Here is a 57,199-nt window from a genome sequence, read left to right as displayed (position 1 = left end):
GAGGTTAGCCGCCGCCGCCCATGGTTACGGACATAAAGGCCCGGAAGGCCGCAGCCGCCGGTTCGATTGATCTGTCACGCGACCAGGCAAGGCCAACGTCCATAGTGGGGATGGGCTCGACAAGCCCGCGCACTTCGATGCGCTGCCCCTCCAAGGACCAGGGGCGGTAAACCATGTCGGACAGGACAGTGACCCCCATGCCGGCAGCCACGAGCGACCGCACGGCCTCGACCGAACTGGTGGTAAGGACGGCGCGGAGCGAAAGGCCCGCGGCATCCCAGTAACGGGCGGCCGTCGTGCGTGCCTCGTCAACCGTCAGCATGACATAATCTTCCGCCGCCACATCGGCGAGGCTGATCTCCTGCCGCGCGAGGAGGTGATGATCAGCCGAAAGCCAGAGCCGGCGGTTCGACCGCATCAAGACCTCCTGCGCCAACTCCTTGGTGTGCTCCAGGTTCGACACCAGCATCACGGCCATGTCGATGTCCCCGCACATCAACCCGCTTTCGAGAGCGTCTCGGGGCAGTTCCAGCACCTCGACCTCGATCTCGGGATAGGTCTTTCGAAAGCGCGCGTAGTGGCGCGACATGTAGTAGCCGACGACCGTGTAGGTCATGCCCAGCCGCAGCTTGCCCGCCAGGCCTTTCCTATCGCGCAACGGGCTTCGGACGGCGGCAGCGACGGCCCCGGTGATAACACGCGCATGTTCAAGAAACCGCGCGCCCTCCATCGTCAGTCTTACGCCAGCGTGGTTACGCTCCAAAAGCCGTACGCCCAGGTCAGCCTCAAGCGTCTTTATCGCCGCAGTGACCGCCGATTGCGAGATGTTGAGTTCCACCGCGGCATGACTGACCTGTCCGCTCTCGGCGGTCGCGATAAAATAATCCAGCTGTTTCAAGGTGATGGTCATGGTGCGCCCTGGCCCAGAACCATTATCTGTTTTTTTGATATGACAATCAATAAACTACTATTTCACAAATGCCCTCGCATGCGCAAAAAATGCTGCAACGCCGCAAAGACGGCAGCTTCGAGGGGTAACAATGTGATGGCGGTGACGCTAAACTGCGACATGGGCGAAAGCTTTGGCCTCTACAAGGTTGGCGATGATATGGGCATGATGCCCATCATCGACGTTGCCAATGTCGCCTGTGGTTTTCACGCTTCCGATCCGGATCACATGCACACCGCCGTCCGCAGCGCCAAGGCGAGTGGCGTAAAGATCGGCGCCCATCCAGGCTTGCCCGACATTCAGGGTTTCCGCCGGCGCGAGATGCGGATGACCCGCGAAGAAGTCAGAAACACCATCATTTACCAGGTGGGAGCGCTTGCCGGCTTCCTCAAGGCCGAGGGTGTGGAACTCCACCACATCAAGCCGCATGGCAGCCTCTACTTCATGGCCATGCAGCAGGAGGCAATAGCCCATGGCGTGTGCGACGCGGCAGAGATTTTCGGCGTACCCCTCTTCGGCATGACGGGCACCCTGCATGAGAAGATCTATCAAGAGCGCGGTATCCCATTTGTCGCTGAGTTCTATGCCGATCTCGACTACGATGCCTCCGGCAAGCTGATCTTGACACGCGTTCATGACGCCAAGGACCCCGCAGAGATGGCCGAGCGGTGCGTACGCGCCATCAGGGAGGGCGAGGGCACGGCAGAGGACGGCAGTTTCTTCCCTGTACGCTGCGAAACCATCTGCGTGCATTCCGATACGCCGAACGCCATCGAAATAGCCCGGGCCGTGCGCACCGCAATCGCCCCCTGGCACTGAACTCGACCGAACCCGCCCGCGCGGGCGGTTCCAGATTAGTCTGTCCGCAGTTTTCCGGAGCTTTTTATGGCCCAGATTCTTTCACCTCTTCCCGGCACTTTTTATCGCAGCGCTTCGCCAGACCAGCCGCCATACAAGGCGGATGGCGACGCGGTGTCCGCCGGAGACGTAATCGGTCTCATCGAAGTGATGAAGTCGTTCCACGAAGTGAGGGCCGAGACGGCCGGTACGAACATCCGCTTCATTGCCGACAATGAGGATCCCATCATGGCCGGCGCACCTATTGCGGATCTCGACTGATGCTGAAAAAGCTTCTGGTTGCCAACCGGGGCGAGATAGCGGTCAGGATCATCCGGGCCGCGCAAGATCTGGGGATCGCCACCGTGGCGGTGTATTCGGCCGCAGACGCCGAGTCGCTCCACGTCCAGCTTGCGGACGAAGCGGTCAACATCGGCCCACCAGCTGCAAAGAAGTCCTATCTCAATGTCGAAGCAATTCTGAAGGCTGCCCGCGACACCGGTTGCGACAGTGTTCATCCAGGCTATGGGTTCCTTGCCGAGAATGCCGCGTTTTCCGACGCGGTCACAGGCGCTGCATTGGTCTTCGTCGGCCCGTCGGGAGATGCGATCCGGATGATGGGAGACAAGGTCTCGGCGCGATCGGCCGCTGCCGCTGCAGGTGTCCCCGTCGTGCCAGGCTCGGCTGGCCGGGTCGAGGGCCTCGAGGCTGGCCACGAGGTGCTGACCGCAACCGGTTTTCCGGTGATGATCAAGGCGGCGGCAGGCGGCGGCGGGCGGGGCATCCGCATCGCGAACTCGCTTGCCGAGTTCGAACAAGCCTTTCCTCAGGCCGAAGCAGAAGCCCTCGCCGCCTTTGGCGATGGTGGTCTCTACATGGAAAAGGTGATCGGCAAGGCCCGCCATATCGAGGTGCAGGTGCTGGCAGACGGAAGCGATGCCATCCACTGCTACGAGCGGGAGTGCTCGCTGCAGCGGCGACGCCAGAAGGTTTGGGAGGAGGCGCCGTCGCGCGCACTTTCAGACAGGCTGCGCGAAGAGCTCTGCGCTTCAGCGGTCGCCTTGGCCAAGGCGGTCAAATACTCTGGTGCCGGCACGGTAGAGTATCTTTACGACGATGAAGCAGACCGCTTTTACTTCATCGAGATGAACACCCGTATCCAGGTCGAGCACCCGGTCACCGAAGCGATCACCGGCATCGACCTCGTTGCGGAGATGCTTCGCATCGCCGGCGGCGAGAAGCTGCGGATCCGGCAAAGCGATGTCTCCGTCAAAGGGCATGCGATCGAAGTCCGGCTCAATGCCGAAGACCCGGCGAAGGAGTTCGCTCCATTCCCCGGGCAGGTGGCCGAGCTTCGCATTCCCGGCGGTCCGGGCGTACGCTTCGATTCGATGCTCTATCAAGGCTATCAGGTGCCGCCCTTTTATGACTCGCTGCTTGCCAAGCTGATCGTGCATGCAGAGACGCGCGAGGCGGCGATAGTGCGCCTGATCCGCGCGCTCAACGAGTTGAAGATCGGCGGGCTCAAGACCACCAAGCCGCTGTTTCTTGCGCTGGCCGCCGATCCGGCGATGCGGGCGGGAGACGTGCATACCCGCTGGCTGGAAGGCTGGCTCATCGAAAACGCCGCAGCATTGGCGGGTTAAGGAGGACCGATGTCGATACGATTCAACTTCGGCGGTGACGAACATATCTTCGGCGAGGTGTCCGAAGAAATGTCGCTCACCTCCTTCTTTACCGGCCTTTCGATGACCAATGCGGTGCGTACGGCAGGCATCCGAGGCGTCACCGAGATCTGCCCAGCCAACGCCAGCTTCCAGATTCGCTTCAACCCCGACATCGTCAAGCCGCAGGATTTGCTCAGCGAACTGAAGTCGATGGAAGAGGCCGCCTCGAAGTCGGACCCGGTGCTGAAGACCCGGATCATCGAACTGCCGGTTTATTTCCAGGATCCATGGACGCGTGAAACCTGCCTGCGCTTCCGCGAGCGCCATCAGGACCCCTCCTCCACCGATCTTGAATATTCGGCACGCATCAACGGCTACGCCACGGTGGAAGAGTTTATCGAGGCCTATTCCGGCCAGCCCTGGTTCGTATCGATGGTCGGCTTCGTCGCCGGACTGCCCTTCCTGTACCAGATGGTTGAGCGCAAGAAACAGATTCAGGCGCCGAAATACTTGCGTCCACGCACCGACACTCCCAAGCTCACCATTGGCCATGGCGGCTGCTTTGCAGCGATCTATTCGGTACGCGGCGCTGGCGGCTACCAGATGTATGGCATAACCCCGGCCCCGATCTACGACCCGACCAGGAAGGTGCGCTACCTCGCCGATGACATGTGCCTGTTCAAGCCAGGCGATATCGTCAAGTTCAAGGCCATTGGCCGCGATGACTACGACGCCACGCTTGAGGAAATCGAAGCCAATCGGTGGCAGCCGACGGTTCGCGAGTGCACCTTCAGCCTGAAGGATTTCAACAGCGACATTTACGGCACCAATGCAAAGCTGATGGAGCTTATCAATGGCCGTTAAGGTAATCTCTCCCGGCCTCTCCACTTCCGTGCAGGACCTTGGCCGACCCGGCCACTATCATGTCGGCATTCCAGAAGGCGGCGGCATGGACCGCTTTGCGACACGCATCGCAAACCTGCTTGTCGGCAACGATCCGGGTGCCGCGGTGCTCGAAGCCACTTTCATGGGTCCCGAACTCGAATTCACCCAATCCGCGGTCGTCGCCGTCACAGGTGGAGAGCTCCCACCCAAACTCAATGGCGAGGAACGGTCGACGTGGGAAAGTTTTCCGGTGAAGGCCGGTGACCGACTTTCTTTCGGCTTCCTCAAGGGCGGCGCGCGCGCTTATCTGGCCGTCTCCGGCGGCATCGACGTACCCGTGGTTCTCGGTTCGCGCTCGACTTACATTCTGGGCGCGCTTGGCGGCCATCAGGGCCGCACGCTGAAAGCGGGCGATGAGCTTCCCCTCGGCGAAGGTTCCGGCAAAGCCGGTCTTTCACTGCCTGCAAATCTGCGCCGCGCGCGCAATAGTCCGGCGGAACTCAGAATGCTTCCCGGCATATACTGGCATCGGATCACTGAGGCTGCCGGCAATCGGTTCTTTGAGGAAACCTGGAAGGTCGCGCCCGAAGCCGACCGTATCGGCTATCGCTTCCGCGGCGGAACGCCGCTGGAATTCGTCGAGCGCGAGCAGCCTTTCGGTGCGGGCTCCGACCCCTCGAACATCGTCGATGCCTGCTATCCTTACGGATCCGTCCAGGTGCCGAGTGGCACTGAGCCGATCGTTCTTCACCGGGACGCGGTTTCGGGTGGCGGGTATATGATGCTGGGCGTGGTGATATCGGCCGACATGGACCTTATCGCCCAGCTCCAGCCGCACACCCCGGCGCGCTTCGTCCCGGTGACGCTGGAAGACGCGCTTGCCGCGCGAACCGAACAGCGCGCCGCGCTGGCGCGTGCTGAAGGGCATCTGGCCGGCTGACGTCAGCCGGGAATGCCGGCGGAGGAGCCGGAGGCGAGGAGATCGGCCGGCCAAAACCGACCGCGCGTGGCGGAAGACAAAATCCGGTGCGCGAAACGACAAGACGACGCCGGGCAACGGCGTGAATTTGGCACCCGAGCAGTCCGCTAGAGACCGCCGGAACCGACAGGGGAAGACATTTGCAACGTGGCTGGCCGCAAGGCCGGATGCTTCGCGCCTTTCCGTCGGTAGAAAGAAGGAAAGGGTCATGAGTCATCTGAGCGCGGAGAACGTCTCGGTATCGTTTGCGGGGCTGAAGGCCCTGTCATCGGTAGACCTCCAAATTACGCCCGGCCGCATCAGTGGCCTCATCGGCCCGAATGGCGCTGGCAAGACCACGCTCGTCAACGTGCTGACCGGCTTCCAGGCACCGACGGAAGGCACCATCAAGCTCGACGGGGAAGCACTCACGGGTCTCAAGCCGCATCAGGTCCGGCGGCGCGGCATTGCCCGCACCTTTCAGGGTGGGCGGCTCTTCCGCGACCTGCCTGTGTTGGACAATTTGGAAGTGACCGGCGTTGGCCTGGGAATGAGCCGGCGCGCTGCCATCGCCGAAGCGGAAGCGATGCTCGACTGGATAGGCATCGGTGCGCTGGGTACCCGCATCGCCGGAACGTTGCCATACACGGACGAGCGCCGCGTCGCCATTGGCCGCGCCCTGATGGGACGGCCCGCATACATCCTGCTCGACGAGCCCGCGGCTGGCATGAGCGCACTGGAGGCGCGGGAGCTTTCCGCCCTGATAAGACACATCGCCAGCGATCTCGGCTGTGGTGTCCTGCTCATCGAGCACAATGTCGGGCTGGTGCTCGGCCTTTGCCAGCATATCGTCGTGCTCGATTCCGGAGCGATTATCGAGGAAGGACCGCCTGCCGCGATCCGCGACAGCGAGAAGGTGCGCCACGCCTATATGGGCACGGCCGCGAACACCGACCTGCCTGTGCTGGAGGCGATGGAATGAGCCTGCTCGCCCTTTCCGACATCACCATCCGCTACAGCCGTCTCACGGCGGTCCGCAATGTCTCCTTCTCCATGGACGAGGGAGAAATCCTGTTCATCACCGGCCCGAACGGAGCCGGGAAGTCTTCGCTGCTGCGCGCGATCGCCGGTGTTACGCCGGTGGCGGGCGGCCGGATCGACCTTGCAGGTCATGAGATCACCGGCCAGGCGCCGGAGAACATCGCCCGGCTCGGATTCTCCATGGTGCCGGAGGGGCGCGATGTCTTCGGCTCGCTGACGACCGAAGAGAACCTTCTGGTCGGAACCGGCATGCACGCCCGCGAACGCGGCTGGCGCAGCCGAGCGGCCGACGAACTCGAAGCCGTCTACGCAACCTTCCCGATGCTGAAAGAGAGGCGGCACGGGCAGGCGGGATTGCTGTCCGGCGGGCAGCAGCAAATGCTGGTCATCGGCCGCGCGCTGATGACCAATCCGCGGCTTGTAGCCATCGACGAGCCTTCACTGGGCCTCGCCCCCAACATCAACGACCAGGTCTACGAGCGGCTGATCGCGCTGCGTGCGCAGCGCCAGCTCACGCTCCTGATCGTTGAGCAGAGCTCGGCCCGGGCGATGATGGTGGGCGGGCGGATGATCCTGATGCGTGGCGGACAGATCGTGCTCGATGGCGACGCGCGGACGCTCGGCAATGGCGAGGCGATCCAGGCTGCCTATTTCGGCTACGAGGACAATTGAGATGCTTCAGATCCTGTTCGACGCACTCTCGCTTGGTTCGCTCTACGCGCTCGGGGCGCTCGGCATTGCCCTCATCTTCGGCGTCATGCGGCTCGTGAACTTCGCGCATGGCGACGTCATCGCCTTCTGCGTCTTCGCCCTGTTATGGCCGTCTACGGACGCAATGGCCATCGTCTTCGCCGGCCAATTGCCGTGGTACCTGCTGTTGCCATTCGTGCTCCTCTGCGGGGCCGGGCTGTCGGTGCTGTGCGAAATCGTCGTCTTCAGGCGGTTCCGTCAGGCAAATCCGGCAACCATGATGATCGCCTCCTTCGCGCTCGGTTTCGTCATTCGCTACTTCCTGCTCATGCTTTTCTCCAGTCGGCCGAAATCGATCTCGCTGCTGCCCGAACTGTCCCAGCCGGTGGAGATCCTTGGTGCCAGGCTTCCCCTCCTCCAGCTCATAACGATCGTGGCCACGATGGTCATCCTGATCGGCCTGACACTGTTCCTGCGTCAAACCCGCTTCGGCCTGGAGATGCGGGCGGCGGCCGAGAACTTCTCGATGGCCCGAATGCTGGGTGTGCGTGCGAACCGGGTTATCATGGGCGCGTTCGCCCTCTCCGGCGCGTTGGCCGCCGCCATTGCACTGATCTTTGGCGCCCAGACAGGCACGCTGGACATCCAGATGGGCGCCTCGATCATGTTGATGGCCTTCATCGCCACCGTCATTGGCGGCCTCGGCAGCCTCGGGGGAGCCGTGCTCGCCGGCTTCCTGCTGGGTGCCGCCTCGGTGATCATGCAAGTCATGCTGCCCATCGACGCCCGGCCATTCCGCGATGCCTTTGTCTATGGAGCGGTCATCCTCGTCCTCCTCTTCCGCCCACAGGGGCTTATTGCCGCGCGCGGCACCAAGGAAAGGATCTGATTTCATGGGTGTCGTCGCCTCCCTCACCAACTCTACCGCTGCCGGTGCCCCGGCTGCCGAGCGAAAGCCCGCCCGCTTCGCGCTTGCCCGCCGCACAATCCTGACACCGGTCCTGCTTTCTCTGCTGCTGCTGGCCATCGCGCTGATCACGGTGATGACCGGATCGCGGCCCTTCAACCAGACGGTGATCGACGTGTTCGTCCGTGTCATCCTCGTCGTGGGCCTATACATCTTTATCGGGAATTCGGGCGTTCTCAGCTTCGGGCATATCGGCTTCACCTGCCTTGGCGCCTACGCGGCCGCGTGGCTCACCATCAATCCGATGATGAAACGCGGTTCGCTGCCGGGACTGCCCGAATGGCTGCTGGCGACCCGATTGCCGTACTGGCAATCGGCTATGCTGGCAGCATTGTTCGCCGCCCTCGCCGCTCTCATCTTCGGGCGGGTGCTGATGCGATTATCGGGCATCGCGGCTTCGATCGCGACCTTCGCGATGCTCGCCATGATCAACACAATTTATTCCAACTGGGAGAGCGTGACCGGAGCGACCTCATCGGTCGTCGGCATTCCGATCGTACGCGTGATCTGGCCGTATCTCATCGGCGCCGTGGTCGCGATCTTCATCGCCTGGGCGCACGCGATCTCCCGGTCCGGCCTGGCCCTTCGTGCTGCCCGCGACGAGCCCACCGCCGCCGCGGCTTCCGGTATCGACATTCCCAGGGAAAGATTGGTGGCATTCGTCATATCAGGCGCGGTGATGGGGCTGGGCGGTGCGCTCATGGCTCATTCCATCGGCGTGGTCACACCCGACACATTCTATCTCGGTCTCACCTTCATCACCCTTTCCATGCTCGTCGTCGGCGGCATGGGCAGCCTGTCGGGGGGTGTGGTGGGTGTCGTCCTGCTGTCCGCCCTTATCCAGGCGCTGCGCTGGCTGGAGGCAGGCGTATCGCTCGGCGAGTCCACTTTCGCCCTCCCGAAAGGGGTTCAGGAAATAGCCCTCGGCGTCATCATGATCGTGATCCTCGCGCTTCGCCCATCCGGACTCATGGGCAACCGCGAGATCACCTTACCCCGCAGCAGTCGCAACAAGTGACCGGCGGCACAAGCCCGACCGGAAAACAAAAAGGAGACGTGCATGACATACAAAATGAGAATTGTCGCAACCGCTCTGGCCTCGATGTCCATCGCATACCCGGCCCTGGCCGATGACAAGACCATCGTCATCGGCTTCGCCACTGCGGAGTCGGGCTTCATGGAAGCCTATGACAAGCCTGCGCAGGAGGCGGCCTTGATCCGCATCGACGAGATCAATGCGGCTGGCGGTCTGCTTGGAAAGCAGATCAAGGTCGTCAAGGCCGACACCAAGTCCGACCGGGCCGAAGGCGCCAAGGCGGGCCTCTCCGTGCTCGACCAGGGCGCGGATCTCGTGGTCGTCTCGTGCGACTACGACTTCGGATCGCCGGCTGCGCTCGCGGCCGAGGACGCGGGCCGTATCTCCTTCTTCCTGTGCGCGGAATCGGTCAAGGCCGGTATCCAGGGTGTCGGCCCGCACAGCTTCTCCGCGTCGGTGCTGGCGCCCGTGCAGGGCGCGACCATGGCCGAGTGGGCATTCAAGGAAAAAGGCGCAAAGGACTTCTACCGTCTGCTCGATACCTGGACGGCCTACAACAAGGGCATCTGCGACGGCTTCGACTGGATGATGCCGAAGCTCGAAGCCCAGGGCGCGAAGCTTGTCGGTGAAGACACCTTCAAGAACGAGGACGCCTCCATCGCCGCGCAGATCACCCGCATCAAGTCTCTGCCGAAGGAGCCGGATGCGATCATGCTTTGCACAATGATGCCGGGCGCTGTTTCGGCCATCAAGCAGCTTCGTGCCGCGGGCATCAACTCCATGATCCTGAATGGCTCGGGCGTCGACGGTAGCTATTGGCTATCCGCTGTGCCCGATCTGACGAACTTCTACGTCCCCGTTCAGGGATCGATCTATGGCGACGATCCCAATCCGGAAGTGCTGAAGTTCAATGCCACCTACAAGGCGAAGACAGGCGCCGATCCCTCGAGCCAGTATGTCTTTCCGGGTTACGTCATGGTCGACGTCTGGGCCAAGGCGGTGGAGCGTGCAGGCACGACCGATGCCGACGCCGTCGTCGCGGAACTGGAGAAGATGAAGAACGAGCCGACGCTGTTCGGGCCTCGTACCTTCACGCCGGAACTGCATCACCAGAACCAGACGCGGTACCTGATCGTCGAGACCAAGGCCGGCAAGCCGGGTGTTGTAGGCAACTGGACGATTTCCGAGCCGGTACCGATGGAAGCCTTGCTCAAGTAAGAAGATGGGCCGGGTAAGCCCGGCCCTTTCGTAGGATCTTGCCTTTGGACAAAAAACGAGGGCGGCCCGCTTGGACCGCCCTTCGTCGCCCGATGAATTCAGATTTTCGCTACCCTCGCGCTTTGCGGTAGGAATCCTTGAGCGCTATGAGCTCCCCCGAGAAAGCGAAGATATCGCAGCCGTCGACTTCGATTTGCTGCCCCGCTGCCGTGGTGCCGACGAAGCGCCATGATGAAAGCCCGGTGTCGCCCGTCACGACGTGCCGTCCCCTGGTCCACGCGGCCTTCGGGAAAGCATCGAACAGCGCTGCATAGGCGGCGCGCACGGCGTCACGCCCCATATGCTTGCGCCCTTCGGCATCGGGTCCGGCCGAGCCGTGGAAAGCGCAATTCTCAGCCATGCAGTCCATCAGCGCGCCCACATCGCGAGCGTTCCAGGCAGCGAGGAACCGGTCAAGCACGGCGAGCCGCCTGGCTGCGAGATCGCCGGCCTCAACGACCTCGACCTCCAGGAAGGCCAGCGGCGCATCGCCGGCATTGATGATGTTGTGGGCCACACCCGTCCGCCGCGAATAGGGCACCCCTTGAGTGAGGGCGGCTTGCGACTGCGCGCCGTCCGGGCCTTCGAGACCGAGCTTGCCGTCCGTAAGCGGCACGATGACGTAGTCATGGCCATGGATGTGCCAGCCGGTCTCGGCCCCGGCGGCAAAGCGCCATTCGGTGACCCGAAAGCGTTCGTCGTCGATATGGACGACCGGTTCGGCTTTCATGCGGGTCATTCAAGTCCCTCCTTGGCAACCGCACCGGTCAGGCGCTCAAGCGTCCGGCCCATGCGCGTCATGATTTCTTTCACATCGTCTTCTGTCGAGATCATCGGCGGGCAGAGCGCGAGCTGATCGCCGATGGCGCGGAAGATGAGGCCTTCCTCGTGGCCGAAGCCTGCTGCGATACCCCCTGCGCGCCCAACCTTGACGAAGGGGCGTTTCGTCGCCTTGTCTGCCACCAGCTCAACGGCGCCGATAAGACCGGTGCCCCGCGCTTCGCCGACAAGCGGGTGATCGGCAAATGAGCGGATGCCGGCCTGGAACGACGTCTCGAGGCGGGCCGCGTTTCCGATCAGGTCCCGCTCCTCGAAGATGGCCAGGTTTTCGAGACCCACTGCCGTCGCGACCGGATGACCTGACGCCGTGAAGCCGTGGCCGAAATTGCCGATCGTGGCGGTGTTGTCGGCGATCGCCTGATAGATCGCATCGGAGAAAATGACGGCGGCAAGCGGCATATAAGACGACGTGATTTGCTTGGAGACCGTCATGATATCAGGCGTGAAGCCGTATTTCTGAGCGCCGAAGGGCGTACCAAGCCGCCCGAAACCACAGATCACCTCGTCCGCTATCAGAATGATATCATTTGCCCGGCAGATTTTCTCCACGCCTTCCCAGTACCCGACCGGCGGTGGCAGAACGCCGCCGGCTGCCATGAGCGGCTCTCCTATGAAGGCTGCGATGGTGTCAGCCCCTTCTTCGGCGATCACCGCTTCCAGCTCGGCGAGCAGGCGCGCCGTGAAGGCGGCTTCGTCTTCGCCTGCCATGCCGAAGCGATAGAAGTGCGGGCAGGTCAGGTGGCGAACGGGAATGGCCGGCAGATCGAAGTCGCGATGGTTGACCGGCAAGCCTGTCAGGCTGCCGGAGGCGACGGTGATGCCGTGATAGCCCTTGGTCCGTGCCAGGAATTTCTTCTTTTTTGGCCGGCCCAGCGCGTTGTTCATGAACCACATCATCTTGACGATGGTGTCGTTGGCTTCCGAGCCCGACGACGTGAAGAAGACACGCGTCAGGTTTTCCGGCGTCATCTCCACGAGTTTCTCCGCGAGCCGGATGGATGGCTCATGCGCCTTGGAGGAGAAGGTGTGGTAGTAGGGCAGCTTCAGCATTTGCTGATAGGCAGCGTCGGCCAACCGCTTTTCCGAAAAGCCGACGCCCACCGACCAGAGCCCGGCCAGCCCTTCGATGTATTCCTTGCCGCGTTCGTCATACACACGGATGCCGTCGCCGCGGCTGATGATCAGCGGCCCGGTTTCTTCGTGCTGACGCAGGTTGGTGTAGGGGTGCATGGTGGTGGCGATGTCGGCGGCGGCGAGAGAGTTGGAAAGCGCATCCATGGAAGTCCTCAGCGGCTTGGAGAAATGGTTCGGGCAGTGAGTTCGAGATAGTCCTCGAGTCCCTTGCGTGGAGCTTTCACGATTCGGGAGAATGAATCATGGCAGGCCGTTGGAATGAGTGTCGATGATCCGCCGCATCAGCGCGGCGACGTCGCGCGCATTCGGCGGATCGGAGTGGATGCAGACGGTGTCGAAGTCGACCGGGCGGATCGTGCCGTCTGTCGTGACGAGTTCGCCTCGAGTAAGCGCCCCCATCATGCGGTGCTCGGCAAGCGTCAGGTCGATGGCCGACTGGACGCGCGGGATGATCAGGCTGCCGCCGGGAGCGTAGGCAAGATCGGGAAAGAACTCGCCCACGAAGGCAACGCCGAGTTCGGCTGCCGCCGTCTCGTGACAGGTTCCCGCCATGCCGAAGAGAGGGACGCCGAACGGCTTGACCGCCGCGGCAATTGCCCGGGCAGTGTCGACGTCGTGCGCGGCCATGCCGTAAATGATGCCATGCGGCTTGACATGGCTGAGTTGCCCGCCCTCGGCGGCCAGCATCCCTGTCAGAGCACCGATTTGATAGAGGAAGGCAGCTGTCAGTTCCTCCGGCTGAAGTCTCATTTCGCGCCGGCCGAACCCCTCACGATCGGGAAGGGAGGGATGCGCGCCGACCCGCTTGCCATGCGAAAGGGCGAGCCGCACGGTCTTCAGCATCGTCCATGGATCGGAGGCGTGGAAGCCGCAGGCGATGTTGGCGCAATCGATATGAGGCATGATGCCGGCATCGTCACCGAAGCGCCAGTTGCCGTAGCTTTCGCCCATGTCGCAGTTCAGGGTGACCATGGTTTACTTGCCTCAGCCCAGAGTGTTCAACGCCCAGCCGGGGGCGATGTGCGGGAATTCCGGCGGTGGTTCGCGCTCATGCAGCAGTCGAAGCACGCGCGGCGGCGTCAGTGGCAGCTGCCGCACCGGCTTGCCGATGGCGCGTGCCACAGCGCAGCCGATCGCCGCGCCCACCGCCAGGATCGGGACCTCGCCCGCACCCTTGGTGCCTAGAGGCCCCATCGACGGCGCGCCCTCGTAAAGGTCGGCGGCGACCGGAACCACATCCTGCGCCAGCGGCAGGCGATAAGTCTCGAAATCGTCCTGCGCGATGCATCCGTCGGCGGTGAGCGTCACCTCCTCGTGCAACGCATAGCCGAGCCCCTGTACCACGCCGCCCTGTATCTGGCCCAGGATGGCGCGCGGGTTGAGCGCGCGGCCGACATCTTGAACTACGCGATAGGCCAGCACCTCGACATGGCCGGTGTCCGGATCAACCGCCACCTCGGCCTCGTGAACGACGAAGACGGGAATGTCGAGCGCATCGATGAAATGCCCCATCGCGCAGCCGGACATTGCCGGAGTGTTCCTGGCGGCAAAGGCCCCGCTTCCGGTGATCGGGCCAGTGGTTGCCTGTGCATGGGCGACGACAGCGGGGATCGACATGCCGGAACCGGGACGTCCCGTGATCTCGACACGACCGTCCCGCAGCACCAGGTCTTCCGGTCGGGTCTGGAGCATCTCGCCGGCGGTCCGAAGCAGCTTCTCCCGCACTTCCGCGCAGGCGGCGATGCTCGCGGCACCAATGGACACGGTGGTGCGCCCACCGCCAACGCCGACATCGAGACCGGCGGCATCCGTATCGGCTTCGCGCACGATCACCTGGTCGGGAGCAAGCCCGAGCTGCCCAGCCACGATCTGCGGCAGGGATTGCACCATCGTGCCGGATCCGATCTCCACACCCGAGGTGACCAGCGTTGCGCTGCCGTCGGCGTTCAAATTCACCGTCGCCGCCGAAGGCCCGACGAAAACGAACCATGTGCCGACCGTGGTCGCAATTCCATAGAGCCTGCCGTCGGCCTCGGCCTCTGATGTACCGGTGCTGGCGCGCAGTGTCTCCATGCGATCGAGCATCGGACCCAGCACGTCGGCCTCGAAAACCTGCCCCGTGGCACCGAGATCGCCATCTCCCAGGACATTTTTCTTCCGGAACTCCATTGGGTCGAAGCCTAGCGCATCGCAGATTTCGTCGGTGTGTCGCTCCAACGCGAAGGTGTTGTAGACGCCGTTGCAAGCTCGGAAAGCGCCGTTGGGTGGTGTGTTGGTGTATACGGCGCGGCTGACGAGCCGCGTTGCGCCAACCCTGTAATTGCCGCCCAGCGTGTGCGCCGTCATCGTTGTCAGGAAAACCTGTTCGCCGCCATACGCGCCGCAGTCCATCAGCACGACCGCCTCGCGTCCGGCGATGTATCCTTCGGCGGTGACAGCGGAGCGAATGCGGATTTCCGCATTCTCGCGGCAGAGGCAGGTTGCCATCTCTTCCTGCCGGGTGTTTTCCAGGACCACCGTGCGCCCGGTCATCCGCGCCAGAAGTGCCGTGATCGGCTCGATGGACGCATCGAATTTCAGGCCGAACCCGCCTCCGACAGGCGGCACGGTGACCCGCACACGCCCGGGCGCAAGCTGCATGACCCTTCCGGTGACGTTGCGAACTGTCCAAGGCACCTGCGTCGAGGTCTGGATGTGAGCACGGCCGTCCTCCCAGGAGCCGATGGCAACGCGCGGTTCGAAAGGCACATGGCTCTGCCGGCCGACGGTGAAGCTGCTCTCGACAATGCGTATGTCGGGACGGGCGAAGGCCGCATCGACGTCGCCGCGGCTGGATTTTGCCTCCCATGCGATGTTGCCGGCACGTGCGCCGCCCTCGGTGATCACCTCATAGCCGCGCCAGCCCTCGTGGACGAGACGGGCGGCGGGCTGGAGTGCCTCGGCCATGGTGGACACCGGTACCAGCGGCTCGACCTCAAGCATGATGGCGGCAAGCGCCGCCCGCGCCTGCTTCTCCGTTTCGGCGGCAACGACGGCGATCGGCTCGCCGTGATAGCGGATGGTGTCGATGGCCAGGAGCGGATGGTCGGCAATGCCGATGCCGTAGAGGCCTGGCGCGTCGGCGCCGGTCGCCACCGCGCGCACGCCAGGACAGCGAAGTGCCGCCGAAAGGTCGAGCTTGCGGATACGCCCCGCGGAAACGGTCGACCGCAGCAGCACGGCATGCAACATGTCGGGGCGAACCCGGTCGTTGGTGTATTTCGTCCGCCCGCGCAGCTTGTCCTGCGCATCGCGGCGGGGAAGATTCATCACGGTGGCGGACAGCTCAGACATGGAGGCCTCCCACCGACTGGCCAGCCTTCCGCGCTTGGTCAAGGCAGTCGGCCACGGTGTCGACGATCCGCTCATATCCGGTGCAGCGGCAGATGTTGCCGACCATCGCGGCCTTGATGTCGGGACGGCTCGCATGCGGATTGTCACGCACGAACGCCGAAAGGCTCATAACCATTCCTGGAAAACACATGCCGCATTGCACGGCATCGGCGGCCTCTAGATTGGCCTGGAGCGGATGCAGCGCCTGGTTTCCGGAGCTCAATCCCTCGATGGTCGTGACCGCGCACCCCTGGACCAGGCCAATCGGCTTCAGGCAGGACGGCACCGCTTCGTCGTCGACATGCACCGTGCAGGCGCCGCAGAAGCCTTCGCGGCACACGGCTTTGGTCCCCGTCAGGAATCGTTCCCGCCGCAAGATGTCGACGAGCGGCGTCATCGGATCGCCGTGAAAGCTGCAGTCCTCGCCATTCAGCTGGAATGTCACAACCATGCCAGGCCCTCGGTCTTGAGAAGTGCGGCAACACCGCGCTTGACCAGCGGCGGAAGAACCTGGCGCCGGTACCAACCCTCCGCTTCCCTGCCGTCGCGGCCCTGAAAATCATTGTGCTCTAGTGCAAGCCCGGCAGCGCGCTCCGGATCGAGCGCGGAGGCCTGGCTTGCCCTCATCGCCTGTTCGAGCGCCGTCCAGCGCCGCGCTACCGGCTCCACCGAGCCGACGGCGATGCGACATCGTTTGTCCTTGTCCACCGCAAGCGAGACGACGGCGACCGGATAGTCGCCAGCCTTCCGAAGCGGCAGGCGGATATGCGCGCTTGCGACAAGGTCGCGGCGCAGATGAATTCTCGTCACAATCGCCTCTGCCAGCAGCGCATGCCTGTCTTTGAGGAAATCCGAAATACCGATGAGTTTTGGGCCTTCGAACGTCTCCAGCTCCACCGTCGCCTCACAGACGAGAAGCGCAGGGGCGAGATCGGCGGCGGCAAAGTCGAGGGCACAAAGGTTACCGCCCACGGTGGCGACCCTTCGGATACCGGGATTGGCCGCGTTCTCCGCCGCGTCAACCAGACCTTCGAAGCCCGCTGCCCCATGCAATGCGCGGCCAAGGACTGCGTGGGTAACAGCTGCGCCGATCACGACATGGTCCGAGTCGATTTCGACCTTGGACAAGGCCGGTATTCGGTCGAGTGCGACCACCGCGTCGGGAAGGTCGACCCCGCGTTGGGGATCACGCATCATCCAGGTGCCGCCTGCAAGCACCACCGCGCCCTGCCGGCGTGCTGCCATTGCCTCTTCAAGTGTGCTGGCCGCGGTGAACGATCGTCCCACGCCTGGTGCCATCTGTCATACCCCTCGGAGCAGCCAACCTTCGCGGCGCTGCGACATTGTTGCTCCAGCTTTAGGTTCCTGTGAAATAGTAATTCTTTGAATATGGTATCGAAAAAACAGATAACTCTGGCATCCCGCGAGCGCCCGCAAGATTGCGGCGCGCTCGCTGGCGCTCAGACCCAGTGGGTGACGGTCCGTTTCTCAAAACTCTCCCGGAACTGGGCGGTGGTTTTGGGAAGTAGTTCGCCGGTCTCCCAGTCGAGGATCACGGCATAGTGCCGAACCGCATCGAGCGTATCGATCTCGCCGGAGCGGTATTTGCGCGCGACCTCCTCGGGATCCATGCGTGCCCAGCCCTTCCGTTTCGCCCGGATGTCGGTACGGCAGGCTTCGGTCGCCGTCTCGTCGATTTCGTACTGGCACAGGTCGCGGTCGATTTCGCGGATCACCACACCGTAGTCAGTCCTGGCACGCTCCAGGGAAACGTAGTCGTCGATCACGTCCTCCATCACCTTGCGGGGCTCGCGCTGCAGTGGATCGCCGAAACCACCGCCGCCGGCCGTCGGACGAGCGAACTGGTCGCCTGTGTGGACGGAGTAATCGGAGAATACGGAGCCGAGCCAGATCTCGGTCTCTTCTCCGGCGCGCTTCATGGTCAAGCCGTGGGGCATCGACGGCAGGCCTCCTTCGACACCCCAGACGACAGCACGCTCGCGGTCGCAAATATAGGACATGACGGCATTTTCAGCCTCAAGCAGCAATGAGGTCTTCTGCACGCCGACGCCGCCCCGCCACTTGCCGGGCCCGGCTGAATCCTGCTTGATCTGGAACTCGAGCGTCCGAGTGGGATTGACCCGCTCGTTGCCTTCGTTCGGCTGCGACATCAGCCCGGTTCCGAAGCAGGCGGTGGTGACATCGGCACCATCCTTGCCGTTGCGCCCGCCCCAGCCGCCAGGCAGCCATTCGTAGAACATGAAGATCGGCTTTTCGGGTTTGCGCGCATCCCGTCCCCCGGCCAGCAGATATTCGAGGTTGAAGGCGCAGGCGATAGCGCGTTCGGGCATGATCTTCGACCACATCTCGAAGATCGCGTTCATGATCTTTTCAAACGGCATCAGGAACCCGGTCACCGCCACCGGCCATTCCGCGCTGACGATGCTGTTCTTCGGCGCGGTCACCTCGATCATCCGGTAAAACCCGCTGTTGAGCGGGAGGTCCGGAAAGAAGGTTTTCATGCCGGCGACCACGGCCGAGAAGGTCGCGCCCGGTGCGGAATTATACATCGAGGCAATGGTCGAGTGGCTTCCCGTAAAATCGTAGTGGATCGTGTCGCCCTTGATCGTCATCTTGATGCGGATCGGGATCATGCCCTCGCCGGCACCGAGATCCCGGTCGATGTAGTCGACCGTCTCCCAGGTGCCGTCGGGCAGCTCCGCCAGACGCTTTCGCACGGCACGTTCGACGTAGTCCTGAACCTCCTCCATACCGCGCATGACCTGGCCGCGCCCGTACTTCTTGACCAGCCGCAGCAGTTCGCGCTCGGCCGCCTGCGTCGCTTGCGCCTGGGAATGGATGTCGCCAATGATCGATGCGGGATCGCGCGTGTTGGCCGCGATCATGTTGGCAACATCGGAGCAGAAGCGGCCGCGCTGGAAAAGGCGCAGCGGCGTTATCCGCAGCCCTTCGCGGAACATGTCGCGGGCGGTGACGTCGAAGGAGCCCGGCACCGAGCCGCCGAGATCCGACCAGTGTCCGTTCGACTGGGAGAAGCCGATCAGTTTGTCTTCATCGAAGATCGGCCGGACGAGCCGAACGTCGCTGAAATGCGTACCGCCGGCATAAGGATCGTTGATTGCGTAGACATCGCCGGGTGCCATATCGCCTTCGAAGACCCGGATCACTTCCTTACACGTGTTGTGCAGTGTGCCGACATGGACCGCGATGTCGTAGTTGCCCTGGGCGACGGAGTTGCCATCGGCGTCGTGCAGGGCGTTCGAAAAGTCTCGGTTGTAGATGACGAAGGAATAGCAGGTGCGAAGCATCTGTTCGGCCATCTGGTCGACGGTGGTGATGAAGGAGTTCTTCAGCACCTCGAACGTTACCGGATCGAGGCCAGGGCCCGTTTCAATCAGCTTTGTCATGTCTCAGCCTTTCGTCACGATGAGAATGTTCAGGAAGCCATCGACGGTCGCGCTCATTCCCGGCGGAACCACGGTGGTGGAATCGAACTGTTCGACGATGGCGGGTCCCGCAAAGGCAGCGCCGGCGCTGAGTTGGTCGCGTTCATAGACAGCCGCATCATGAGATACGCCGTCGAACCAGACGCCGCGGCGGCCGAGCGGCTCGGGCACATGAGGCAAGACTTCGTGTCGCGGTATCTCGGCTTTCGGGACGATGCCGATCGCCTTGACCGCGATGCGGAAGATCGACACCGGCGCCTCTTCGCGGCGGTAGTTGAACTCGCGTTCGTGTTCGTTGTGGAATGCCTCGATCAGCGGGCAGATGCTCTCGATCCGCGCCGGGGCTGACACCGCGAGCGAGCGCCATTGGCCCTGGTACATCATCTCGACCGTGCGCTGCAGCGCCATGTCTTCCTGCGCCACGCCCTCATGGCCCAGACGCTCAACCGCCTGTTTTTCCATCAGAACAAAGGCTGCCTGCATCTCGGCGGGCGAGACAGTCGAAGCATCGGCCATGAAGCTTTCGGAGAAATCGTGCTGCACGTCGACGAGAAGGCAACCGAGCGCGGAGGTAACGCCGGGATTGGGCGGTACGATCACGGTTGGAATCGAAAGCTCCTTGGCCACCGCCGCTCCGTGCAAAGCGCCAGCACCGCCGAATGCGACCAGCGCAAAGTCGCGCGGGTCGTAGCCTCGGCTGATGGAGAGAAGCCGGACGGCATTGCCCATATTGGCGTTGGCGACGGCGATGATCGCCTCGGCCGCCTGGTGGAGTTCCATGCCGAAGGGTTCCGCTACCGTCTCCTGAACCGCCTCGGCGGCCAGAGCGGGGTCGAGCGTGATCTTGCCGCCCGCAAGGCTGGTGCCGAGACGGCCGAGCACCACATTGGCATCGGTGTTGGTGGCAATGAGGTTGCCATTCTTGTAGCAGGCCGGACCTGGAAAGGCGCCAGCGGACTGCGGCCCGTTGCGCAAGCTGCCGCCCTCGTCCTGCCATGCCAACGACCCGCCGCCCGCACCGATGGTCAATACCTCGATGGAGGGGAAGCGGATCGGATATCCGAATTCGATGTACCAGTCCTTTGTGATGCGCGACTCCCCGTTCCAGGCCAGCGAGACGTCGGTGCTGGTGCCGCCCATGTCGAAGCCGATCGAGTTCGGGTAGCCACAGAGATTTCCGATGAAGCGGCTTGCGATGGCGCCGGCGGCGATGCCGGATCCCGCGAGCCGGGCTGAGAAATCCTTGACGCTCGCGGGCGTCATGACCCCGCCACCGCTGTGCAGCAACAGGAGATCTCGCTTGTATCCGGCGTCGGCAAGCTTTTCTCCGAGACGCGACACGTAGTCGACGACGACCGGGGCGCAGACGGCGTTCGCCATGGTGGTGGAAAAACGTTCGTGCTCGAAGATTTCCGGCATCACCTCCGAGGAGATCGAGACCGGCAGATCCGGCATTGCCTCCTTCAGGATCTCACGCATGCGGCGCTCGTTGGCGCCGTTCACATAGGAGTTCATGAAGCAGACGGCGATGGACTTGACCTGCCGTTTCTTGAGAATCTCCGCGACACGGCGCGCGGCCTCTTCGTCCAACGCTTCCAGGATCGTGCCCTCGGCACTGACCCGTTCCCGGACGGTCAGCCGGTCGCGGCGCGGGATATAGGGCTTGGCGACATCTTTGTAGGTGTCCCAGAGATCTTCCTTGTTGGCGCGACGGATCTCTACAACGTCACGAAAACCCTCGCTGCAGACCATTGCGGTGCGCGGCAGACGGCGGGTGATCAGCGCATTGGTGGCGACCGTCGTACCATGAGAGAACATCGTTACCTCCGAAAGATCGATGCGCCCCTGCTCCACGCCATTCATGATGGCCTGCATGGGATCGTCAGGCGTGGAGGCGGTTTTTTCGATGCGGATCGCTCCGCTGTCTTCGTCCATGATGCAGATGTCGGTGAAAGTCCCTCCGACATCGACGGCAACTCTGATTCGGCTCATGACAGTTCCTTCGCAAGGTCTTGCGGGCAAAGCCCCGCCTTCGTCGCCCCTTGCCGGGGAGACGTTGCATGAATGGTGGAATTGGCCCGGATTTCGTCGGGACTAGTGGCGCTCTCGCGAGGCCGAAGAGCCGCCCGCCCGGTTCGCTGCTTCGCGACGGGTATCCGTCGGTGCGCAGCCGAACCGCGTCCGGTAGTGCTTGCAGAACTGGGACTGGTCGGCGAAGCCCCAGCGGTAAGCGATCTCGGCTACGCTGCTGATGTTGGTCACCGACATCAGCTCCTCGGCGCAAAGTTCAAGCCGGGCGTCGCGGATGAAGCCGTTGATCGACTGGTTGCTGTCCTGAAAAAGGACCTGCAGGTAACGCAGGGAGATGCCGCAGGCATCAGCCACCGCCTGCGGGCCGAGGTCGGAATTCTTCAGATTGTCGCGAATATACTGCTCGGCACGATGCAAATGGCCGGCCCGGATCGACGAGATGCTGCTGTCCAGCACGCGATCGTCGCTCACGATCGACAGGCACAGCATTTCCAGGATGTGCCTGCCCATCATCTCACGAGCGACTTCAGTGATCTCATCGAGATGACCGATCGTGGTTCGCACCGTGTCGAGGAAGAGCGCGGCGATGCCTTGGGTCGCGTCGAAACTGAGCGCACTGAGCCGTTCGGCGGATCCGATCCGTGCCCGAACGCTCGATGATGGTACCTTGAGGACCCACAGCGCGTTTGGCTTGCCGTGCCAGAATTCGTAAGGCGCATCTCCCCGCTCGACGAGAAAGCCCCCCGGCCTGCAATTGACGGTTCTCGACCCTTGCGAGAAATTCACCTCCGACATCTCCGGGATCGTGATGAGCAGGCTGGCGTCACGCTCGTTGAGGAAGTGGCGGCGGTGGCGACGATAGCTTACGGCATCGCAGCGCATTTTAGACACGCTGACGAGCCCAAGCGAGAAGGTTTCCAGCGTGCCTGAAAATTCGCGACGGTTCCGATACTCGGTGTCGAGCGGAAAATAGGCTTCGGTAACAGCGGCTTGCCAGGCATCACCGCCTGCGGGACCGCCGATCGTATCGACGACGTATTTCATTCCCCGACCTTTCTGGTTGACCCGGTTGTCCCGGTGTTGTTCCGAAGATTACAGGAATTCACCGGCGCGTATTGGTCAAAAACGAATAAACTTATGTGGTCGGTTGGCCCAGGACCGGAGCTCGCGACGGTTGCAGTTGTCGTCACGATCAGTGTGCAGCTGATCAAACCAGCCTTGGCGCGCAAACCGCCAGCCGACTTGGAACCATGCATTCTTTTCGCACACTCATTCAGGAAAAGTTGTCGGCTTCCAGATGTGGGCGGAAATGATGTCCTGCAGTTCCGTGCGTACGGAAGAGTGGCAGCAGCGTGTAGCGGCGGAAAGCGACAATGTCCGCCTCGTCCTCAATCGAGAGCACCCTCGATCTCGGTTCCTTCGGACCAGTCGATAGATCGGCGACCGAAGCTCGCCTCTTCCACTTCGCAACCGTCTTCCGGTTGATCCCGTAGCGCTTGGCCAGCCCCTCAGGTTCTCTTGACTATGCTGTATCGCTCGACGGACCGCCTCTGTCGTTTTGGCGCTCCCATGCAGAACTTGGCCCATAGCGCATCCTTTCATTCGGGAGACAAGGATGCTCCATAAAGCCCGGGATCAAACATCTAGGATCATCAGATCCAGCACCAAAGAAACAGAGGGGCTGTCGGCAGGGAACATGCAGACCATGAGCGACTGGTTGTCGGCTTGTCTCCGACTGCTCTGCGTCAGAATCACCTCAAAAGCGAAGTCGCTTGGCTAATCCGTCATTTCTGGCGAAAGGCGGAGTGGAACGACACAACCAGCGGGCCCAGAATGTAGTCGAGCGCGGTGCGTTCCTCGGTGACGATCATGACTGACGCTGGCATGCCCGGATAAAGCGCAATCTGTGGGGCTGCTGCCAATTCCACCGGATCGACCGCTACGTCGGCAAGATAGTAGGGAAACCCGGTCTTGCTGTCGGTAATGCGATCCGCCGAAATGCGGGAGACGCGGCCATGAATTATGGGTATTGAGCGCTGCTTGTAGGATGTGAAACGAACTTCGGCAGCCATATCGGGTCGCAGGTTCGATATGTCCTCGACGCGAATCTGGGCCTGGACGATCAGCGAATTTTCGGTCGGCACGATATCGAGGATGGTCTGGCCCGGCGAAACGATCGCGCCTATCGAGAAGACGCTGAGATCCATCACCTGGCCGTCATACGGCGCGCGCACCTCGGCTCGGTCCATGGCAGCCTGGGCGGCAAACATCTTGGGCACGAGGTCGGAAAGGCTCGATTGCGTATCGATCAGCATGGCCGACAGCTTGGCTCGGCGCTCATTTGTCAATTGTGCGATCTGGCTTTCGAGTTCGGCTTTGCTCTGTTGGCTGCCGCCGATCGCGCCGAGGTTCTCATCGATCAGGCCCTGCAGATCCGAGGCGGATCTTTCCAGCTCCAGGATGCGTGGGCGGGTCGTCAATCCGGCCTTGAGCAGCTTCGACAGGCTGGCCTTCTCGTTGATCGTCGATTGCAACTGGGCATGGTAAGATTCGACCCGAGACTGCTTGCCCTGGATCTGCTCCTCGAGTTCGGCAATGCGCCGCTCGAGGATCTGCCTGGCGCCGGCCATCGAGGCGCGTTGGCTTTCCAGATCGGCGATCTGGTTTGCCATTGCATCCCTAAGGTAGTCTTCGTGCTCTTTGAGAATGTCCTTGGGAAAGGCAACAACCTCGCTGCCGTCCAGTTCGGCTCGGATCCTGGCATCGGTTGCGCGCAACAGCGCATATTGCTGGGCATAAAGATTGAACTCGGACCGAATCCTGGTGTCGTCCAGCTTCAGCATTATGTCGCCCTTCCTGACGACGTCGCCATCCTTGACGCGGATCTCCTTCACCGTACCGCCGTCGAAGTGCTGTACGCTTTTGCGATTGCCATCCACCTTGACGATGGCGTCGGCAAGCACGGCGCCGTTCAGCGGGGCAAAGGCCGCCCAGCCGCCAAAGATGCCAAAGAAAGCAACGATGATCAGCAGACCTATATAGGCCGGCACCCGGATCGAATCCGGGGCCAGAATACCGGCGTCGCCAGGCAGGCTCCGGTAGGTAAGCGCGCCGTCGCTCATCGCTCTCTCCAAACACGGCTCATTGCGTTGCCACCGCCATTGGCGCCGCGCGCTGGTTGAGGAGCGCCACGATCTCGTTTCTCATGCCAAAGGCCTCGACGGCGCCATCGCGCAACAGGAGGATCTTGTCGACATTCGCCAGGGTCGAGGGCCGGTGAGAGACGATGATCACCGTACTGCCGCGGCGCTTGAGTTCGATCGCGCAGTCGCTCAGCGCGCGGTCGCCATCGGCATCGAGATTGGAGCTGGGCTCGTCGAGAATGATCAGGTTCGGAGTTCCGAACACTGCGCGGGCAAGAGCAATCCGTTGGCGATATCCTCCTGACAGCACTGCGCCGCCTTCGCCGATCTGCGTCTCATAGCCTTGCGGCAGGCGGATGATCATCTCATGCACGCCGGCGAGCCGCGCGGCCTCGATGACCTCCTGGTCGACATTGGTCTTGAAGCGGCCGATGTTGGCGGCGACGGTATCGGAGAAGAGTTCGATATCCTGCGGCAGATAGCCGATGTGGTCGCCGAGCGCGTCGTGTCCCCATTGCGACAGGTCGGCGCCGTCCAGCCTGACGGTACCACGGCTGGGTTGCATGACGCCCGCGAGATGACGCGCCAGCGTCGACTTGCCGGCGCCGGAAGGGCCGACGATTCCCAGCGTCTCGCCTGCTTCCAGCCGGAACGATACGTCCCGCAGAAGCACTTTCTGCTGGCTTGCAATTGCAAAGCTGACCTGCTCAACCGAAATCTTGCCGGTGGGCTTGGGCAGGTTGAACGATCTTTCGCTCTGCGCGCCCCCGTCGACCAGCTTCTCGACCCTTGCCAACGCCGCCCGCCCCAGGATCAGGCTGCGCCAAAGGCCGACGATCTGCTCGACCGGCTGTAGCCCCCGGCCCAGCAAGAGGCTCGCGGCGAACATGGTGCCGCCGGTGATCTGCCGTTCGATCACCAGATAGGCGCCGAGGCCGAGGATCAGCGACTGCATGGTGAGCCGCAGGAAACGGATCAGACCCGACATCAGTGCGGCGCGATCGCTTGCCTCCGCCTGGCGCCGCAGCGCCAAATTGCGGTCGCGTCCCCAGCGGCGGATGAGGCCGTCGATCATCCCCATGGCGCGAACGACTTCGGCGTTTCTGAGGCTCATCTCGGTGAAATTATAGTTGGTCGTCGCCAGGTCGTTGGCCTGCTTCAGCGGCGAACGCACGATATATTCGTTTAGCACCGCCATGGCGACCAGAAGCAGCGAGCAGCCCAGCGCGAAGAAGCCGAGCCAGGGATGCAGCAGGAAGATGATGCCGATGTAGATGGGCGACCATGGCAGGTCGAACAAAGCGTGGATGCCGCTGCCGGTGATGACCTGCCTGAACGTGTCGAAGTCTCGGATGGGCTGGCTCGGCGACGAGCCGGGCGATGGGGTCTCGACCGACGCGGCCAGGACTTTTGCCGACAGCAGCCGGTCGAGCCGCGCACTGGCACGCGTCAGGATGGAGGCGCGCACCAGGTCGAGGCCGGCCAGCGAAAGAAAGGCCGCCAGCAACACCAGGGTCAGCATCACCAGCGTGGTTTCGCTGCCGCTGGTAACGACCCTGTCGTAGATCTGCAGCATGTAGAGTGGGGACGCGAGATAGAGCAGATTGATGGCCAGGCTGAACGCCGCCGCTACCAGGAAATAGCGGCGGCAGGCCCGAAGCGCATCCTTCACAATTCGAGATTTGCTATCCACGTCCAGAACCCCACTCGATACGCATCAGGCCAGGTGGGCCGCCGCTGGCGGCGGCCTTTTGGTTCACACCACGAAGTCGCTTGAAATTGCTCCATTGCCAACGCCCGTCAGCGTGAATTCCGCCGGATTGTACGAAACGGCGGTATGGCCTTGGCCGTCATCGGCAAGCTTGAAGCCGTTCGCATCGTAGCTGCCGACCAGATGCAGCGCGGTACCGTGGGTGCCGTCCGAAACGGTCAGCGTTCCGCCGCTGCCATCCTGGTTTGCCTGGTAGACGGCCGTCGTTCCCGCGCCGAACAGGATGTCCTCGAGCTCAAGCCTGTCGTCATTGGTGATGCCGCCGATCCGCCCGCTGAAATCGAAGGAATCGTCGAGCTGCAGCGTGCCGGCCGCATCGTGCGCGAAGGTGACATCCGTCGACGAGGCGCTGCCGAACTCAAGCTTCGACAGGTTGCCGATCGTGGCATCGCCGTCGCCGGTGACCTGGCCATGGATGACTATGTCGCCGCCATTGGCCAACAGCATGCCGGAATTCGCCAGCCCGCCGGTGATCGTCAGTCCACCTGAACCGGTCGCCTCCAATGTTCCGGAGTTGGTGACGACGCTGCCCCCCGTATCGATGACCAGCGCATTCGCGCCGGAGGCGATAATGGTGCCCTGGTTGTCGAGGCTCAGCATCCCGCCGCCCAACTGGCCGGCGCCCGATATCGTGTTGTCGACATTGACCAGAGTGACGTCCGGCCCCGTGCCGGAGATCACGTTGGCGGCGCTGTCGGACAACAGTATCTGCCCGCCGCCCTGCAGGGTCACGCCATGCTGGATGATTTGCAGCAGCGTTTCACCGCCGGTCGAGTCCAGCGAGATGAGGCCGCTATTGTTGATCATGCCGCTCAGCGGCAGCAAGGCGCCGTCGCCGATCGTCATGGTGCCGGCATTGTTGACCACCGGCGTCTGGTCGAAGACGAAATTGCCTGCCGTCAGCGCGCCCGAGTGCACGCCATCCAGCGTGATCGACTGCCCATCGCCCAGCGTGATCACCGCGTTGCCGTGGGCATCGTCGGCGATATGGGTCTGCAGGTCGGCAAAGTCCGCCAGTCCGTTGTAGCCGATAAGGTCGATCTGGTCGGCCGCGGCGTCGAAATTGTGCACCGTGTCGGCACCGATCGGCTGCGAGAAGACGAAGAGGTCGTTGCCGCTGGACCCGGTCAGGTAGTCGTTTCCAGACAAAGCAAAGATGGGCGAACCCTTGGCATAGATTTCCACGTTGTCCGCGATGGTCATGGTCCCGGTGGTCCCGTCCTCGTTACTCCAGGTCCCGGTCACGTTGAGCACGTGTGCACCGGTATAGGTGACCGGCGTCGTGACGGTCAGGGCGGAAACATTCGTGGTTGTTGCGGTCCAAGAGCCGTCCGCGTTGCGGGTGCCCCCATCGATCGTCCATCCGTCGGGGACGTCACTAATCGTGAGCGTAATCGCGCCATCGTGGCCGGCTGGATCGGTAAGTCCCAAGTTCACAGCCTCTCCGGCAATGCCGGCGGGCGCTGTGACACCGATGGATTGGACAATGGTACTGCTGCCTGTCGTAGCGACCACAAAGAAGGTGTGGGCTCCGGTGTTGTTGCCCAGGTTGGTCTTAGCCCCGCTCCAGGTGCCATCGCCATTCAGCGTCACGGCAACTGCGTGGGTCGGATTGTCGACGTCCCAGTACGCGCGTATCGTCACACCGGTATTATAGTGCCCGGAAAGAGTGAAATTGCCGCTTTGCCCGTTTTCCTTCGTCGCTGCGTCAAAGGTAAAGCCCTCGAATACCGTGTCGTTGCCTCCGGAGCCTGTGTTCAGAGCTGCATCCGTATAGCTTCCCGAGCTCACTGAAACGGTCGCGTTTCCGACAAAAGTCGAAGATGCGGTGAACGTTGCGACATAGGTTTTGCCGGTTGGATCTGTGGCGTCTATGGTCGGCCCGCTGGTGATCGAGCCGCTGCCTGACGTCACAATGATGTCGGCCGCCGTGAAACCGGTAGGGACTTCGCTGAAGACAAACTTTACCTGTGATGTCCCGCCTGCCGGCAGGTCTGGGGCGATGATGTCGACCGAAACGGTCGGCGCCTTGGTATCGTAGGCCTGGGTGGCATTGACAGTGCCGGTCCCCGAATTGCCCGCCGTATCGGTGATGCCAACCTGGTTCACTGTTACACTGATCGTGCCGGCATCGACGTTGGCCGTCGGGGTCACGGTCAGGTTATATACGTTGCTGGTGCCGACTTGCGTCAGCGCACCGACCGTGCCGCCCGTTACCGTCACGTCCGCAATGGTCAGCGTGCTGCCAACGCTCTCGCTGGTGGTGAAGGTGTAGAGGACACTGCCACCGGCAATGTTGGCCGTCGCCGCCGGCTCGTCGTCGGTGATGATAACCGTCGGCGCCTTGGTGTCGTAAGCTTGCGTCGCCTGGATCGCCACCGTGTTGCCGTTGCTGGCTGCATCGTTGGCCGCGCCTGCCGCCACATCTACGGTGATGATACCGGCCTGCGTATTCGCGGTTGGGATCACATCCAAGGTGTAAACCGTGCTGCTCACCGCGGTGAACGTACCCTTGGTACCGCCTCCCACAACGATATCTGATGTAACAAATCCGGTGACAGGCTCGCTGAAGGTGAAGGTGTAGAGGACATTGCCACCGGCAATGTTGGCCGTCGCCGCCGGCTCGTCGTCGGTAATCGTCACGGTCGGCGCAGTTGCGTCGATGATCTGCGCCGTCGCCGTGCCGGTGCCGACCACCAGGTGTTCAAAGTTGCCGCCCAAGGTGCCGGTGATGGTCGCGGACAGGCTTGATGCGTTGGGGGTTGCGATCACCAGTGTGCCAACGGTCTGGCCGTTAGCGATGGTGATGTCGCCATGGTCGGTGTGGACCGTGGTGACGCCTTGCGAGGCGTTGCTCAACGTCGCCGTGAAGGTGACGTTGGTATCGTGATCCGTAACGTTCGACGTGCTGAGATTCACCGTCGCGTCGGTGGTGGTGTCGGTGACGTTGGCCGTCGCCGTGCCGGTGCCGATCACCAGGTGCTCGAAGTTGCCGCCCGCGGTGGCGGTGATGTTGGCGGTCAGGCTCGATGCGTCGTTGTAGACGTCCTCGCCATTGCCCGAGGCGATCGTCAGCGTGCCGGTGGTCTGGCCATCGGCGATGGTGATGTCGCCCTTGTCGGTGGTGATCGTGGTGACGCCATGCGAGGCGTCCGACAGCGTCGCCGTGAACACGTAGTTGGCGACCGCGCCCTCGGCGACCGTCGAGGCGCTCAGGTTGACCGTCGCGTCGGTGGTGGTGTCGGTGACGTTGGCCGTCGCCGTGCCGGTGCCGATCACCAGGTGCTCGAAGTTGCCGCCCGCGGTGGCGGTGATGTTGGCGGTCAGGCTCGATGCGTCGTTGTAGACGTCCTCGCCATTGCCCGAGGCGATCGTCAGCGTGCCGGTGGTCTGGCCATCGGCGATGGTGATGTCGCCCTTGTCGGTGGTGATCGTGGTGACGCCATGCGAGGCGTCCGACAGCGTCGCCGTGAACACGTAGTTGGCGACCGCGCCCTCGGCGACCGTCGAGGCGCTCAGGTTGACCGTCGCGTTATCAGTAATTCCATTGATCGTGACCGTTACTACCTGCGCTGTCCCGTCCGCAGTCCGAACCGTGAATGTGTCGATCAAATGATCGCCCGCGTTGAGTTCCTGGACCGCACTATTCGTGTTGTCGAGCGTATAGGTCCAGGTGCCCGCCGCGTTCATCGCAAAGGTGCCGTAGCCGTGGTCAGTTGCCCCGCCGGCACCAACCGCCTGGAACGTGTTCGCCAGATTGTCGACGTCGGTATCCGTCAGCGTGCCGCTGACACTCGGGGTGCCATTGATAGCGCCGCCGGCCTCGACGACCGTGCCGGCAATGGTGCCGGAGATTACAGCCGCGTCATTGGTGCCGTTGATCGTGACCGTTACTACTTGGGCCGTGCCGTCCTGTGTGTGGACGGTAAACGTCTCGGTGAGATGCTGGCCGACGTTGAGACCCTGCACTGCCGCATTGTTGTTGTTGAGGGTGAAGGTCCAGACACCACCCGCGGTCATCTGGTAGGTCCCATACCCATGATCGCCCGCGGTTCCGGGCGCGACCGCCTGGAACGTATTGGGCGTGTTGTCGACGTCGGTATCTGTCAGCGTGCCGCTCACCGTCGGCGTCCCGGTGATGGCATTGGCGACACCGCCAGCCTCGACGACCGCGCCCGTAGAGACGCCGGAAATCACCGCGGCGTCGTTGGTGCCGGCGAAATGTACCGTCGCGGTTGCCCAGCTGAGCGTTCCATTGCCGAGCCGGACCGAGTAGATGAAGCTGTCAGTCAGGTACTGTCCCGCATTCAAGCCCTGTAACTGTGCCTTGAACGCCGCTGACAAGGTAGTCGCGTCGTATCCCACGAGTCCGTCGGACGTAATCCAGATCTTCGCGCCGTTATAACTTGTCTCGGAGGTGGGGGATTCAGTGCGTGCTAAGTCTTGGGTCAACAAATCAGCGGCGGTGTATCCATTCATTGCGCCTGTGTTGTTGATGCCATTGTCGACTGACCAGAGGGTCTTGGCATTCCCGCCGAGATCGTTGGCCATCACGTTCAGGAAGACGGATTGGAAACTATCATAGGTAAACAGGTCATCCTTCGCCTGCGGCGTGTTGGAGAAAGACGTCGTGGTGCCGCCGGCACCGGTGACCTGAGTAGCCATTTTTCAACCCCCCTTTTAAGAACAGACGCCTCATCTGTTTTTCTGTTTTATCGACAGTACTGAACGACCGGCTGCTTCCAGCCGAAGAAAAACCGCGCGAATCCAGGCAGGCATGAATTTTCGCCCTCATCCAGGCACACCGCCGCGCCTGGAACAGCCGCCTCAAGCTGGCCATTCACGGACGGATATTGACCCGATGCTGCTGGACGCGACGACTGGTCGTCACGCTACGTTCCCTACCCAACCTACATCGTCAAACTCGTGGCTTTCGACCACGAACTTTAGATGCTTCTTATATTAGGAGATTATTAACTCTTATAGAGAGGAAGCGTCAACGCCCAACTTGGCCGAACAGTTAATAGTCGAACATAAGGGGAGCCACAGTCACTAGAATCGAGTTGTGAGATCGAACAGGCGCACGCCCGATATGAGCCAGGCGGCAGACGTGCGGCTCAGCGTGACCAGAGCCCGCCAGCGCACCACCATACCAACACCGCACCTTGATCGCTGAGTACTTTTCGTGCAGCACGCCAACCCGACAGCCAGCCAGTTCGCTTGAACGGTCGGGGATTCAACTGAGATCACTTAACGCGCCGGACAGCCGGGAAGCTTCATGCCTTGCTCACGGAGATCTTGAAGCCGGGCAACTCGAACATCTGTCCCACACGCTCCGTAGCACTTCGTGAAACCTCGTCGTTCGGTACGTGCGACCACACCTCCTCGTTCAAGGCCGATTGATCGCCCGAGCGCTGTCGCGATCGGTCTCGTCAGGGATATATTCGCCGGCATTGGCATCGAAGCCGGTCCAGCCGCCAGCCTCGTAAGCCCTGCGGCGTTCGGCAAGATCGACCGATCTGGATTGCCCCAGAATTTCCTCGGCATTTGCAATGAGTTCATCGTCCACCCTGGCCGTGACCAACGTGCCGCCGCGGCGTACGCCCTCCGCATACACGTGGGCATCGTTCTCGGGCACGCCGGACTCCGTCAGAGCGCCGACAATGCCTCCGACCGCACCGCCTGCCACCGCCCCGGCAACGACACCTGTCGCGGTGGCGGCGAGCCAACCCGCCGCGACCACAGGTCCGACGCCCGGGATGGCCATGACCCCCAGCCCTGTCAGCAATCCGCCGGCACCGCCGATCACGGCTCCAATCCCCGCGCCAGCCCCGGCATCCTCGGCAGCCTCCGAACGGTCGCCCTCGTACCAGTCATCCGAGTTGTTGGCGACGATGCTGATGTTCGCATGCGGGACGCCCGTGGCTTCCAGTTCGCGGACCGCGTCGGCCGCGTCGTCATAGTTGTCGAACAGTCCAGTTACCGTTTTCATTGATTTCTCCTGATCCGTGCTCACTTGCTGGCGGCAACGACGTTGCCCTGATAGTCCAGGCCGACGGCGAGGCTTTCGCCTGCCTTGGTGGCATGGCCCCGCCAGATGCCCTGGTCGTCCTTGGTAAGCTTCGACACGTTGGTATAGCCTGCACCCTCGATGCGGCTCTTGGCCTGGGCTTCGGTGAAGCTGTTTGCGCCGGGAACGAGAGCGGCGGCATTGGGGGTATTGTCGGTCTTCACCGCCGGTGTTGTCGCTCCCGTGATGGCGTCCTGCCCGGCTGCGATCTTTTCGATCATCTGCTGGTGCGTCTTCAGCGTATCGACCGTTTGCTGGGCGAATGTCTTGAGCCCGGCGTTGTCGCCGCCGCTGGCATAGGTTTCGAACAGCTTGACGGCGTCGGCATGCGCCTTGCGCTGCATGTCGACATAGGCTGGATCGATCGGAGCCTGCGCATTCTTGAGCTTGTCGAGATCGCCCTGGTGCTGGGCATCAAGCGCCGGCGGCACTTTCAATTTTTGTTCGCCGGCCACCGTTGCCAGCTTGGCATTGGCCGCGCCGTGATCGCGGATCATCATCTGGGCGAAGTCCTTGATGCTCTGGTCCTGAACCTTGCCCAAGGCAATCTGGCTCGAGTCGACTTCGAACTTGCCGCCGATGGCAGCCTTGTCGACGAAGGCCTGGGCGCTGTCGGCAGCAAAAGCAGGCACGGCGAGAAAAATGGAAGCAGCGGCGAGCGATGCGAAAAATTGTCGTGTTTTCATCGGCTTTGTCCTTGCCTGGGATGCGTCGCCCTAACAGGCCAAGATGCGCTTTGTTCCGATACCCAGACGACATGCCTGCAGGCCCGGCAGCACCACGATCCACGCATGAGGCTGCCGGACTATCTCGCGTGAGATCTGCCACATCGACGGAAAATGTGGAGAAGTGACAGGCGACAGGAACGCCGGCACCATGAACCAGCGTGGCTGCAAAAAAGCCGTGGTCGAGACAAGCAGTTTCCAGGCGCCGCTATTCTACATGCAGCATGGGTTCGAGGAATTCGGCAAAGTCGAATTCGGAATTCCAGGGCACGCACGCATCTTCCTTCGCAAGGACCTGTTGTAAGTCTTGGGACGGGCGCGCACGGACGGCCAACGGCTAGTTGTTTCAAACGCCAGGTGCTCTGGAACAAATCGACGGTTGCGGAGTTAAAGCGCGTCGCGACGCGCAGTCTTGCAGCGGCGTGTCGAATAGAGTGCATCCCGCTGGAGAGGCATGTGCGTACTGGACATTTCAGAAAGCCGATTGTCATTCAACCTGGCCGGATAGACCGCGACAGGGTTGTGGTTTCGGTGTCGGACGCAGCCGAAGTGCTGCTGCGGGACTGGCCAAAGCCGACATCCGAGAGGCGTCTTGCCGCGATCAGAGCGTGCCTTGCCGTCATGCGAGGCGAAAAGCCGACAAGGGCGGCACGACAGGCGTTCATCGTTGCGGCCAAGGACGCCAGGATTCTGCTGAGCGAGCAAGTCTGACCGTGGTGGGTCGCCTCAGCGCATGCAAGCTTGGTTCCGCCGGCGCCTGCAAGTGCGATACTGCCGAGATCGGTTCGAAGGGGAGAGATTATGGCTAAGGTTACAGGTCTCACGGCTGCCGCGGCCAGAGGCGAAGTTCAGGCAGGAGCAACGCACGACAAGACGCCGGGGTTCGATCCCGCCATTGCCCCGCTTGAGACAGACGCAGAGGCCGCGGACACACAAAATCCGGTCGCTGAGACAAGTCCGCCGCGCACTCGTCCAAAATTCGAAAACGATGCCAGCTTTGCCAATGCCATGCGTCCGGTCGAAGGCGAGCCGGAACTGCGGCCTGGCGGCAACTGGCCGGTGTTGGTGATTGCAGCTGTCGTTTTGACAGCAGCCGTGGTCTTCCTGGCGGCAAGCATGCTGCGCTGAGACTAATCCCGACGATGCAGCACCCACGACCTATTCCTGGAGGTCCGGCGCGTCCTTCATGCCTGAGAGTTCAGTCATTGGGCACAGCAGCCGCGGTCGCGCGGGATCGGAGATGTCGAGCTTGTCCCAAGGAATGCGGTATAGACCGTCGCGGCGGCGTAATCGGAAAAGATCCAGCACCGCCACGCCTATGGCCGAGGCCGAAAGACGCTCGAAAGCAGCGTAGACCCCGACGTGGAATTCGGTGACGACGAAATCGTCACCATCCCGTTCGGCGCGGATCTCCTCGATATAACCGACATTCTTGCCGCGCTGCGAGAGTACGCGCCGCCCCGCCAGATGCTCGAGATTGACCGTAATCATCATCAAGCTCCCGGAATGCGCCCGATGATATGGTCGCGCAACCAGTCCTGCCAGGCGAAGATCGACGTTTCTCGCACATCGATGTCGAACTCGATATCGATGCCGATATCTTTCACCTTGCGCCAAGCGATCCGATGAGGTTCGCCATGCTGCGTGCCGCCCAGCTTGACCGCGAGCCGCGCCATCCAGCGCCCGGGCCGTGCGCCGAGGCGACGCGCCAGGGTGATGGAGCCGAGCTCGATGGCAATGATCCGAGGCGGCTTGCCAGGCCGCAACTGCGCCACCAAACCGTCGACCTTACCGACCTTGACCTGCTCGCGGTCGACCACCTGCTTGTCCAGGAGATCACGCAGCAACTTCATCATGTGCCTCCGAATATCTGCAGCGGGATGGTCACCACCGCCAGTACGAAGCCAAGCGCGATGATGAAGATGACGGCGGCATTTGACAAAATGCCGTTGCGATGCTCGCCGACATAACGTTTGTCGTTCAGCAGAAACAGGAACGGAACGACGGTCAGCGGAAGGCTGGCAGCCGTCAGCGCCATGGAAAAGATGGTGAGCCTCAGCGGGTCAAGACCAAGCGCGATGGGAATAGCCGCCAACAGTAATGATATCGTGTAGATGGCGCTGAAACCCGGATCGTCGCGCGGCTTGCGATCCTCGCCCCAATTCCAGCCGAACCCTTGGGCCACAAGATAGGCCTGTTGCAACCCGACCTCGAGCGCAGCGCCGAAGCAGGCGATGGCGAGAGAAGCAACAAACAGCACGAAGCCCCAGAAGCCGAATATGGGGATCAGCATCAACGGCAGTTGGTGATAGTCGTCCACCTGGGTGACGCCATGCGTGGCGAGCACGAGAGCGGCCACGATCAACACGCCGATCGAGATGGTGCCCCCGAAGGTCATGCCCAACCCCGCTATGGCCCGATTGGCGCCGAGATAGCTTTTGTCCCACCGGTCCTCGATGGCCCCCGAGGAATAGAACATGAACAGGTAGGGCGATATCGAGGCGCCCAGAATGCTGACCGCCATGAACCAGTAATTGGCGGCATCGTGGACCGGCAGCGAAGGCACGGCGCCCCTTGCGACTGCCGTCCAATCAGGTCTCAGCATCACCGCTCCGACGACGAAACACAGCGTCACCAGACCGAGAAACGACACGCCCTTCTCGATGACGCCGAACGTGCCTTTCCAGAGCAGCAGCCACGCCAGCAAAGCCACCGGCAGTGCCCACCACTGGAAGCCTATGCCCGTGGCAAGTTCGAGCGCAATGGCAACGCCGCCGATCTCGGCGGACAGCACCAGGAAATTGACCAGCAAGGCGGCAAGCAACGGCCATAGAAAGACGTTGAAACCGAACCTTTCGCGGATGCCGTCGGAGATCGTGTGATGGCTCACGGCCGCGAACCGGCCGGACATTTCGACAAGGAAGATGATGCAGACGGTGCCAAGCACCACCGCCCAGATCAACTGGAAGCCAAACATCGCGCCTGCCTGCGCCGCCGTCGCCATGGACCCAACTTCGAGGAAGCCGCCGACGCTGGTGACGACGCCGAGGGATATTTCCATGAGCTTTTTCATGGCTTCGGCGCGAAATACTTGGCGTAGGCGGCAGCGAGCGCACGCGACGCCAGCCGTAAATCCTGTTGCGCGTCTTGGACTTCCAGCCGGTCATCTGCCTGCAGTCCGGCCTCGGCACGCGTCACCGCGACCGACAAATCATTGACTGCTTTTGTCAGAGAAGCTTGCTCGGTGGGTTCACTGGTTTCGGCGGACCGGATTTGCGCCCCCGTATCTACGAGCGTCTTGGCGATCGATTGCAGCGTGTCCACCGTGTATGCGGTCGGCGCCGCGCCGCCCATCCAAGCGTCGAGCAACATCGATGCGGTCTGTGCCGCGGAAGCCGCTGTTCGTGATTGCTGCTCGATCTCGTCGGAAGACGAGCATCCCGCCGACACGCACAACAGCAACAGCAAGCACAAACAATCCAGCCGGAAATGACGGCCGCTGAGGATCAAATTCGGCGTTTGGTGCGCCACAAGAATAGTCTCCCCTAGTGCCGAACGAGCGGTGGTCGGCTTGAATTGACCTAGAGCGTTCAGCGGGCGCGTCAACGAAAGCCCATCCGGCGGGGCGGCTGCAGGGCATGTGGACGCGACAGATCTCAGCCGGCCACCGCAACTCAAGCGGAACAAAGGATCGCGTGCGGAATTAGGAGCACAAGGAGGCGGCGGAGCCGACTTCAATTCCGTCCTGATCATCACGTCGACGTGAATGGACTGCTGGCACGGAGAATCCCGCAATGCCTCGTCTCATATCCTGGATAGTGATCGTGGCAGTCGTGATCGTCGCGGCTTGGCTGTGGTTCGGCGGCCATAGAGCAAGCAACGATGGCGGCAGCCAACCCGCGCCTCACGCGATAGACCAGAACGGGTAGGTCAATCCTGATCGGCCGGGCTGCGAGGGGCCACGATCCTGTATTCGTGGATCAGGCCGAAAACCTGATTTCTCACCGTCTCGCGCGCTTCGGGCTGGATGAAAGGCATTAGCCGGTCGACGCTTTCAACGAGTTCCGGCGGCAGGTCCGCCACCGCATCCGTGAGTTCGCTGGCATGTTCATACATGTTGTCCGTCAGCTTTTTGTCGAGGTCGGAAAGGATGCTCATCATCACGCTCCATGTCTGTCCTCTCCCGTTCTGTTAATGACCAGTCCGGCAGAGATGTTCCGCGCGAGACGGCGCTCAGACCGCTGAGTACTTGTGGTCAAGGAAGCATCGTTTCAGACCGCCCCATCACCGCAACGTCGTGTGGCCCGGGTCGCGTCGCCTGGCTTTCGGCGGGATCAGCCTCCCGGCATTGGCCCGTAAGCCCCTGACGAATTCCTCCACATACGGAAGCAACTCGAAAAGTACGATCACGGCCATCACGCAGACGATATAGATCAGTGGCAACTGCTGCGATTTCCAGACGATATCGAAGCGCGCGGTTTCCGGCCCCGCCCCGAACAACGCAAGAAACTGCGTCCAATGGAGGGAGACGACGCTGACCAGGCCCATCAGCGGGATCATTTCCAGAAAGCTGTGCACATGCTGTTCGATCGGCGTTACCCTGCGCGCCGTGGTTGCATAGCGTACATCCCACATCGCCGTCGCCTCGTGGATGAAGAAGGTGACGATCATGACAGCGATGACCAAGGCATTCACCTCGAGGAACATGGCTGCCAGCAACGGCACGCCTACTTCGGCGAACATCAGAAGATGGATCAAGGATTCCTTGGCGCCCGTGGTCGACTCGATATGTGAGGCGCGGTGGCAAAGCCAGTCTGCAAAGCCAGCGACAAGCCAGACGGGAAGCAGAAAGTACATAAGGATCAGCACGGTGGGACCTGACAGCATAAACGCGTCTGGCTTGGTTCGAGGTCTACTCAGAGACGAGCTGTCGATCACTGCCCAGGCATTTCGGTGTTTTCCTTGGGATTCTTCTGGACGCCCGCGGCTGGTGAGGTATCCGCCGGGGCGTTGCCACCCTGGTTCTGTTCAGGCGCGCGTTTCAGCGGCGAGGTCTGCCAGCCCATATCAATGTAGAAAAAGCCGACGACGAAACCGACAATGATGACTGCGGCTATCACCAGCGAGATTATCGCGTTGCGTCGCTCCATAGGCCTAGCCGCCACTTGGCTTGGGAGATGCAGGCTGGGCTGGCTGCGTACCTTGCTGATCGCCGCCGGTGCTGGTCTGCGGTGTCGGGTTGGTGTCCGTCGTGGGATTCTTGTCGACCGGTTGGCTGTTCGTGGTATCCGTCTTGGACTTGGCTGGATCGGCATTGTCATTACACGCCGCCAAGGCGAGCAATGCGGCCGACATCAAAAGCACTGCCCTCATGCTGATTTCTCCTGGCTGAGTTCGGGCGAAGCCGCCTGCCAATGACCTATCCGGTCGAACCGCACCGACAGCCCTTGTTTGACGGCGCTTCTGGCCAGCAGATGGTCCAGTTCGGCGTCCTCGATCGGGCTTCGTACGACCTGGCGGATGGCCTTACAGGCGAGTTCGGTCGAGACGAAATCATATCTCCTGCTCCTGGCGACAACATATTGTTCGACCAGCATCTTTACGCGCCTGAGCGCGATTTCTTCCGCGAATTGCATTTTGTTCCTCCTGCACGCCGAACTGCTGAACGGGTACGTTGTTCCAAAGATTTAAAACATGGCGCCCTGCCCATAGAAAGCCCGCGCTGCCGCGAGGGCGCGCGGGCTGATCAGGCTGAGGGAACCCGACCGTGCAGCATCAAACAAGGGGAGCGATGACGCTGCACGGCTACCGAACTCGCACAAACTTGAGTTGTTCCACCGCCATCATGAGTTGTTCACAGTCGAATGTGCCCAGAACAAAATCGCTTTTCATGGCCGGCATAAAGCCGCCCATTCAATCCTATCCGTACGGAACAATCAGCCTCGATGGTGGTTCGGCCGAAGCGAAATTCGGAGGACGTTATGACGAATGAAAAGTTGGCCGTGGTGAGGGCAAGGTCGGCACCGATGAGAAGGACAATCCCACCGATGTAGTCATAGCCGGTTACGAGGCGAGATGGCCGGCGAGGAACAAGTCATCAGCAGTTGGAGAACAAGCTGCAGGTCGCCGCGGCGCATGTGATGCCGGCAGGCACGCTGGCTGAACAGCACCGCAAGATGGCCGAGCCGGGTTCCGCATCCAAAGACTGAACAATCGGGCATCACGGCAGCAACTCCTATGTGTTGACCTGTATATCGACGGATTGCTGCAGACGCTCAGACGGTGCCTTTTACACGATTTGCCTTCCAACCTTCTTCCAACAAGGAGCAACCTCATGAAAGCGCTCACATGGCACGGCAAAGGCGACATCCGATGCGACCAGGTGGCTGATCCCGCTATAGAGGATGATCGCGACGTCATCATCAAGGTCATCTGCTGCGCCATATGCGGCTCGGACCTGCATCTGATGAACGGATATATGCCGACCATGGAATCGGGCGACGTGCTTGGACACGAGACCATGGGCGAGGTCGTGGAAGTCGGCCGCGGCCATTCGAAATTCAGGAAGGGTGACCGCATCGTGGTGCCGTTCAACATCTCATGCGGCGAATGCTGGTTTTGCCAGAAGGGGCTGTTCTCGCTTTGCGACAGGTCCAATCCCAATGCCAAACAGGCCGCCGAAGTGATGGGACAATCCCCGGCGGGCCTGTTCGGCTATTCGCATCTGGTCGGCGGCTATTGGGGAGGGCAAGCCGAATATCTGCGAGTCCCTTTCGCCGATGTCGGTCCGATAAAGGTGCCCGAAGGAATGGACGACGAACAGGTGCTGTTCCTCTCAGACATCTTCCCGACTGGCTACATGGCGGCTGAAAATGCCGGCATCGAGCCAGGCGATACCGTCGCTATCTGGGGCTGCGGTCCGGTCGGCCAGTTCGCCATCCAAAGCGCATGGATGCTCGGCGCCGGCCGCGTTATTGCCATAGACAAGGTGCCGGAGCGGCTGGCGATGGCTCGCGAGCACGGCAAGGCCGAGACGCTCGACTTCAGCAACTCCGATATTTACGACGCCTTGATGGCGATGACCGATGGCCGCGGTCCTGATCGCTGCATCGACTGTGTCGGTACCGAGTCGGATCCCGGCGCCAGTGCCGACGCCATGCTCGACAAGGTCAAGGCCGCCGTCTACCTCGGCACCGACAGGCCGCATGTACTGCGCGAAGCAATCTACTCCTGCCGCAAAGGCGGCACCATCTCGGTGCCCGGCGTCTATATCGGTCTCGTCGATCATATTCCGTTCGGCGCCGCCATGAACAAGGGCCTGACCTTCCGGATGGGTCAGACCCATACTCAGCGTTACCTCGAACCGCTCCTGGACATAGTCCAGAAGGGCGACATCGATCCCTCCTTCGTGATCACGCACCGGGCGGATCTCGGAGCCGGGCCGGATCTCTACAAGACGTTCCGTGACAAGCAGGATGGCTGCATCAAGGTGGTGATGCGGCCGCATGGTTGAGGTGTCGGGCTCTCGCACCAGGTCTGCCCTGAGTAAGTCGGCGGCCGTGGATCGCAATGGACCCGTTGGCACCTGGAACCTTCGATCGCGGCGACGGTTTGACCTGCAGACTTCACAGCGGCGGGACTACCGTGCCCCACCCGATGCAAAGAAAGGTGCTGCCATGAGCAATGAGAGTTCCACATCGAAACCCAGCGTCCGGTCTCCGAACGCCGATGGTCTGCCGCACCCGAGACGGGACGCCAGTGACACGGATGCCGGTGGCAAGCCGGAGACGCCGAAAACCGCAGGCACATCCCGGCCGTCGACCGCGCCGCTTGACAATCCGGTTGCCAATCGCAACGCCGGGCGGCCGCGTCAGGCGAGCACCACGCCTCGGCCGACGGACAAGCCCCTGGACTGATCGAAACCGGCTGTTGAAATCACGACGAGTGCGTGTCGGGACGAAGCAATGCCAGGTCGGCCAGGGTGTTGAGAAGGGCAGCGTCGCCTGCCGGCTTTGGCACGAATTTGCAGCTTCGGAAGGGTTGGGGAACATCACGCGGCCCAAATCCGGTCATGAAGGCGAAGGGGACGCCGCGAGCCAGCAATGTTTCGGCTACGGGCAGACTCGTTTCACCGTTCAATTGAATGTCGAGCAGCGCCACGTCGACTTTGCCTGCATCGATAAGTTGACGAGCCGCGGCGACCGACGAGACCGGGCCGATCACGGGATAACCCGCCGCACGCAGGCGAGACGCGACGTCTTCGGCGATCAGCCATTCGTCCTCGACCACCAGAACGCGCGGCCTGTCGTCGCTCACGGCGCCTCCTTGTGGTTTGCTGGAAACGCGATCTGGACGCTGAGGCCGTCCTTGTGGAACGCGGTCTCGACATGGCCGCCGAGCCTGTAACCAATTTCTCCCTGCAGCAGTGTCAGGCCAAAACCATTGTCCAAGGGCGCCTTGACAACAGGGCCGTCCTTTTCGCGCCAGCCAAATGTGAAACTGTCCTCCTCGATCGACCATTGCACACTGACCTTGCCGTCGGTTTTTGACAAAGCGCCGTACTTGGCCGCGTTGGTGGCCAGTTCATGAATGGCCATGCTGAGGGAAAGCCCCTGTTGCGGACCTAGTTTGACATCCTCGCCATCGAGTTCGATCCGCTCGATGCCGAATGGTTCGAGCTCCTGCTGGAGCAGTTCCCTGACCGAGGCTTCCTTCCATCTCTCCCGGGTCAGCAGGCCGTAGGCCCGCGACATGGCATGCAGGCGACCGATCAGCGCATCCGCGAACTCCTCCTTCGTATCAGAACTTTCCCGCGTGCGGCTTGCAATGCTGGCGATCACCGCAAGCATATTCTTGACCCGGTGGTTGAGTTCAGAGATGAGCACCTGCTGATGCTCTTCCGCCTGTGCCAGAGTGGTGACATCGACAAGTGTCACCACCACGCCCTGGATCCTGTTGCCCTTGTCGCGATAGGGATTGATGCGGACCATGTGGAACAGGCCCCTGGCATCGCGTGCCAGATGGTGATTCAGGATCTCGCCTGTCTCGAAAACCTTGTCGATGTGCTGCTTCAGCTCGGGGTAGTCGAGCTGGCTAGACAGATCCGTCAGCGGCCGGCCGACATCGGAGGGACGCAGGCTGAAGAAGGATGACGCCGCCGGCGTGAAGGTACGGACCACAAGGCTGCGGTCGAGGAAAATGGTCGCGATGTCGGTGCTTTCGAACAGGTTGCGCAGATCGCCGTTGACGTGGTCGAGCTCCTCTATCTTGGCCGTCAACTCGGCGTTGATCGTGTTGAGCTCCTCGTTGAGCGACTGCATCTCCTCCTTCGAGGCTTCGAGTTCCTCATTGGTGGACTGCGCCTCCTCATTGACGGAGACGAGTTCCTCGTTCGACGATTTGACCTCCTCCAGCGCGGTCTCGTATTCCTCGATCGTCGATTGCAGGCGCTCCCTGGTGTCGCGCAGCTCCCGCTCGAGATCGGCGGTGCTGTCACTGTCACGGCCGCCGCCGTCTTCCTCTGAGCGGGCCTGGGTCGGCCCCGACGGTTCGAACAGGACGAGATAAAGCGGCTCGCCATTGCCACGTTCGGTGAGCGGTTCGATCGTGAGCTTGATCGGCTGGACCCGTTCGTCGTCTTCCTCTACGATGAGGTTTTCCCGCACCACTGTGCGGCGCGTCGTCGTCGCTTCCCGCAACGCGGCGCGGAGGTCCAGTCGCAGCCCACGCCTAGCCATCGTCAGCAACTGCCGGCTGGGAATCCCTTGCGGCGCTTCGAGATATCTGCCGGTCCTGGCCGAATAATAGACGACATCGCCCTCGGCGTTGACCAGGACATGCGGCGGAGCGAAGCGCTCCAGCACCTGCGCCTCGACAGCCTGGCGCAGCGGATAACCGGCGGCTCCCTTCCTTAAGCCGGCGCTTTCAGAGGGAAAGACGCCGGAACGGCTCTCACCGATCAAGGCGGGCAGCCTGATATGCGGCGAGGCATGCTCGCGCGCCTGGAAGAGACGATGTTTCTTGTCGACAGTGGCAAACAGATTGTCGTGCTGCCCAACGCTTTCGGAGGTGCCGAGGAACAGGTAACCGCCGGGCTTCAATGCATAGTGAAAGACAGGGATGACACGGCTCTGGATGCTCGGGCCGAAATAGATCAGCAGATTGCGGCAGGAGACCAGATCCATGCGCGAGAAAGGCGGATCGCGAATGACGCTGTGCGGCGAGAAGATGCACAGTTCCCGTATCTCGTTGCTAATGACATAGCTCTCTCCGTCGCCGTTGAAGAACCGCTGTCGGCGTTCGGGTGAAAGCCCTTGCAGCAAGGCTTCGGGATAGCGTGCCGCCCGGGCCACCGCCAGCGCAGGCTCGTCGATGTCGGTGGCAAATATCTGGACGCGCGGAACGACCGTAAGCTTCTCCATGTGTTCGCGCAGCAGGATGCCGATAGAGAACACCTCCTCGCCCGTGGCGCATCCGGGAACCCAGACCCTGACGGTGTCGCTGGCGGTCTTGCCTTCGAACAACTGCGGTATGATCTTTCGCTCGAGCAACTCGAAGGCATCGGGGTCGCGAAAGAAGTTGGTGACATTGATCAGCAGATCGCGAAAAAGGTTCATCACCTCGCGAGCATCTTTCTTCAGCCAGTCTATATAGGCGCTGATGGAATGGACCTGGGCGATCTGCATGCGTCGCTTCACGCGGCGCAGAAATGTCTTGGTCTTGTAGCCCGAGAAGTCGTGGCCGGAGTGGCTGCGCAGAATGGCGTATATCTGTTCTCGCACCTTATCGATGTCGGCCGTATGGTCGCCATCTTCTTCCGCCAGCCCTTCCAGCGTGTCGAAGCCGCGGGCGAAAGCCTCCAGCTTCGCCCCGATCTCCTCGGCGGGCACAGCGACGTCGACGAGCCCGCTGGCAATAGCGCTCTGTGGCATATCGGGATTGCGCGGCCCGTAGCCGTCGTGCGCTTGCGCGACAGTGAGGCCACCCCGCTCCTTGATCGCCTTGGCGCCCAGCGTTCCATCGGAATCACCGCCCGACAGAATGACGCCCACGGCATATTCGCCCTGGTCTTCAGCGAGCGCACTAAAGAAGATGTCGACGGGTTTGCGCTCTTGGGTAAGCCCGTTGGGCCGCCGCAGGCGCAGCACACCGTTGGCGATCGCCAGAGTGACGTTTTGTGGCATCACGTAGACGTGGTCAGGTACAACAGCTATGCCATCCTCGGCCACAACGACAGGCATCTCGGTGTAGCGGCTGACAACTTCATGCAACAGACTTTCTCGCTTCGGGCTGAGATGCGTGATGATGATGAACGCCATGCCGGGCTGGCTGGTAACGCCTTTGAACAAGCCTTCCATCGCGGGAATGCCACCCGCGGACGCGCCGATGCCAACGATGGGAAATCTAGTCGATCGGGCAGTCACGGCATGTCCCCCTTTCGCCGACCCGACATGAAGTCTCCTCAAGGCCGGATCGAACAGGACACAACCATATAGCGCGCAAGAGGTATGGAACAAGACGTCAGGGATGACGTTGAACCCGATATCAATGGTGGTTCAATGACGAAACGCTCTGCTGACATAAAACTCCGAGCGCCAGTGGTGTCAGGGGCGCCTGGATCGCTAGCAGATTCCGATGCGGGGCCCGTCCCGGATCGCATGCTGATGCTTGCGAAGCGGTTGCAGGCGGCCTTGGATGACAGAATTCGGAAAGCAAATCCTCTGCATTCTAACCTCCGTTGCAAGAAAGGATGACGACGTGCGCGACCTGCGGGGGCTGCATATTCTGATAGTTGAAGACGAATGGACGATGGCGGGAGATCTTGCGCGGTTTTTCAGCAATATGGGCGCCATAATCCTTGGTCCCGCTGCAACCGTCGAACAGGCTTCCAAACACACCGGGACGGCCGAAGCTGCAATCCTCGACGTCAATCTCAATGGCCGACGCGTGTTTCCAATCGCCGATGAGTTGATGCGCCGGGGTGTCCCCTTCGTGTTCTTCAGTGGCGATGACGACATCGCCATTCCCGACCATCTCCGCTATGCCAGCAATCTGCGGAAATCCTCGGGCAGCCAGGCGGTGTTCAACGCACTCTTTCCCCCGCAGGAATCGGGGCGGGCGCCCCCCGGACCGGACCCGTCCGACGACGTCTTCGCGCTTTTGCCCAAACTGCGACTTGCGGCGCGCCTTTTGCTGGGAGACGTCGACGCATCGGATCGGCTCGTCGAGAGGACGCTCGAGCAAGCGATCCGGGATGTCGACCGCAGACAGCCTGGTCAATCCACTGAAAACTGGCTCAACGGCATCATGCGAGAGATGGCGAAAACCCGCGGCGCAAACCTGATGCATTAATTTTACCCTCCCTCTCAGGCTGAAGTGCTAAGCCGCGGGGCCGTCATTGTTGACCACATCTCGACAACTGGGCCGTACAGATCAGCCGCTTGGCTTGCGTCATCAGCCCTTCTGATCGCGCTCGACGAATTTGTTGAAACGGCTGGCTTTCCCCTCCCCAGTCTTGGCCTGATACAGAAAGGCCAGATCGTTCTCGTCGAATATCCGGAAGAACTCGTCCCATTCGATGGGCTCGAATGCTTCCTCAGGCTCACCGAAGTCGATCCGCAGGATGCCGCCCTCGCCTTTTGTGCGTACCACTGCCGGCCGGCCGTCCCGCTCCTCGGCCCACTTGCGAATTTCGTCGTGGTCGGTGGTCGTTTGCGACTGAGACATTGAAATCTCCTTTGATCGGCGTTGCTCCATGGGACACGCGGGCTGTCGGGCGTCCTAACAGCACAAGGGCGTCAATGTTCCAGCACCGCGCCGTGATCGCGATGCCGGCCCAACGAAGTCCGCCAAAGGAACTTTGTTGAAGCAAGGGAACAAACCTTTTGCCGAAAAGTTCGGGGCGCCGAGGTTACTTGTCTGAGGAGTCGTCGTGAAACGCATATTGGTTACAGGAGGCTGCGGCTTCATCGGCCGGCATGTCGCACAGGAACTCGTCGAGCAGGATTATTCGGTTCGCATCCTCGATGCGCTGCTGGAGCAGGTGCATGCGGGCGAAGCCGTCGCGCTTCCCGCCGGGACCGAACTGATCAAAGGTGATGTCCGAGACCGGGAGGCGGTCGCCAGTGCGCTGGAAGGTGTTGACGCGGTCATTCATCTGGCGGCGGAAGTCGGCGTCGGACAATCGATGTACGAGATCGCGCGCTATGTCGGCGCCAATGATCTCGGCACCGCAACGCTACTTGAAGCACTGATCAAGCACCCGGTCGAACGGATCGTCGTCGCCTCGTCGATGAGCGTCTATGGCGAAGGGCTCTATGCAACGCCAGACGGCCGGCGCATCGACAATGCCCGGCGCAAGGCGAGCGACATCAAAAGCGGGCAATGGAATCCGCTGTCGCCAGAGGGAGCCCCCCTCTCGCCGCTGCCGACGGACGAAGAAAAGCCGGTCGATCTCGCCTCAATCTATGCGCTGACAAAATACGCACAAGAACGCGCTGTGCTGATCTTCGGCGAAGCCTATGGCATCGATGCTGTCGCGTTGCGCCTGTTCAATGTCTTCGGCGCCGGCCAGGCATTGTCGAACCCCTATACCGGCGTGCTGGCCAACTTCGCTTCGCGTCTCGCCAACGGCCAACGGCCAATGATCTTCGAGGATGGCGAACAGAAGCGCGATTTCGTCCATGTGCATGACGTCGCCCGCGCCTTTCGCCTTGCACTGCAGCAACGCCAGGCAAAGGGTCATGTCATCAACATCGGCAGCGGCCGAGCCTACGCGATCAGCGAAGTCGCACGATTGCTGGCCGAGGCCATGGGGACACCGAACCGCTCGCCCGAACTGCTCGGCAAAGCGCGCTCCGGCGATATCCGCAACTGCTTCGCCGATATTTCCAAGGCCCGTGAGCTGCTCGGTTTCGAGCCGGTGCGGCAACTGGAGAATTCGCTCGGCGATTTCGTTTCCTGGGTGCGTAACACGTCCGCCGTCGACCGCGGCGCCGACATGAAACGCGAGCTCGAAGAACGCGGGCTGGTGTCATGAACACACGCAATCGAAGCGACGCGCCGGTCGCCATCGTCGGCGGCAGCGGCTTCATAGGATCGAACCTCGCCGACAGCCTGTTGTCGGATGGCGAACCGGTGCTGGTGATCGACAATCTCAGCCGTCCGGGCGTCCAGCAGAACCTTGAATGGCTGGCGCAAAAACACGCCAGTCGCCTCACGGTGGAGACCATCGACGTGCGGGACGCCAACGCCTTGGCGCCGGCTCTGACGGGTTCAAAGGCAATTTTCCATCTGGCCGCGCAAACCGCCGTCACCACAAGCCTGGTCCAGCCGGGCGAGGATTTCGACATCAACCTTCGCGGAACATTCAACGTACTGGAGGCGGCGCGACTGAGCGGTGAGTGTATTCCTGTTGTCTTCGCCAGCACCAACAAGGTCTATGGCAGCCTGCCCGACGTCGCGGTCCGCGAGGACGGCGACCGCTATGTGCCTTGCGACAGCGTCATCCAGGCGAACGGCATCGATGAGGCTCGGGGCCTGGACTTCTGCACGCCCTACGGTTGCTCCAAGGGCGCGGCGGACCAGTATGTGCTCGACTACGCCAAATCCTACGGCATGCCGACGGCGGTGCTGCGGATGAGCTGCATCTATGGACCGCGCCAGTTCGGAACCGAGGACCAGGGCTGGGTCGCGCACTTCCTGCTCAGCGCGCTGACGGGACGCCCCATCACCATTTACGGTGACGGCAGGCAAGTGCGCGATATCCTACATGTTTCCGATGCCGTCGCCGCCTACAGGGCCGTACTCGACCACATCGAGACGACCAAAGGCCAGGCATTCAATCTTGGCGGCGGCCCGGAAAATGCGCTCAGCCTGCGCACGCTGTTGAGCGAGATCCGTGGCCTGACCGGCCATGAGCTTTCAATCCGCCATGATGGCGAACGCACCGGCGACCAGCCCTTCTTCGTCGCCGACACCCGCAAGATCAAAACCGCGCTTGGCTGGATGGCCCAGGTTTCATGGCGCGAAGGCGTCCGCGACCTAGCCGACTGGCTGCAGCGCCACCGGCTCGAGCCTCACCCCGAAGCCGTGAGGTACGTCGCATGAAAATCGCTCTGGTAAACCCATTCTGGACCTACGACGACAGCATCTATTTCGGCTGCCGCCAACCACATCTGCCGCTGGAACTCGGCTATTCGAAGGCCCTGCTCGAAGCCGCCGGACATGAGGTGCTGATGCTGGATGGTCAGTTGCAGAAGCTCGACAATTCCGGTCTTTGCGAGCGGGTGGCCGATTTCGCCCCGGCAATGACTGTCGTCAGTACCGCGCCGACCTATCTGTTCTGGCGCTGCGCACCGCCGGAATTGCGCGTGCCGGCCGATTTCCTCAACCTTCTCGCCGGGCGCGGTGGACGCACGGTCGCCGTCGGCCCGCACGGCTCGGCCACGCCGGCGCCAACCTTGCGCAAGCTCGGCGTCGACATCGTCGTGCGCGGCGAATGCGAAGAAGTCGTCGAGCAACTTGCCCGGCGCGACGATTGGAGCGCAGTGCCCTCAACCGCTTATCTGCGGGATGCCAGGGTGGTTTCGAACGGCGGCGTCCACGCCAGCTCGTTTGTCGATCATCCACCCCTCGAATGGCCTGCGGACTGGATCGCAGCCCATTCGCACCACCATCACAGGTTCGATGACAATCAGGTCGGGTTCGGCGCGGAAGTCGAGGCATCGCGCGGCTGTCCCTACAATTGCAGCTTCTGCGCCAAGATCGATTTCCGTGATGCCTATCGCCGTCGAAACCACGAAGCGGTGGTCGCGGAGATCGATCGGCTGATTGCCCAAGGTGTCGGCTACATCTACTTCATCGACGAAATCTTCCTGCCGCAAAAAGCGTTGCTGGAAGCCTTGGTCGATCGCAATGTGAAATTCGGCGTGCAGACCCGCATCGATCTGTGGAAGCCCGAGCTGCTGGAATTGCTGGGCGCCGCAGGCTGCGTCTCCATTGAAGCAGGGCTCGAAAGCCTGACGGTTGAAGGCCGGGCGATGCTGGCCAAGCGCTGCCGGCTGGGCACCGAGGAACTTGCCGCGCTGCTCGTCGATGCTAGACGTCACGTTCCATTCGTTCAAGCCAATCTGATCGGCGTGGTCGAGGATGATCCCGCCCTGGTCGAGCGCTGGCGAACCCACCTGATCGACCACGGCGTATGGGCCAATGAACCTGTTCCGCTTTATCCGTATCCGAGTTCGCCCAGCTATCGCGAGCTTTGGGGCGAACCCGACGACCTTGCCTGGGAGCGCGCCCATGACCACTATCTCGCATCCTTCCAGAAATTCAGTGACATCCAGGAGAAGCGGCCCCGGCCGCTGGCGGAACTGGAGGCGACATGTTGCGGACACTGACGCCGCGCTCGTGGCGCATCCTGATGACCGTCGATGCCGTGGGCGGCGTATGGCGCTATGCGCTTGATCTGGCAAGGGAACTTGTGAACGGCGGCGACAGCGTGGTGCTTGCCGGGCTCGGTCCCCAGCCGACGAGGCAGCAGGCTGCGGAGGCAGAGGCTTTCACCACGCTGATCTGGTTGAACACGCCGCCGGATTGGATGACCCACAACGGCGGCGACCTGGATGCGCTACCGCGAGAATTGCTTGCGCCCATGCGCGACCACGCCATCGACCTAGTCCATTTCAACGCGCCGACGCAGGCGGCGGGATTCGATGCGCCGTGCCCAGCCGTGGCGGTCTCCCATTCCTGCGTGACGACATGGTTCCACGCCGTCAGGAAACAGGCAGTGGATGGCGCGTGGGCCTGGCAGAAGGAGCGCAACAGGCGTGGCTTCAATCGGGCCGACGCAGTCATCGTGCCGAGCCGCAGCCACGCCGACATGCTTGAGACCTGCTACGGCCCGATCGCGCGTCTGAGTGTGGTGGGAAATAGTGCCAGTCCGGTGCCGAAGGCCGAAAAGCGCCAACCGCTCGTCTTCGCCGCTGCCCGCTGGTGGGACGAGGGGAAGAATGCGGCGGTGATCGACCAGGCCGCGTCGCTGACGCGATGGCCCGTCTTTGCCGCCGGTTCGATGCACGGTCCGAACGGCGGGCGTACCAGCTTCAGCTATGCTGTTCCTCTGGGAGCACTGCCGTCTCACGAGGTGCGCTCCTTGATGGCGCGCGCCGGCATTTTCGTGTCGCCGTCGATCTATGAGCCATTCGGTCTGGCCGCGCTGGAAGCTGCCATGTCGGCGACGCCCCTGGTGCTTTCCGACATCGCAACCTATCGCGAACTATGGGACGGGGCTGCGATGTTCTTTGACGCGCGCAATCCGCACGACCTCGCTGCCGGCCTCAATCGTCTTTCCAGCGATGCCGAACTCAGGCGAGAGCTCGGCCAGGCAGCGATGCGACGGAGCCGCCGGTTTACACTGGCCAGGCAAGCGGCAGCCATGCGAGGCGTCTACGACAAGGCGGCCCTGGCTATGGCGGGGCGTTGACCATGCGCTTTTTGTTCTACACCCACTCGGTCCTATCCGACTGGAACCACGGCAATGCCCATTTCCTGCGCGGTATCATGCGGGATCTGATCGCGCGCCAGCACCAGGCAGTCGCGCTGGAGCCGTCCGACGGCTGGAGCCGTTCGAACCTGTTGGCCGAGAAGGGATCCTTCGCCATCGAACGCTTCCGCAAGGATTTCCCAGAGTTGATGCCGGTGACCTACAATGCCGGGTTCGATCACGAGGCCTGGATCGCCGAGGCCGACGTTGTGATCGTTCATGAGTGGACGGATCCGGAGCTTGTCGCACGCATCGGCCGTGCCCGGGCCGCTGGCGGCAACTTCATCCTTCTGTTTCATGACACCCATCACCGGGCCGTATCGGCGACCGAGGCAATCTCGGCGCTACGGTTGGAGCACTATGACGGCGTCCTCGCCTTTGGCGAGACCTTGCGCGAGAGCTATCTGCGCGCCGGCTGGGGCAAGCGCGTCTTCACCTGGCATGAAGCCGCGGACGATCGCCTGTTCAAGCCGCACCCAGAGATCCATCCCATGTCCGATCTGGTCTGGATTGGAAACTGGGGCGACGATGAGCGGACTGCCGAACTCAAGGAATTTCTGATCGAGCCAGTACACGATCTCGGTCTCGAGGCCACTGTTCACGGCGTACGCTATCCCAAGCCCGCACTTGCGGACCTGGCCGCCGCCGGACTGCGCTATGATGGGTGGATCGCCAATGCCGATGTGCCGAAGGCGTTCGCCGCGCATCGTGTCACCGTTCACATCCCACGGCGCCCCTATCGTGAGGGATTGCCTGGAATTCCGACGATCCGGATGTTCGAGGCGCTCGCCTGCGGCATTCCGCTGATTTCAGCACCCTGGTCCGATGTCGAGCAGTTGTTCAGGCCCGGCGTCGACTTCCTGTTTGCGGAGAACGGCTCTCAGATGCGGCAACACTTGCGGGCGGTATTGGCCGATGCGGATTTCGCGGCTTCCCTGGTGACTTCGGGCCTCGAGACCATTCGCTCCCGGCATACCTGCCAGCACCGCGTTGACGAGCTGTTCCGCGTGCTCACGGCATGCACGACCGAACATACCATCAACAACACCACCGCAAAGGAAGCCGCCGCATGAAGATGGCATTCTACGGATCGAGTCTTTTGTCGTCCTACTGGAACGGTGCCGCGACTTACTATCGCGGGTTGCTGAAGGCGCTTTCCCAATTGGGCTACGAAATCACCTTCTATGAACCCGACGTCTACGACCGGCAGAAGAATCGCGACATCGAGGCGCCTGACTGGTGCACTGTCGTCGTTTATGAAGCGACCCAGCACGCGCTGATGCAGGTCGCGGCACGTGCCGCCAGCGCCGACATCGTCGTCAAGGCGAGTGGCGTCGGTTTCGAGGACGAGGCGCTGCTGCGCGCCGTTCTCGACCACGCCCGCAGCGACGCGCTGGTGGTATTCTGGGACGTGGACGCTCCGGCAACCCTTGCCCAGTTGCGCGACGAACCGGACCATCCGCTCCATAGCGCCCTGCAAGAAATCGACCTTGTGCTGACCTATGGAGGCGGCGACCCCGTGGTATGGGCCTACCGTGCCATGGGGGCGAACGAATGCGTGCCGATCTACAATGCGCTCGATCCCCAAACGCATTATCCGGTCACCAGCAATGCGCGTTTCGCTTGCGATCTGGCGTTCCTTGGCAACAGGCTGCCGGATCGTGAGGCACGGGTCGAAGCGTTTTTCCTCGATCCCGCATGCCAGCTGCCGAAACAGCGTTTTCTCCTCGGTGGATCGGGCTGGGGGGACAAGCCGCTTCCCGCCAATGTCGGCTGGCTCGGTCACGTCGGCACCCGCGATCACAATGCCTTCAACGTCACACCCAAGGCGGTTCTGAACATCAGCCGCGACAGCATGGCCGTAAACGGTTTTTCACCGGCCACGCGTGTCTTCGAGGCGGCCGGCGCCGGCGCCTGCCTCATCACCGATGCGTGGCTGGGCGTGGAACTGTTCCTGAAACCAGGCGAGGAGATCCTGGTGGCGCGCGACGGCGGCGATGTCGCCGAGATCATGTGCTCGCTGACCTCCAGTCGGGCAAAGGCAATCGGCCAGGCCGCACTTTGCCGCGTGCTGGCCGATCACACCTACGCGTTGCGGGCGGACGTGGCCGATGCAGTCTTCAAACGTCACTTCGAGCAGGGGACCGTGGAGGCAGCGGAATGACCAAGCAATTGGACATCGTCTTTCTTGGCCTGTCGCTGTCCTCATCCTGGGGAAACGGCCACGCCACGACGTTTCGAGGCCTGCTGAAAGGTCTGCACGAACTCGGCCACCGCGTGACCTTTCTGGAGCGCGAGGTGCCGTGGTACGCAAACCACCGCGATCTGCGCGATCCGGATTTCTGCGCCTTGCGCTACTACGAAACCACCGCGGAGTTACAACGCGACTACGCCCGGTGCCTGGAGCAGGCCGACATCGTCGTCATCGGCTCGTTCGTGCCGGAAGGGCGCGTGGTCATCGACATCGTCGCTTCACTTTGCAAAGGGCGCTTCTGCTTTTACGACATCGACACGCCGGTGACCGTGGCGCAGCTTTCAGCCGACGATTGCGATTATCTGAGCTGGCGGCAGATTCCTTACTTCGACGTCTACTTCTCGTTCACCGGCGGGCCGATGCTTGGCCGTCTGGTGGAGGACTTCGGCGCGCGCCGCGCCGAGCCGCTCTACTGCTCGGTCGACCCGGAACGGCACCACCGGACTGGCGATCCGATCCGCTGGGATCTCGGCTATCTCGGCACCTACAGTGCCGACCGGCAGACAATGCTGAATGCGCTGCTGCTCGAGCCCGCACGGCATATGCCGGACCGGCGTTTCGTCGTGGCCGGCTCGCAATACCCATCCGACATCATCTGGCCGGACAATGTTGAACGTATCGAACATCTGCCGCCCGCCGATCATGCCGCGTTCTACAGCCGTCAGCGTTACACGCTGAACGTCACACGCAGTTCCATGATAGCTGCCGGATGGTCGCCCAGTGTGCGCCTGTTCGAAGCGGCTGCTTGCGGCACGCCCATCATCAGCGATCGCTGGCCAGGGCTCGACAGCTTCTTTCCTGCATCGGCGATCCACACCGCCGGGGAAACGGACGATGTCGTCGAGATCCTGTTCGGCGAGTCCGAGCGCACACGCCTCGCCATGGCCCGCCGGGCCCGCGAACGCGTCCTCGCATCCCACACCGGTGCGGCCAGGGCCCGCGAATTCGTGGCGGCGTTGACACAGCCAAGGGCGGCGGCCCTCGATTTCGACATCGGAAGCGCAGCATGACCAGCAGACAGGAGAAAACGGCGATGCGACAAACACGAAACGCGCGAAGGGCAAAGGCAGTGCTTGTTGCCGGCGGTGCGGGATTCCTCGGTTCGCATCTTTGCGAAACATTGCTCCGCAACGGCTGGCGCGTGATCTGCGCCGACAATTTTCTGACTGGGCGCATGGAGAACATCATCTCGATCATGGACCATCCGGGTTTCCGGTTGATCGAGCAGGATATCTGCCGGCCATTGGATCTCGGCGAGCCCGTGGAGCGTATCTTCAACCTGGCATGCGCTGCCTCGCCGCCGCGTTACCAGGCCGACCCTATCCACACCACGCGAACCTGCGTGATTGGAACGCTCAACCTGCTCGAACTCGCTGTCCGATATGACGCGCGGCTGCTACAGGCCTCGACGAGCGAAGTGTATGGCGATCCGGAACAGCATCCCCAGAGGGAGGATTATGTCGGCCACGTGAACTGCACCGGTCCGCGCGCCTGCTACGACGAGGGCAAACGCACCGCCGAAACGCTTTGCTTCGACTATCTGAGAGCCGGCAAAGCCGACGTGCGCGTCGCGCGCATCTTCAACACCTACGGTCCGAGAATGGATCCGGCGGACGGCCGCATCGTCTCGAACCTGATCATGCAGGCGCTCGAGAAACGTCCCCTGACGATCTTCGGCGACGGCTTGCAGACGCGATCCTTCTGCTATGTCTCCGATCAGATCGATGGATTGAGGCGCCTGATGGATATCGATCCCAATCCAGGCAAGCCGGTCAATCTGGGCAATCCCGGAGAATTCACCATCGTGCGACTGGCTGCGTTGGTGAAGGCGATGACGGGTACCAAATCGGATCTGAGATTTCTACCGCTGCCGCAAGACGATCCTCGGCGCAGGCAGCCCGATATTTCGCGTGCAAAAGCGCTGCTCGGCTGGACGCCGAAGGTGCCCCTCAACGAAGGGCTCAAGCTGACGATCGATTATTTCGCAGCTCTCGAAGGCAGCCGCATCGGCGATCAGATGACGGGCTTTGCCAAAAGAGCGAGGCCCGCACCCGGAGGGCTGCAGAACCTTCCGGCGTGATGCGAGATGGCGCCGAACCTTTCCCGAGATCGTGCGGAACATCCGCCCAGGCTTGTGGTTTGGCAGAAGGACCCGATATGGAGGATCACCCTCATGCAACCCAAGCGCCCCTCGAGGGATATCGACCAGATGGCCGAACGCGAGACCGCTGCCTATCTGCGGCGCGCCTCGATTACCTATCTCGAGTGCTGCGTCAGCCTGATGATGACGCATCTGCAGCGCGAGGAAGTGGCCACTATTCTCGAGCAGGAAGCAGACATGCTGCGAAGGCTGGACTGATCGGAAACGATCATATCCGGCATTCGTCCAGGAACCGTATCAGCGGCATCCTATATCGGTCTGCCATCTCGGCCAACCTTGTTTTTTCCCCGCCGTCCTCGGATTGCGCAGCCGTGCTCCAGAGCCCGAGTTGGAATGCCAAATAGCATGGTTCGAAAAAGCCGATGTGGTCATGGTCGATGGCAAGTTCCATTCCCTCGACCAAGGTCCTCACATCGCTGTCGGACAGTCCATACTCGACGCGGGCGCCGGCAATGTCCCACTCGATCGGTTGGCAGCCGATCAAATCATGTGCCCGGCAGTGGTCAACAGCATCTGTCTTGAGCACCGTGCCATCTGCACGAACGAGAAACTCCCACGGTTGAAGCTTTCCGTCGATTTCAACGCGCTGCAGCACATGCGCGGAGGTCGGTTTCGAGAGCCAACCGCGCAACGTCGCTGCGCGTTTCTCGTCCAAGGCTTCCGACGCATTGGAAACAGCCATCTCCGCGAGAGCAAGCAATGATGCACCCGGTTCGCAAGTTCGAAGATTGAGCGCACGCCAGGTCAGGTAGTTTGTGAGCTCCGCGATCAGTTTTTCCCTGGGCAGCGGCGCCTGATCCATCGTGCTGCCATCAATCCACCGTTCAACCAGAAAGCCATGGCAAAGCGCGACAACTTGCGATCCGAACCCGGCTTCATGCAACATCGCCGCGGCTCGTTTCTTGCGGAGTCCGGTTTCGCCGAGGCCGGCGAATTTGACGAGCCAGCGGTCACGCCCTGCGGACGCCAGGAATTTACGCCGCTCGGTACCGCGTGGGCTCGGCGGCCAGCGTCCTTCGTCGGCATAGTGGGCGGCCCGCCACTCGCCACCAGATAGTTCGGTCAGGTTTAATTCCGGCCTGCCGACCGCCTCGGCCACCCAATCGCGCAGCGTGGGAATTTTCGAGCTTTCGGAGAAGGTGCATTCAAACGCCGTCGCCACATGTTTCGGACAGCGCGACCACGTTTCCCGAGCCTCCGGCGACGCTTCGCTGCCCGGGCCGCCTGAATGGCTGGGAAACAGGTGAATGCGGTCCGTATCGACATCCAGTTCACGCAGCCAAACGACAACGGCATGCATCGAACTGCCGGACAGGCCGGGACCCTCGTCGACAACGGCGAAACGCGCCGATGGATTGTTCTTCCAAGCGGTGATCGACCGCGGATCGGCGTTGATGTGCCTGTGGAAGGGATGGCCGATCGGACGAACGCTGAATGGCGCAGGCGCGCCAATCGAGGCCGCCACCATAGCTGCGAGCCCAAGGCCAATGCTGCGGACACCGATAACGCATGTGTTCGCATCGAGCCCCGACTTCTGCGCCGCGTCCAAATAGCTTTCGGGATAAAGCGCATAATGCGCATAACCCTCAGCGGAGCCGGTCAGAACCTCGGCCTGACAGTCGAGCCCGGCCAGCAGCTTGAGAAGTCCCGGATCGATGCCACCGCCAACGTTGAAACCGCTTCGCCACGACTTCGCTACCTCTGCCGCAAGCCCGACCAGCAGCCTGGCGCCTTGCTGTTGCCGTGGCGAAAAAATGTCGATGCCGCAGGTTCCGAAATCGACGTCGGCAAGCGCCTGAACCAGCTCCGACACGCTGATGAACAGTCCGACCAATGCAGCATGGCGTCGGATGCCATGAGACATCCGATCAAGTCTTACGGCCATTTCGCCTGCTGCTTCGCGAAGCTGTTGTGCGTCCTGCGTCCGCTTGTGGTCGCCGTAGACGATCATCGATCGGTTTCCAATGCTTGCCGTGCGGGAACGCATCGGATGCGGCTTCGATCCATGCTGTCTCGCGCAATTTTTCGATGGGTGGAGGAACATTCCGGCAAGCTGATGGTTCGGCGCCAGGAACTTACCTTTGAACAACATAGGGTGGCGGTTTCGTGGGATCGAAAAAGGTTCGTGTTGGTATCGTTGGGGTCGGCAATTGCGCATCCTCCCTGGTGCAGGGCCTCTCGTTCTATCGTCACGCTAAAAGCAACGAACCAATCCCTGGGCTGATGCATGCCGACCTCGGCGGTTACCACGTCGACGACATCGAGATTGTCTGCGCATTCGATGTCGCCAAGAGCAAGGTTGGCCTCGACGTCGCGGAAGCGATCTACGCCGCCCCCAACAACACGTTCCGCTTTGCCGACGCCATGACAACCGGCGTTCGCGTCGAGCGCGGACCGACGCT

53 protein-coding genes and 1 pseudogene (1 of these 54 cut by a window edge) are annotated in these 57,199 nt (G+C 61.9%); 25 read left to right on the top strand and 29 right to left on the bottom strand.

The genetic code is table 11. The features are described from left to right. Positions 1–4: 4 nt before the first annotated feature. Entirely contained in the window at positions 5–910 is a 906-nt protein-coding gene (locus EOC83_RS15085; RefSeq protein WP_013533150.1) for a LysR family transcriptional regulator, read from the bottom strand. A gap of 135 nt (positions 911–1,045) precedes the next feature. Here EOC83_RS15085 and pxpA point away from each other — a divergent pair, with 135 nt between their 5' ends. From pxpA to EOC83_RS15035, 10 genes are all read left to right on the top strand, one after another. Beyond that, a complete protein-coding gene (gene pxpA / locus EOC83_RS15080) occupies positions 1,046–1,768 on the top strand; it encodes a 5-oxoprolinase subunit PxpA (protein WP_127325952.1) in 723 nt (240 codons plus the stop codon). A 66-nt stretch (positions 1,769–1,834) separates the two neighbouring features. Then, positions 1,835–2,068 (top strand): acetyl-CoA carboxylase, encoded by a 234-nt coding sequence (locus EOC83_RS15075; protein ID WP_013533152.1) that lies wholly within the window; start codon positions 1,835–1,837, stop codon positions 2,066–2,068. After that, positions 2,068–3,432, top strand: coding sequence for an acetyl-CoA carboxylase biotin carboxylase subunit (locus tag EOC83_RS15070; protein ID WP_013533153.1), 1,365 nt, complete (start codon positions 2,068–2,070; stop codon positions 3,430–3,432). The genes EOC83_RS15075 and EOC83_RS15070 overlap by 1 nt, the downstream gene beginning before the upstream one ends. A gap of 9 nt (positions 3,433–3,441) precedes the next feature. After that, the gene (locus tag EOC83_RS15065) at positions 3,442–4,317 is read left to right on the top strand and encodes a carboxyltransferase domain-containing protein (RefSeq protein ID WP_013533154.1); all 876 of its coding nucleotides are present in this window, start codon (positions 3,442–3,444) and stop codon (positions 4,315–4,317) included. Beyond that, a complete protein-coding gene (locus EOC83_RS15060; protein ID WP_063167471.1) occupies positions 4,307–5,278 on the top strand; it encodes a biotin-dependent carboxyltransferase family protein in 972 nt (323 codons plus the stop codon). Before EOC83_RS15065 ends, EOC83_RS15060 begins: the two co-directional genes overlap by 11 nt. Continuing rightward, positions 5,217–6,278, top strand: coding sequence for an ABC transporter ATP-binding protein (locus tag EOC83_RS15055; protein ID WP_244514266.1), 1,062 nt, complete (start codon positions 5,217–5,219; stop codon positions 6,276–6,278). Before EOC83_RS15060 ends, EOC83_RS15055 begins: the two co-directional genes overlap by 62 nt. Further along, complete coding sequence (locus tag EOC83_RS15050) at positions 6,275–7,009, top strand: ABC transporter ATP-binding protein (RefSeq protein WP_013533157.1); 735 nt, start codon at positions 6,275–6,277, stop codon at positions 7,007–7,009. The genes EOC83_RS15055 and EOC83_RS15050 overlap by 4 nt, the downstream gene beginning before the upstream one ends. A gap of 1 nt (position 7,010) precedes the next feature. Further along, a complete protein-coding gene (locus EOC83_RS15045) occupies positions 7,011–7,916 on the top strand; it encodes a branched-chain amino acid ABC transporter permease (protein ID WP_013533158.1) in 906 nt (301 codons plus the stop codon). A 4-nt stretch (positions 7,917–7,920) separates the two neighbouring features. Next, positions 7,921–9,012, top strand: coding sequence for a branched-chain amino acid ABC transporter permease (locus tag EOC83_RS15040; RefSeq protein ID WP_063167470.1), 1,092 nt, complete (start codon positions 7,921–7,923; stop codon positions 9,010–9,012). Between the two features lie 42 nt (positions 9,013–9,054). Next, positions 9,055–10,248: an ABC transporter substrate-binding protein gene (locus tag EOC83_RS15035; protein WP_013533160.1), complete on the top strand. Its 1,194-nt coding sequence runs from the start codon at positions 9,055–9,057 to the stop codon at positions 10,246–10,248. 109 nt (positions 10,249–10,357) lie between these two features. Here the strand turns inward: EOC83_RS15035 and EOC83_RS15030 are convergent, their stop codons facing one another. From EOC83_RS15030 to EOC83_RS14960, 15 genes and pseudogenes are all read right to left on the bottom strand, one after another. Continuing rightward, on the bottom strand, positions 10,358–11,026 hold the full coding sequence (locus EOC83_RS15030) for a nuclear transport factor 2 family protein (RefSeq protein WP_063167469.1): 669 nt from the start codon (positions 11,024–11,026) through the stop codon (positions 10,358–10,360). Beyond that, on the bottom strand, positions 11,023–12,405 hold the full coding sequence (locus tag EOC83_RS15025; RefSeq protein ID WP_063167468.1) for an aspartate aminotransferase family protein: 1,383 nt from the start codon (positions 12,403–12,405) through the stop codon (positions 11,023–11,025). The genes EOC83_RS15030 and EOC83_RS15025 overlap by 4 nt, the downstream gene beginning before the upstream one ends. Before the next feature lie 96 nt (positions 12,406–12,501). Continuing rightward, positions 12,502–13,233: a LamB/YcsF family protein gene (locus tag EOC83_RS15020; protein WP_063167467.1), complete on the bottom strand. Its 732-nt coding sequence runs from the start codon at positions 13,231–13,233 to the stop codon at positions 12,502–12,504. Positions 13,234–13,245: 12 nt separating this feature from the next. Next, a complete protein-coding gene (locus tag EOC83_RS15015; RefSeq protein WP_063167466.1) occupies positions 13,246–15,594 on the bottom strand; it encodes a xanthine dehydrogenase family protein molybdopterin-binding subunit in 2,349 nt (782 codons plus the stop codon). Then, positions 15,587–16,084, bottom strand: coding sequence for a (2Fe-2S)-binding protein (locus EOC83_RS15010; RefSeq protein ID WP_063167465.1), 498 nt, complete (start codon positions 16,082–16,084; stop codon positions 15,587–15,589). The genes EOC83_RS15015 and EOC83_RS15010 overlap by 8 nt, the downstream gene beginning before the upstream one ends. Further along, positions 16,075–16,932 (bottom strand): FAD binding domain-containing protein, encoded by an 858-nt coding sequence (locus tag EOC83_RS15005; RefSeq protein WP_063167464.1) that lies wholly within the window; start codon positions 16,930–16,932, stop codon positions 16,075–16,077. The genes EOC83_RS15010 and EOC83_RS15005 overlap by 10 nt, the downstream gene beginning before the upstream one ends. Before the next feature lie 161 nt (positions 16,933–17,093). Further along, complete coding sequence (locus EOC83_RS15000; RefSeq protein WP_063167463.1) at positions 17,094–19,061, bottom strand: hydantoinase B/oxoprolinase family protein; 1,968 nt, start codon at positions 19,059–19,061, stop codon at positions 17,094–17,096. Between the two features lie 3 nt (positions 19,062–19,064). After that, a complete protein-coding gene (locus EOC83_RS14995; RefSeq protein WP_063167462.1) occupies positions 19,065–21,092 on the bottom strand; it encodes a hydantoinase/oxoprolinase family protein in 2,028 nt (675 codons plus the stop codon). Between the two features lie 102 nt (positions 21,093–21,194). Continuing rightward, on the bottom strand, positions 21,195–22,175 hold the full coding sequence (locus EOC83_RS14990; RefSeq protein ID WP_013533169.1) for a helix-turn-helix domain-containing protein: 981 nt from the start codon (positions 22,173–22,175) through the stop codon (positions 21,195–21,197). Between the two features lie 298 nt (positions 22,176–22,473). Further along, a pseudogene (locus tag EOC83_RS14985) lies at positions 22,474–22,718 on the bottom strand (helix-turn-helix domain-containing protein); the annotation flags it as partial. Positions 22,719–22,915: 197 nt separating this feature from the next. Then, the gene (locus EOC83_RS14980) at positions 22,916–24,253 is read right to left on the bottom strand and encodes an HlyD family type I secretion periplasmic adaptor subunit (protein ID WP_063167461.1); all 1,338 of its coding nucleotides are present in this window, start codon (positions 24,251–24,253) and stop codon (positions 22,916–22,918) included. A gap of 19 nt (positions 24,254–24,272) precedes the next feature. Next, positions 24,273–25,967, bottom strand: coding sequence for a type I secretion system permease/ATPase (locus EOC83_RS14975; RefSeq protein ID WP_013533172.1), 1,695 nt, complete (start codon positions 25,965–25,967; stop codon positions 24,273–24,275). Between the two features lie 63 nt (positions 25,968–26,030). Beyond that, a complete protein-coding gene (locus EOC83_RS14970; RefSeq protein WP_127312458.1) occupies positions 26,031–30,710 on the bottom strand; it encodes a VCBS domain-containing protein in 4,680 nt (1,559 codons plus the stop codon). A gap of 724 nt (positions 30,711–31,434) precedes the next feature. Next, entirely contained in the window at positions 31,435–32,037 is a 603-nt protein-coding gene (locus EOC83_RS14965) for a general stress protein (RefSeq protein ID WP_063170170.1), read from the bottom strand. Positions 32,038–32,057: 20 nt separating this feature from the next. After that, positions 32,058–32,801 carry a DUF4142 domain-containing protein gene (locus tag EOC83_RS14960; protein ID WP_063170169.1) on the bottom strand — a complete coding sequence of 248 codons (744 nt, stop codon included), beginning with the start codon at positions 32,799–32,801 and terminating at the stop codon, positions 32,058–32,060. Between the two features lie 163 nt (positions 32,802–32,964). On the opposite strand from EOC83_RS14960, the gene EOC83_RS14955 reads away from it, so the two are divergent. From EOC83_RS14955 to EOC83_RS14945, 3 genes are all read left to right on the top strand, one after another. Continuing rightward, positions 32,965–33,144 carry a hypothetical protein gene (locus tag EOC83_RS14955; RefSeq protein ID WP_024502377.1) on the top strand — a complete coding sequence of 60 codons (180 nt, stop codon included), beginning with the start codon at positions 32,965–32,967 and terminating at the stop codon, positions 33,142–33,144. Between the two features lie 152 nt (positions 33,145–33,296). Then, positions 33,297–33,551: a DUF982 domain-containing protein gene (locus tag EOC83_RS14950; protein WP_013533177.1), complete on the top strand. Its 255-nt coding sequence runs from the start codon at positions 33,297–33,299 to the stop codon at positions 33,549–33,551. 90 nt (positions 33,552–33,641) lie between these two features. Beyond that, positions 33,642–33,968, top strand: a complete 327-nt coding sequence (locus tag EOC83_RS14945) for a hypothetical protein (RefSeq protein WP_063170168.1) — start codon at positions 33,642–33,644, stop codon at positions 33,966–33,968. 30 nt (positions 33,969–33,998) lie between these two features. On the opposite strand, the gene EOC83_RS14940 is transcribed toward EOC83_RS14945, so the two are convergent. The 9 genes from EOC83_RS14940 to EOC83_RS14900 all read right to left on the bottom strand — a co-directional run bounded on the left by EOC83_RS14940 (position 33,999) and on the right by EOC83_RS14900 (position 38,476). Beyond that, complete coding sequence (locus EOC83_RS14940; RefSeq protein WP_244506918.1) at positions 33,999–34,334, bottom strand: hypothetical protein; 336 nt, start codon at positions 34,332–34,334, stop codon at positions 33,999–34,001. Then, complete coding sequence (locus tag EOC83_RS14935; RefSeq protein WP_013533180.1) at positions 34,334–34,693, bottom strand: hypothetical protein; 360 nt, start codon at positions 34,691–34,693, stop codon at positions 34,334–34,336. The genes EOC83_RS14940 and EOC83_RS14935 overlap by 1 nt, the downstream gene beginning before the upstream one ends. Beyond that, positions 34,693–35,913, bottom strand: coding sequence for a divalent metal cation transporter (locus EOC83_RS14930; protein WP_063170167.1), 1,221 nt, complete (start codon positions 35,911–35,913; stop codon positions 34,693–34,695). Before EOC83_RS14930 ends, EOC83_RS14935 begins: the two co-directional genes overlap by 1 nt. After that, the gene (locus EOC83_RS14925) at positions 35,910–36,371 is read right to left on the bottom strand and encodes a hypothetical protein (protein ID WP_063170166.1); all 462 of its coding nucleotides are present in this window, start codon (positions 36,369–36,371) and stop codon (positions 35,910–35,912) included. Before EOC83_RS14925 ends, EOC83_RS14930 begins: the two co-directional genes overlap by 4 nt. A gap of 399 nt (positions 36,372–36,770) precedes the next feature. Continuing rightward, a complete protein-coding gene (locus tag EOC83_RS14920) occupies positions 36,771–36,998 on the bottom strand; it encodes a hypothetical protein (RefSeq protein ID WP_063170474.1) in 228 nt (75 codons plus the stop codon). Between the two features lie 126 nt (positions 36,999–37,124). Further along, positions 37,125–37,727: a hypothetical protein gene (locus EOC83_RS14915; protein WP_063170165.1), complete on the bottom strand. Its 603-nt coding sequence runs from the start codon at positions 37,725–37,727 to the stop codon at positions 37,125–37,127. Positions 37,728–37,774: 47 nt separating this feature from the next. Next, positions 37,775–37,990 carry a hypothetical protein gene (locus EOC83_RS14910; RefSeq protein ID WP_063170164.1) on the bottom strand — a complete coding sequence of 72 codons (216 nt, stop codon included), beginning with the start codon at positions 37,988–37,990 and terminating at the stop codon, positions 37,775–37,777. Between the two features lie 4 nt (positions 37,991–37,994). Beyond that, on the bottom strand, positions 37,995–38,213 hold the full coding sequence (locus tag EOC83_RS14905) for a hypothetical protein (protein ID WP_063170163.1): 219 nt from the start codon (positions 38,211–38,213) through the stop codon (positions 37,995–37,997). Beyond that, positions 38,210–38,476: a hypothetical protein gene (locus EOC83_RS14900; RefSeq protein ID WP_063170162.1), complete on the bottom strand. Its 267-nt coding sequence runs from the start codon at positions 38,474–38,476 to the stop codon at positions 38,210–38,212. Before EOC83_RS14900 ends, EOC83_RS14905 begins: the two co-directional genes overlap by 4 nt. Before the next feature lie 698 nt (positions 38,477–39,174). On the opposite strand from EOC83_RS14900, the gene EOC83_RS14890 reads away from it, so the two are divergent. Further along, a complete protein-coding gene (locus EOC83_RS14890; RefSeq protein WP_063170161.1) occupies positions 39,175–40,353 on the top strand; it encodes a zinc-dependent alcohol dehydrogenase in 1,179 nt (392 codons plus the stop codon). A gap of 422 nt (positions 40,354–40,775) precedes the next feature. Here the strand turns inward: EOC83_RS14890 and EOC83_RS14885 are convergent, their stop codons facing one another. Together EOC83_RS14885 and EOC83_RS14880 are read right to left on the bottom strand one after the other, a co-directional pair. Next, complete coding sequence (locus tag EOC83_RS14885) at positions 40,776–41,156, bottom strand: response regulator (RefSeq protein WP_063170160.1); 381 nt, start codon at positions 41,154–41,156, stop codon at positions 40,776–40,778. Next, on the bottom strand, positions 41,153–44,263 hold the full coding sequence (locus EOC83_RS14880) for a CheR family methyltransferase (RefSeq protein ID WP_063170159.1): 3,111 nt from the start codon (positions 44,261–44,263) through the stop codon (positions 41,153–41,155). The genes EOC83_RS14885 and EOC83_RS14880 overlap by 4 nt, the downstream gene beginning before the upstream one ends. A 271-nt stretch (positions 44,264–44,534) precedes the next feature. On the opposite strand from EOC83_RS14880, the gene EOC83_RS14875 reads away from it, so the two are divergent. Then, entirely contained in the window at positions 44,535–45,191 is a 657-nt protein-coding gene (locus EOC83_RS14875) for a response regulator (RefSeq protein WP_082826656.1), read from the top strand. 102 nt (positions 45,192–45,293) lie between these two features. Here EOC83_RS14875 and EOC83_RS14870 read toward each other — a convergent pair whose 3' ends face one another. Then, a complete protein-coding gene (locus EOC83_RS14870) occupies positions 45,294–45,566 on the bottom strand; it encodes a hypothetical protein (protein WP_063170158.1) in 273 nt (90 codons plus the stop codon). Between the two features lie 205 nt (positions 45,567–45,771). Here EOC83_RS14870 and EOC83_RS14865 point away from each other — a divergent pair, with 205 nt between their 5' ends. The 9 genes from EOC83_RS14865 to EOC83_RS14825 all read left to right on the top strand — a co-directional run bounded on the left by EOC83_RS14865 (position 45,772) and on the right by EOC83_RS14825 (position 54,995). Then, positions 45,772–46,878, top strand: coding sequence for an SDR family NAD(P)-dependent oxidoreductase (locus tag EOC83_RS14865; protein WP_024502367.1), 1,107 nt, complete (start codon positions 45,772–45,774; stop codon positions 46,876–46,878). After that, complete coding sequence (locus EOC83_RS14860; RefSeq protein WP_063170157.1) at positions 46,875–47,948, top strand: NAD-dependent epimerase/dehydratase family protein; 1,074 nt, start codon at positions 46,875–46,877, stop codon at positions 47,946–47,948. Before EOC83_RS14865 ends, EOC83_RS14860 begins: the two co-directional genes overlap by 4 nt. After that, the gene (locus tag EOC83_RS14855; protein WP_063170156.1) at positions 47,945–49,237 is read left to right on the top strand and encodes a TIGR04295 family B12-binding domain-containing radical SAM protein; all 1,293 of its coding nucleotides are present in this window, start codon (positions 47,945–47,947) and stop codon (positions 49,235–49,237) included. Before EOC83_RS14860 ends, EOC83_RS14855 begins: the two co-directional genes overlap by 4 nt. Beyond that, the gene (locus EOC83_RS14850) at positions 49,222–50,322 is read left to right on the top strand and encodes a glycosyltransferase family 4 protein (RefSeq protein ID WP_063170155.1); all 1,101 of its coding nucleotides are present in this window, start codon (positions 49,222–49,224) and stop codon (positions 50,320–50,322) included. Before EOC83_RS14855 ends, EOC83_RS14850 begins: the two co-directional genes overlap by 16 nt. 2 nt (positions 50,323–50,324) lie before the next feature. After that, positions 50,325–51,455, top strand: coding sequence for a glycosyltransferase (locus EOC83_RS14845; protein ID WP_063170154.1), 1,131 nt, complete (start codon positions 50,325–50,327; stop codon positions 51,453–51,455). After that, the gene (locus EOC83_RS14840; RefSeq protein ID WP_013533197.1) at positions 51,452–52,546 is read left to right on the top strand and encodes a glycosyltransferase; all 1,095 of its coding nucleotides are present in this window, start codon (positions 51,452–51,454) and stop codon (positions 52,544–52,546) included. Before EOC83_RS14845 ends, EOC83_RS14840 begins: the two co-directional genes overlap by 4 nt. Beyond that, complete coding sequence (locus tag EOC83_RS14835) at positions 52,543–53,646, top strand: glycosyltransferase (RefSeq protein WP_063170153.1); 1,104 nt, start codon at positions 52,543–52,545, stop codon at positions 53,644–53,646. The genes EOC83_RS14840 and EOC83_RS14835 overlap by 4 nt, the downstream gene beginning before the upstream one ends. Before the next feature lie 23 nt (positions 53,647–53,669). Beyond that, on the top strand, positions 53,670–54,716 hold the full coding sequence (locus EOC83_RS14830) for a UDP-glucuronic acid decarboxylase family protein (RefSeq protein WP_013533199.1): 1,047 nt from the start codon (positions 53,670–53,672) through the stop codon (positions 54,714–54,716). Between the two features lie 93 nt (positions 54,717–54,809). After that, entirely contained in the window at positions 54,810–54,995 is a 186-nt protein-coding gene (locus EOC83_RS14825; protein WP_013533200.1) for a hypothetical protein, read from the top strand. Between the two features lie 10 nt (positions 54,996–55,005). Here EOC83_RS14825 and EOC83_RS14820 read toward each other — a convergent pair whose 3' ends face one another. Continuing rightward, positions 55,006–56,748 carry a hypothetical protein gene (locus tag EOC83_RS14820; RefSeq protein ID WP_063170152.1) on the bottom strand — a complete coding sequence of 581 codons (1,743 nt, stop codon included), beginning with the start codon at positions 56,746–56,748 and terminating at the stop codon, positions 55,006–55,008. Between the two features lie 155 nt (positions 56,749–56,903). Here EOC83_RS14820 and EOC83_RS14815 point away from each other — a divergent pair, with 155 nt between their 5' ends. Beyond that, on the top strand, positions 56,904–57,199 hold the start of the coding sequence (locus EOC83_RS14815) for a myo-inositol-1-phosphate synthase (protein ID WP_013533202.1). The gene runs 808 nt beyond the window's last position; 296 of the gene's 1,104 nt are visible here — the first part of the coding sequence; it begins with the start codon at positions 56,904–56,906; its stop codon lies beyond the right edge, outside the window.

The sequence above is a fragment of the Mesorhizobium sp. Primo-A genome (genome assembly GCF_003997175.1).
In the GTDB taxonomy this organism is placed as follows: Bacteria; Pseudomonadota; Alphaproteobacteria; order Rhizobiales; family Rhizobiaceae; genus Mesorhizobium; species Mesorhizobium ciceri.
This window is presented reverse-complemented; position numbering and strand designations above follow the sequence as displayed.

Bases quoted from the DNA above. Each gene is read 5' to 3' on its own strand.
- EOC83_RS14935 (WP_013533180.1), bottom strand. From the start codon at position 34,693: ATGAAGTTGCTGCGTGATCTCCTGGACAAGCAGGTGGTCGACCGCGAG.
- EOC83_RS14910 (WP_063170164.1), bottom strand. From the start codon at position 37,990: ATGGAGCGACGCAACGCGATAATCTCGCTGGTGATAGCCGCAGTCATC.
- EOC83_RS15000 (WP_063167463.1), bottom strand. From the start codon at position 19,061: ATGACAAAGCTGATTGAAACGGGCCCTGGCCTCGATCCGGTAACGTTC.
- EOC83_RS15030 (WP_063167469.1), bottom strand. From the start codon at position 11,026: ATGACCCGCATGAAAGCCGAACCGGTCGTCCATATCGACGACGAACGC.
- EOC83_RS14855 (WP_063170156.1), top strand. From the start codon at position 47,945: ATGAAAATCGCTCTGGTAAACCCATTCTGGACCTACGACGACAGCATC.
- EOC83_RS14980 (WP_063167461.1), bottom strand. From the start codon at position 24,253: ATGAGCGACGGCGCGCTTACCTACCGGAGCCTGCCTGGCGACGCCGGT.
- EOC83_RS14970 (WP_127312458.1), bottom strand. From the start codon at position 30,710: ATGGCTACTCAGGTCACCGGTGCCGGCGGCACCACGACGTCTTTCTCC.
- EOC83_RS15035 (WP_013533160.1), top strand. From the start codon at position 9,055: ATGACATACAAAATGAGAATTGTCGCAACCGCTCTGGCCTCGATGTCC.
- EOC83_RS15025 (WP_063167468.1), bottom strand. From the start codon at position 12,405: ATGGATGCGCTTTCCAACTCTCTCGCCGCCGCCGACATCGCCACCACC.
- EOC83_RS14960 (WP_063170169.1), bottom strand. From the start codon at position 32,801: ATGAAAACACGACAATTTTTCGCATCGCTCGCCGCTGCTTCCATTTTT.
- pxpA (WP_127325952.1), top strand. From the start codon at position 1,046: ATGGCGGTGACGCTAAACTGCGACATGGGCGAAAGCTTTGGCCTCTAC.
- EOC83_RS14850 (WP_063170155.1), top strand. From the start codon at position 49,222: ATGTTGCGGACACTGACGCCGCGCTCGTGGCGCATCCTGATGACCGTC.
- EOC83_RS14900 (WP_063170162.1), bottom strand. From the start codon at position 38,476: ATGCAATTCGCGGAAGAAATCGCGCTCAGGCGCGTAAAGATGCTGGTC.
- EOC83_RS14940 (WP_244506918.1), bottom strand. From the start codon at position 34,334: ATGATGATTACGGTCAATCTCGAGCATCTGGCGGGGCGGCGCGTACTC.
- EOC83_RS15040 (WP_063167470.1), top strand. From the start codon at position 7,921: ATGGGTGTCGTCGCCTCCCTCACCAACTCTACCGCTGCCGGTGCCCCG.
- EOC83_RS14945 (WP_063170168.1), top strand. From the start codon at position 33,642: ATGGCTAAGGTTACAGGTCTCACGGCTGCCGCGGCCAGAGGCGAAGTT.
- EOC83_RS14915 (WP_063170165.1), bottom strand. From the start codon at position 37,727: ATGCTGTCAGGTCCCACCGTGCTGATCCTTATGTACTTTCTGCTTCCC.
- EOC83_RS15015 (WP_063167466.1), bottom strand. From the start codon at position 15,594: ATGTCTGAGCTGTCCGCCACCGTGATGAATCTTCCCCGCCGCGATGCG.
- EOC83_RS14890 (WP_063170161.1), top strand. From the start codon at position 39,175: ATGAAAGCGCTCACATGGCACGGCAAAGGCGACATCCGATGCGACCAG.
- EOC83_RS14905 (WP_063170163.1), bottom strand. From the start codon at position 38,213: ATGAGGGCAGTGCTTTTGATGTCGGCCGCATTGCTCGCCTTGGCGGCG.
- EOC83_RS15070 (WP_013533153.1), top strand. From the start codon at position 2,068: ATGCTGAAAAAGCTTCTGGTTGCCAACCGGGGCGAGATAGCGGTCAGG.
- EOC83_RS14860 (WP_063170157.1), top strand. From the start codon at position 46,875: ATGAACACACGCAATCGAAGCGACGCGCCGGTCGCCATCGTCGGCGGC.
- EOC83_RS14920 (WP_063170474.1), bottom strand. From the start codon at position 36,998: ATGAGCATCCTTTCCGACCTCGACAAAAAGCTGACGGACAACATGTAT.
- EOC83_RS14840 (WP_013533197.1), top strand. From the start codon at position 51,452: ATGAAGATGGCATTCTACGGATCGAGTCTTTTGTCGTCCTACTGGAAC.
- EOC83_RS15050 (WP_013533157.1), top strand. From the start codon at position 6,275: ATGAGCCTGCTCGCCCTTTCCGACATCACCATCCGCTACAGCCGTCTC.
- EOC83_RS14845 (WP_063170154.1), top strand. From the start codon at position 50,325: ATGCGCTTTTTGTTCTACACCCACTCGGTCCTATCCGACTGGAACCAC.
- EOC83_RS15010 (WP_063167465.1), bottom strand. From the start codon at position 16,084: ATGGTTGTGACATTCCAGCTGAATGGCGAGGACTGCAGCTTTCACGGC.
- EOC83_RS14995 (WP_063167462.1), bottom strand. From the start codon at position 21,092: ATGAGCCGAATCAGAGTTGCCGTCGATGTCGGAGGGACTTTCACCGAC.
- EOC83_RS15065 (WP_013533154.1), top strand. From the start codon at position 3,442: ATGTCGATACGATTCAACTTCGGCGGTGACGAACATATCTTCGGCGAG.
- EOC83_RS14830 (WP_013533199.1), top strand. From the start codon at position 53,670: ATGCGACAAACACGAAACGCGCGAAGGGCAAAGGCAGTGCTTGTTGCC.
- EOC83_RS14825 (WP_013533200.1), top strand. From the start codon at position 54,810: ATGCAACCCAAGCGCCCCTCGAGGGATATCGACCAGATGGCCGAACGC.
- EOC83_RS15005 (WP_063167464.1), bottom strand. From the start codon at position 16,932: ATGGCACCAGGCGTGGGACGATCGTTCACCGCGGCCAGCACACTTGAA.
- EOC83_RS15085 (WP_013533150.1), bottom strand. From the start codon at position 910: ATGACCATCACCTTGAAACAGCTGGATTATTTTATCGCGACCGCCGAG.
- EOC83_RS14990 (WP_013533169.1), bottom strand. From the start codon at position 22,175: ATGAAATACGTCGTCGATACGATCGGCGGTCCCGCAGGCGGTGATGCC.
- EOC83_RS15075 (WP_013533152.1), top strand. From the start codon at position 1,835: ATGGCCCAGATTCTTTCACCTCTTCCCGGCACTTTTTATCGCAGCGCT.
- EOC83_RS14965 (WP_063170170.1), bottom strand. From the start codon at position 32,037: ATGAAAACGGTAACTGGACTGTTCGACAACTATGACGACGCGGCCGAC.
- EOC83_RS14835 (WP_063170153.1), top strand. From the start codon at position 52,543: ATGACCAAGCAATTGGACATCGTCTTTCTTGGCCTGTCGCTGTCCTCA.
- EOC83_RS14820 (WP_063170152.1), bottom strand. From the start codon at position 56,748: ATGATCGTCTACGGCGACCACAAGCGGACGCAGGACGCACAACAGCTT.
- EOC83_RS14870 (WP_063170158.1), bottom strand. From the start codon at position 45,566: ATGTCTCAGTCGCAAACGACCACCGACCACGACGAAATTCGCAAGTGG.
- EOC83_RS15020 (WP_063167467.1), bottom strand. From the start codon at position 13,233: ATGGTCACCCTGAACTGCGACATGGGCGAAAGCTACGGCAACTGGCGC.
- EOC83_RS14875 (WP_082826656.1), top strand. From the start codon at position 44,535: ATGACAGAATTCGGAAAGCAAATCCTCTGCATTCTAACCTCCGTTGCA.
- EOC83_RS14930 (WP_063170167.1), bottom strand. From the start codon at position 35,913: ATGAAAAAGCTCATGGAAATATCCCTCGGCGTCGTCACCAGCGTCGGC.
- EOC83_RS15060 (WP_063167471.1), top strand. From the start codon at position 4,307: ATGGCCGTTAAGGTAATCTCTCCCGGCCTCTCCACTTCCGTGCAGGAC.
- EOC83_RS15045 (WP_013533158.1), top strand. From the start codon at position 7,011: ATGCTTCAGATCCTGTTCGACGCACTCTCGCTTGGTTCGCTCTACGCG.